Annotated in this window: 44 protein-coding genes and 2 tRNA genes (1 of these 46 running past the window's edge); 26 read left to right on the top strand and 20 right to left on the bottom strand. The window is 47.2% G+C overall.

Going from position 1 to position 57,671, the window contains the following annotated elements; translation table 11 throughout:
* Both HHO50_RS01095 and HHO50_RS01090 read right to left on the bottom strand, forming a co-directional pair.
* A protein-coding gene (locus tag HHO50_RS01095; RefSeq protein WP_181304161.1) for an AAA family ATPase crosses the window boundary here: on the bottom strand, window positions 1–2,620 show its 5' portion. It extends 1,049 nt beyond the left edge of the window; 2,620 of the gene's 3,669 nt are visible here — the first part of the coding sequence; the start codon lies at window positions 2,618–2,620; the stop codon falls past the left edge of the window.
* Between the two features lie 20 nt (window positions 2,621–2,640).
* A complete protein-coding gene (locus tag HHO50_RS01090; RefSeq protein WP_181304160.1) occupies window positions 2,641–2,922 on the bottom strand; it encodes a hypothetical protein in 282 nt (93 codons plus the stop codon).
* 228 nt (window positions 2,923–3,150) lie between these two features.
* Here HHO50_RS01090 and HHO50_RS01085 point away from each other — a divergent pair, with 228 nt between their 5' ends.
* Both HHO50_RS01085 and HHO50_RS01080 read left to right on the top strand, forming a co-directional pair.
* Window positions 3,151–3,681, top strand: a complete 531-nt coding sequence (locus HHO50_RS01085) for a YMGG-like glycine zipper-containing protein (protein WP_181304159.1) — start codon at window positions 3,151–3,153, stop codon at window positions 3,679–3,681.
* Between the two features lie 131 nt (window positions 3,682–3,812).
* Window positions 3,813–4,274 (top strand): DUF4440 domain-containing protein, encoded by a 462-nt coding sequence (locus HHO50_RS01080; protein WP_181304158.1) that lies wholly within the window; start codon window positions 3,813–3,815, stop codon window positions 4,272–4,274.
* A gap of 391 nt (window positions 4,275–4,665) precedes the next feature.
* Here the strand turns inward: HHO50_RS01080 and HHO50_RS01075 are convergent, their stop codons facing one another.
* From HHO50_RS01075 to HHO50_RS01060, 4 genes are all read right to left on the bottom strand, one after another.
* A complete protein-coding gene (locus tag HHO50_RS01075; RefSeq protein WP_181304157.1) occupies window positions 4,666–4,992 on the bottom strand; it encodes an iron-sulfur cluster assembly accessory protein in 327 nt (108 codons plus the stop codon).
* A gap of 22 nt (window positions 4,993–5,014) precedes the next feature.
* Window positions 5,015–5,422 carry a hypothetical protein gene (locus tag HHO50_RS01070; RefSeq protein ID WP_181304156.1) on the bottom strand — a complete coding sequence of 136 codons (408 nt, stop codon included), beginning with the start codon at window positions 5,420–5,422 and terminating at the stop codon, window positions 5,015–5,017.
* 15 nt (window positions 5,423–5,437) lie between these two features.
* Window positions 5,438–5,851, bottom strand: a complete 414-nt coding sequence (iscU, locus tag HHO50_RS01065) for a Fe-S cluster assembly scaffold IscU (protein WP_181304155.1) — start codon at window positions 5,849–5,851, stop codon at window positions 5,438–5,440.
* 124 nt (window positions 5,852–5,975) lie between these two features.
* Window positions 5,976–7,187, bottom strand: a complete 1,212-nt coding sequence (locus HHO50_RS01060) for an IscS subfamily cysteine desulfurase (protein WP_181304445.1) — start codon at window positions 7,185–7,187, stop codon at window positions 5,976–5,978.
* A 122-nt stretch (window positions 7,188–7,309) separates the two neighbouring features.
* On the opposite strand from HHO50_RS01060, the gene mce reads away from it, so the two are divergent.
* On the top strand, window positions 7,310–7,708 hold the full coding sequence (mce, locus tag HHO50_RS01055) for a methylmalonyl-CoA epimerase (RefSeq protein WP_181304154.1): 399 nt from the start codon (window positions 7,310–7,312) through the stop codon (window positions 7,706–7,708).
* A gap of 427 nt (window positions 7,709–8,135) precedes the next feature.
* Window positions 8,136–9,563: a CCA tRNA nucleotidyltransferase gene (locus HHO50_RS01050; RefSeq protein WP_181304153.1), complete on the top strand. Its 1,428-nt coding sequence runs from the start codon at window positions 8,136–8,138 to the stop codon at window positions 9,561–9,563.
* Window positions 9,564–10,263: 700 nt separating this feature from the next.
* On the opposite strand, the gene HHO50_RS01045 is transcribed toward HHO50_RS01050, so the two are convergent.
* Complete coding sequence (locus tag HHO50_RS01045; RefSeq protein WP_181304152.1) at window positions 10,264–12,744, bottom strand: GIN domain-containing protein; 2,481 nt, start codon at window positions 12,742–12,744, stop codon at window positions 10,264–10,266.
* 2 nt (window positions 12,745–12,746) lie between these two features.
* The gene (locus tag HHO50_RS01040; RefSeq protein ID WP_181304151.1) at window positions 12,747–13,085 is read right to left on the bottom strand and encodes a PadR family transcriptional regulator; all 339 of its coding nucleotides are present in this window, start codon (window positions 13,083–13,085) and stop codon (window positions 12,747–12,749) included.
* 286 nt (window positions 13,086–13,371) lie between these two features.
* Here HHO50_RS01040 and HHO50_RS01035 point away from each other — a divergent pair, with 286 nt between their 5' ends.
* Both HHO50_RS01035 and HHO50_RS01030 read left to right on the top strand, forming a co-directional pair.
* Window positions 13,372–14,451, top strand: a complete 1,080-nt coding sequence (locus HHO50_RS01035; RefSeq protein ID WP_181304150.1) for a PorV/PorQ family protein — start codon at window positions 13,372–13,374, stop codon at window positions 14,449–14,451.
* Between the two features lie 22 nt (window positions 14,452–14,473).
* Window positions 14,474–19,459, top strand: coding sequence for a C25 family cysteine peptidase (locus tag HHO50_RS01030; protein ID WP_181304149.1), 4,986 nt, complete (start codon window positions 14,474–14,476; stop codon window positions 19,457–19,459).
* Between the two features lie 288 nt (window positions 19,460–19,747).
* On the opposite strand, the gene HHO50_RS01025 is transcribed toward HHO50_RS01030, so the two are convergent.
* The 3 genes from HHO50_RS01025 to HHO50_RS01015 are packed head-to-tail and all read right to left on the bottom strand — an operon-like array spanning window position 19,748 to window position 22,434.
* On the bottom strand, window positions 19,748–20,254 hold the full coding sequence (locus tag HHO50_RS01025) for a dihydrofolate reductase (protein ID WP_181304148.1): 507 nt from the start codon (window positions 20,252–20,254) through the stop codon (window positions 19,748–19,750).
* Window positions 20,251–21,192 (bottom strand): methionyl-tRNA formyltransferase, encoded by a 942-nt coding sequence (gene fmt / locus HHO50_RS01020; RefSeq protein ID WP_181304147.1) that lies wholly within the window; start codon window positions 21,190–21,192, stop codon window positions 20,251–20,253. Before fmt ends, HHO50_RS01025 begins: the two co-directional genes overlap by 4 nt.
* Window positions 21,193–21,195: 3 nt before the next feature.
* The gene (locus tag HHO50_RS01015) at window positions 21,196–22,434 is read right to left on the bottom strand and encodes an exo-beta-N-acetylmuramidase NamZ domain-containing protein (protein ID WP_181304146.1); all 1,239 of its coding nucleotides are present in this window, start codon (window positions 22,432–22,434) and stop codon (window positions 21,196–21,198) included.
* A 50-nt stretch (window positions 22,435–22,484) separates the two neighbouring features.
* Between HHO50_RS01015 and HHO50_RS01010 the strand changes: the two genes are divergently transcribed.
* Entirely contained in the window at window positions 22,485–23,699 is a 1,215-nt protein-coding gene (locus HHO50_RS01010) for an FtsX-like permease family protein (protein ID WP_181304145.1), read from the top strand.
* A 140-nt stretch (window positions 23,700–23,839) separates the two neighbouring features.
* On the opposite strand, the gene HHO50_RS01005 is transcribed toward HHO50_RS01010, so the two are convergent.
* Genes HHO50_RS01005 through HHO50_RS00995 form a run of 3 tightly spaced genes read right to left on the bottom strand, consistent with a single transcriptional unit; the run spans window position 23,840 to window position 26,592 of the window.
* Window positions 23,840–24,628, bottom strand: a complete 789-nt coding sequence (locus HHO50_RS01005) for a mechanosensitive ion channel family protein (protein WP_181304144.1) — start codon at window positions 24,626–24,628, stop codon at window positions 23,840–23,842.
* 31 nt (window positions 24,629–24,659) lie between these two features.
* Window positions 24,660–25,838, bottom strand: a complete 1,179-nt coding sequence (locus HHO50_RS01000) for a hypothetical protein (RefSeq protein ID WP_181304143.1) — start codon at window positions 25,836–25,838, stop codon at window positions 24,660–24,662.
* Between the two features lie 55 nt (window positions 25,839–25,893).
* Window positions 25,894–26,592, bottom strand: a complete 699-nt coding sequence (locus tag HHO50_RS00995; RefSeq protein WP_181304142.1) for a peptidoglycan DD-metalloendopeptidase family protein — start codon at window positions 26,590–26,592, stop codon at window positions 25,894–25,896.
* A gap of 167 nt (window positions 26,593–26,759) precedes the next feature.
* Here HHO50_RS00995 and HHO50_RS00990 point away from each other — a divergent pair, with 167 nt between their 5' ends.
* Complete coding sequence (locus HHO50_RS00990) at window positions 26,760–27,842, top strand: ferredoxin--NADP reductase (protein WP_181304141.1); 1,083 nt, start codon at window positions 26,760–26,762, stop codon at window positions 27,840–27,842.
* Window positions 27,843–27,860: 18 nt separating this feature from the next.
* On the top strand, window positions 27,861–29,594 hold the full coding sequence (locus HHO50_RS00985) for a M3 family oligoendopeptidase (protein ID WP_181304140.1): 1,734 nt from the start codon (window positions 27,861–27,863) through the stop codon (window positions 29,592–29,594).
* 678 nt (window positions 29,595–30,272) lie between these two features.
* Here HHO50_RS00985 and HHO50_RS00980 read toward each other — a convergent pair.
* Window positions 30,273–30,908, bottom strand: coding sequence for a hypothetical protein (locus HHO50_RS00980; RefSeq protein ID WP_181304139.1), 636 nt, complete (start codon window positions 30,906–30,908; stop codon window positions 30,273–30,275).
* Window positions 30,909–31,137: 229 nt separating this feature from the next.
* The gene (locus tag HHO50_RS00975; RefSeq protein WP_255478545.1) at window positions 31,138–31,719 is read right to left on the bottom strand and encodes a TetR/AcrR family transcriptional regulator; all 582 of its coding nucleotides are present in this window, start codon (window positions 31,717–31,719) and stop codon (window positions 31,138–31,140) included.
* Between the two features lie 201 nt (window positions 31,720–31,920).
* On the opposite strand from HHO50_RS00975, the gene thiL reads away from it, so the two are divergent.
* Window positions 31,921–32,949, top strand: a complete 1,029-nt coding sequence (gene thiL, locus HHO50_RS00970; protein ID WP_181304138.1) for a thiamine-phosphate kinase — start codon at window positions 31,921–31,923, stop codon at window positions 32,947–32,949.
* A gap of 108 nt (window positions 32,950–33,057) precedes the next feature.
* Here thiL and HHO50_RS00965 read toward each other — a convergent pair whose 3' ends face one another.
* From HHO50_RS00965 to rlmD, 3 genes are all read right to left on the bottom strand, one after another.
* Window positions 33,058–33,387 (bottom strand): low molecular weight protein tyrosine phosphatase family protein, encoded by a 330-nt coding sequence (locus HHO50_RS00965; protein ID WP_181304137.1) that lies wholly within the window; start codon window positions 33,385–33,387, stop codon window positions 33,058–33,060.
* 9 nt (window positions 33,388–33,396) lie between these two features.
* Entirely contained in the window at window positions 33,397–33,765 is a 369-nt protein-coding gene (locus tag HHO50_RS00960) for a hypothetical protein (protein ID WP_181304136.1), read from the bottom strand.
* Between the two features lie 141 nt (window positions 33,766–33,906).
* On the bottom strand, window positions 33,907–35,322 hold the full coding sequence (rlmD, locus tag HHO50_RS00955) for a 23S rRNA (uracil(1939)-C(5))-methyltransferase RlmD (RefSeq protein WP_370457509.1): 1,416 nt from the start codon (window positions 35,320–35,322) through the stop codon (window positions 33,907–33,909).
* A gap of 461 nt (window positions 35,323–35,783) precedes the next feature.
* Here rlmD and HHO50_RS00950 point away from each other — a divergent pair, with 461 nt between their 5' ends.
* Window positions 35,784–36,590, top strand: a complete 807-nt coding sequence (locus HHO50_RS00950) for an SDR family oxidoreductase (protein ID WP_181304135.1) — start codon at window positions 35,784–35,786, stop codon at window positions 36,588–36,590.
* A gap of 345 nt (window positions 36,591–36,935) precedes the next feature.
* Here the strand turns inward: HHO50_RS00950 and HHO50_RS00945 are convergent, their stop codons facing one another.
* Window positions 36,936–37,631, bottom strand: coding sequence for an SH3 domain-containing protein (locus HHO50_RS00945; protein WP_255478544.1), 696 nt, complete (start codon window positions 37,629–37,631; stop codon window positions 36,936–36,938).
* Window positions 37,632–37,769: 138 nt separating this feature from the next.
* Between HHO50_RS00945 and HHO50_RS00940 the strand changes: the two genes are divergently transcribed.
* The 15 genes from HHO50_RS00940 (at window position 37,770) to HHO50_RS00870 (ending at window position 57,154) form a co-directional block, all read left to right on the top strand.
* A tRNA-Lys gene (locus HHO50_RS00940) sits at window positions 37,770–37,842 on the top strand.
* Window positions 37,843–37,909: 67 nt separating this feature from the next.
* A tRNA-Lys gene (locus HHO50_RS00935) sits at window positions 37,910–37,982 on the top strand.
* A gap of 748 nt (window positions 37,983–38,730) precedes the next feature.
* Window positions 38,731–40,803, top strand: coding sequence for a response regulator (locus tag HHO50_RS00930; protein ID WP_181304133.1), 2,073 nt, complete (start codon window positions 38,731–38,733; stop codon window positions 40,801–40,803).
* A gap of 519 nt (window positions 40,804–41,322) precedes the next feature.
* The gene (locus HHO50_RS00925) at window positions 41,323–42,705 is read left to right on the top strand and encodes a sigma-54 dependent transcriptional regulator (RefSeq protein ID WP_181304132.1); all 1,383 of its coding nucleotides are present in this window, start codon (window positions 41,323–41,325) and stop codon (window positions 42,703–42,705) included.
* 659 nt (window positions 42,706–43,364) lie between these two features.
* Entirely contained in the window at window positions 43,365–45,245 is a 1,881-nt protein-coding gene (locus HHO50_RS00920; protein ID WP_181304131.1) for a PAS domain-containing sensor histidine kinase, read from the top strand.
* A 533-nt stretch (window positions 45,246–45,778) separates the two neighbouring features.
* Window positions 45,779–46,159 (top strand): response regulator transcription factor, encoded by a 381-nt coding sequence (locus tag HHO50_RS00915; RefSeq protein ID WP_181304130.1) that lies wholly within the window; start codon window positions 45,779–45,781, stop codon window positions 46,157–46,159.
* Between the two features lie 12 nt (window positions 46,160–46,171).
* The gene (locus HHO50_RS00910; protein ID WP_219921412.1) at window positions 46,172–47,335 is read left to right on the top strand and encodes a sugar transferase; all 1,164 of its coding nucleotides are present in this window, start codon (window positions 46,172–46,174) and stop codon (window positions 47,333–47,335) included.
* Between the two features lie 11 nt (window positions 47,336–47,346).
* Window positions 47,347–48,090, top strand: coding sequence for a TolC family protein (locus HHO50_RS00905; RefSeq protein WP_181304129.1), 744 nt, complete (start codon window positions 47,347–47,349; stop codon window positions 48,088–48,090).
* The gene (locus HHO50_RS00900; protein ID WP_181304128.1) at window positions 48,087–50,288 is read left to right on the top strand and encodes a Wzz/FepE/Etk N-terminal domain-containing protein; all 2,202 of its coding nucleotides are present in this window, start codon (window positions 48,087–48,089) and stop codon (window positions 50,286–50,288) included. Before HHO50_RS00905 ends, HHO50_RS00900 begins: the two co-directional genes overlap by 4 nt.
* A 132-nt stretch (window positions 50,289–50,420) precedes the next feature.
* Window positions 50,421–51,863 (top strand): O-antigen ligase, encoded by a 1,443-nt coding sequence (locus HHO50_RS00895; RefSeq protein WP_181304127.1) that lies wholly within the window; start codon window positions 50,421–50,423, stop codon window positions 51,861–51,863.
* Window positions 51,856–52,806, top strand: a complete 951-nt coding sequence (locus HHO50_RS00890) for a glycosyltransferase family 2 protein (protein ID WP_181304126.1) — start codon at window positions 51,856–51,858, stop codon at window positions 52,804–52,806. The genes HHO50_RS00895 and HHO50_RS00890 overlap by 8 nt, the downstream gene beginning before the upstream one ends.
* 254 nt (window positions 52,807–53,060) lie before the next feature.
* Window positions 53,061–54,140 (top strand): glycosyltransferase family 2 protein, encoded by a 1,080-nt coding sequence (locus HHO50_RS00885; protein WP_181304125.1) that lies wholly within the window; start codon window positions 53,061–53,063, stop codon window positions 54,138–54,140.
* Between the two features lie 135 nt (window positions 54,141–54,275).
* Window positions 54,276–55,463 (top strand): glycosyltransferase family 2 protein, encoded by a 1,188-nt coding sequence (locus tag HHO50_RS00880; protein WP_181304124.1) that lies wholly within the window; start codon window positions 54,276–54,278, stop codon window positions 55,461–55,463.
* Between the two features lie 60 nt (window positions 55,464–55,523).
* Window positions 55,524–56,189, top strand: coding sequence for a DapH/DapD/GlmU-related protein (locus HHO50_RS00875; RefSeq protein WP_255478543.1), 666 nt, complete (start codon window positions 55,524–55,526; stop codon window positions 56,187–56,189).
* A gap of 110 nt (window positions 56,190–56,299) precedes the next feature.
* The gene (locus HHO50_RS00870) at window positions 56,300–57,154 is read left to right on the top strand and encodes a glycosyltransferase family 2 protein (protein ID WP_181304123.1); all 855 of its coding nucleotides are present in this window, start codon (window positions 56,300–56,302) and stop codon (window positions 57,152–57,154) included.
* The last annotated feature ends 517 nt before the right edge of the window (window positions 57,155–57,671 follow it).

The following is a 57,671-nucleotide window of genomic DNA, read 5'->3' as shown; positions in this document are numbered from 1 at the left end:
CGGCTTGCGGCTGAACACCGGCTGGCAGCAACGCATGGCGCTGGGCGAGGAGGTTGTGTAGCTGTTCTTTGAAAGCGTGTAGTTGTTCGGTTTTGAGCTGGGCCTCGGCTTGCTTTTCTTTCAGGATTTGCGTGCCGCTGGTGAGCATAGATTGGGCCTGCACCAGTTTCTCCCGAAGCTCCGGTAGTTGCTTTTTCTGCTGCTCAAACGCTTGCCGGCGGGCTTCCAGCTGGGCCAGCAATTCAATGCCGTTGGTGCCGGAGTAGGTGAGGCCATAGGTGCTGAAAAACCCGTGGATGGTGCCAGAAATTACATTCTCCTGTTCGGCAATATCCGCTAATTCTTCCTGTAGTTGCGTGAGGCGGGCTTGGGCGTGGGTGCGTTTCTGGACTGTTTTCTCTATTTCATGCCTAAAACGCTGCTGCTCGGTCAAGGATTTCTGCTCGTCCTGCCGCGCTTTCTCTATTTGGGTTCTCAGGCCGCGCAATCCTTCTAGCGTGGCGGTGGCTTGCTGAAGTTCGGTTTTGCGGGTGTTCCAGGTCTGGTGAATAGCGTCTGACACGGCAATCTCGTGCGCCAGCTCCAACGCCGAGTTCAGCGTTGAAAATTGCGTTTGTAAGGCTGCGGCCTGCGTGTCTAAACCCTGAAGTTGCTCTTGGGTGTGCTGCTGGGCCAGTTCCAGGCGGTGCACGGCAGCGGCCAATTGGCGTTCCTGCCCGTCTAGCTGCTGTACGTGCTGTTGCTGGCTCACTACGTTTTGCTCGGCCTCGCTTAGCGTGTGCGGCTGGTGTTCGTCTACCAGCGGGTGGTGCGTGGAGCCGCACAGCGGACAAGGTTGCTCGGGTTGCAGCTGGGCGCGCGCGTCTTCGTATTTCTGAATCTGCCGCTGCAAATCCAGAATCTGCTGTACGTCTTTCAGTTTGTCCCGGGACTGCTCTCGCTCAGATTTGGTTTGCACCAAGTGGGTGCGCTGCTGGTGCAGGTCTTGCGTGGTGGCAGCCAGGTGCGCCTGCAATTCCTGCCGACGGGTTTCCTGCTGCAAGAACGTTTTGCTCAAATCCAGCTGCTTTTCCAGTTGGCTGCACACGCTGGGCAGGCGTTGGCAAAGCTGTTCCAGCGCATCAGGTTGTTGGCCTTGCAGCACAGTGCTGGACTGTTCCTGTAGTTGAGAAAGCTGGGTTTGCTGCTGCTGCAATAGACGTTCAATTTCCTGAAGCTGTTGTTGTAGCTGTTTTTCGTTTTTAGCCTCGTTTTCTGAAATCAGGGTAAAATCAGCGTACTCTTTCTGGTACTTGGCCTGCTGCGCGCGCACGTCCCGCAGGCTCCTGGCCTCCGCCCGAACTTCAGATAAACTTTCGGTCAATTCTTCGTCCTGTCTATGCTGCAGAAGCCATTGCGACACGGTTTGCTCCTGGGCGGCCAAGGTCTGTAATTCTTCCTGCTGGGAAGTCAATTGCTTAGAAAGTGCCTGCACCTGCTGTTGCAGATGGGCTGAAGCTTGCTCCTCTTTGGCGAACTGCGCCTGTTGCGCGGCCAGGTGCGAGTCTTGCTGCAGCACTTGGTCTAACTTTGGTTCAGCTTCTGAGAAGATTTGCTGCGCCTGCACGTGGCTGGAGCGGGCAGCGTGGGTAGCGTGCGTCTGCTGGGTTACCTTCTGTTCCTGCGAAGGCACCTGCTGTTGTAACGTAGCTACAGCCTGCCCCACCGTCTCGCCTTGCCGCTGCACTTCCAGCAAGCGGGCCAGTTGGCTCTGGAACGGCTGGGCCTGCTCATGGCGGTTCAGTTTCTCGCGCTGCGGCTGCCAGGCTTGCTGCTGGGTTTGCGCCTGCGTGAGTTGCGTGCTGAGCTGGGCTTCTTTCTGCGTTAGTTTCTGCAGGTTCTCCAGCCAGACTTGCTGCTGCTGGTGTTGCTGCACCTGCTGGTTGGCCAGACGGGCGGCGGCCTTCAGTTCGGCGGTTTCCTGGGTTAAGGCTGCACGGGTTTCTTCCGGGAGGAGTTGGTCTAGTTGCAGCCGCTGCTCAATGTCCTGTAATTTCTGTTTCTCGGCCTTGGCCTTCTCGTAGGCGGCCATGGAAATCTGGGAGTAGATGCGGGTGTCGGTGAGTTTCTCCAGGAGTTCGCTGCGCTCGCTTTCGCTGGCTTTCAGGAAACGGGTGAAATCGCCTTGGGAGAGCATGACGGAGCGGAGGAACTGCTGGAAATCCAGTCCGCACAGGTCAATGATGCGCTGCCGGGTCTCGGAGAGGCGGCTCTCCAGTACTTCCTGCGTGGCGGCGTCCACGAGTTCCATGACGGGAGGTTGCAGTTTGCCATCGGCTTTGCCGCGGCTGCGCCGAAGGTTCCAGCGGGCGCGGTAGGTTTTCCCGTCAGCCTCAAACTCCACCTCAGACCAGCACTCGCCGGTGTGGCGGGTCATAATCTCAGCTACATCGCGGCCGTGGCGCGGCACCTGCCCGTACAAGGCCACCGTGATGGCGTCAAGGAGGGTGGTCTTGCCCGCGCCCGTAGGCCCGGTAATGGCAAACAGGCCACTCTCACTTAAAGGCGGCTCATTAAACCGAATCAGGTGCTCGCCCTGCAGCGAGTTCAGGTTGAGGAAACGAACAGATAGTATCTTCACGGGATTGGAGACGATGCGAGTTAGTAAAGATAACAGGTTTTAGGGAAGGGGCGGCAGAGAAGAGGAGGCTGTTTTGAGGCTGTTTTCTGAAAAAGAGGCTCTAAACAGAACTGGCCATTTAGAGCACGTTTAAATTTGAGGTTGCAAAGATGAAATGTAAACATGCGCTTAAACCATTGGTTTGTTTTCTGCCCGGTTTGGGGAAACACTCTATTGCTTAACCAGATAGGAGCTTGCGGGTTAAATTCAACTACTTGAGCAATGCTCACCCCTTGGCAGAGCTCTGCGGTGCTTCTTTCCATTGAATGAATTGATAATTCAATATATTGTTAAAATTTAATGTATCTAAATATTACAAAATCCGTTCTTGTGCCTAATGATGGGAATAAGGGGTTTCTTCCAGCATGTTTTGCTGAAAACTGATAAAAACAGGCCTAAAAGTTTTGATTAGGCAATTCTCTTTTTGGCACGGTAGTTGAAAAGGTGGAAATCATAAGAGAGAAACTTTACGAACTCTAAAAAGTACTAACATGAAAAAGCTAAGCTTAATATTCGCCTTGATGTTCTTAGTGACTGTTGCTTTCAACAATGCCCAAGCGCAGGAAAGAAAAAAATGGAGCCCGCAAGCCAAAGGTGCGGTGATTGGGGCTGGTACTGGTGCTGCGGCAGGTGCCATCATCAACAAACGTAACCGGGTTGTAGGCGGGGTAGTAGGAGGTGTTGTTGGGGGTGCCGCCGGCTACGGGGTTGGTAAAATAGTGGAGAATAAGAAAAAGAAAAGAGCTGCTGCGGAAGAAGCCGAGTTCAACAGAACCGTTGCCGCTAACAGAGCTTATGCCTATAGCTCCTCTAACAGATCAGCGGGTTCTACCGCCAAGAAATCAACGTCTGTGGCTAAATCTGCGCTAGTTGCCGCGCCGGCTACCATGGCGTACACCGGCTACACCGCCGGGCAGCCGCAGATCATGAGCATGTCTAACCTTTCCTTCCTGCCCAACGAGCACTACGGTGACTATTCAAAGCCGTACGCTGATTCTGAGTACAGAAGAAAAAGCTGGTAAGCACTGGGCAGTAGCCTGCTATGGAAAGCCCAAGCCCCGTGCTTGGGCTTTCTTATTAGAAGTCTAAAATATTTGAAACTTCTAATATTAAAACGAGTATGTGGTTTATTGATTCACTAAATTCTGAAAGTATGAAATCGTCACTTGTCATGTTCGTGTTCGCGCTGTTCCTTTTCTCCTGTACCAAAGAAGAAAAAAAGGAAGCAGTAAATGTGCAGCAACTGAACCAACAGTTTATAGGTGCCTGGAACAGCAGAAACTCGGCCCAATTGGATACGCTCTTTGCCGAAGATGCACACTTTGTGCAAGGTGAGGTGCACTACAGCGGCAGATCTGAGGTTTCTCAGAAATGGGTTCGGGAAACCATGGGAACCATTGAGAACCTGAGAATATTCCCGGTAAGCTCCGGGGCCGATGAAAACATTGCCTTTGAAGGTGGTACCTTCACCGTAGACGTAATTCCTTCTGACCGTCAACTACCCAAGGGTGAAGGCGAAGGTAACTTCCTGCTGCTCTGGAAAAAAAATGACAAAGGTGCTTGGAAGCTTCACTATGCCCAGTTAGAAGACCATCCGGTACAAGTAGCCAGATAAACTTCCACTTAGTTAATTAGGAAAAGGCTTGAAGACAAATCTTCAAGCCTTTTTCCGTTTGATGGGCTAAGCAGATAGTTATTGCCAATAGGTGTTGTGCGTAGAGTTAGCGGCAGCGCTCTACGCGCTTACCGGACAGCCAATCTCCCGATTGGCGTTAAGAAGAAGTTCATGTGTTTTGAAGGTTTTTACAAGGAAACAGGCCGGAAACGGTTCGCAATCTTCAGCTTCCTGGTTTCGCCAATCAGGAGATTGGCCGTCCGGCAGTGGCGTAGTCAGAGGCTACGCACAACAATGGAAAAATCGTTTTAGGGCTGTTTGCATGAAAACAGCCTTAAAAGCAAAAAGGCTCCGCACGCGGAGCCTTTTTGCTTGGTATACTTCTGAGTGGTTACACAGAGAAACTGTCGCCGCAGCCGCAGGTACGGCTGGCGTTGGGGTTGTTGAAGTAGAAGCCTTTGCCGTTCAATCCGTCAGAGAAGTCCAACTCGGTGCCGGCCAGGTAGAGGAAGCTTTTCATGTCTACCACCACCTTCACGCCTTTGTCTTCAAATTCCTGGTCCATGGGCTTTACCTCGTCATCGAAGTCTAGCTTGTAGGACAGACCGGAGCATCCGCCGCCGGCTACAGAGGCTCTCAAGCGGAAGCTGTCGTCTATGTTAGAGTCTTGCTTCAGCTTTTCTACTTTTTCTTTTGCTTTATCAGAAACGGTAATCATACGCGTATCCTCCTTTCTTTATTTAGGAAACTGGGTTCAGCACCACACTGAAAACGGTGATGGTGTTGATGTCCCGGCCGTAATATAGTTTATCCAATGCATCATACATGTTGGTCGCCCGGAAGTAGGACGTGTTCAGTTCGCGTTCGCCCCGCGCCACCCATTGGATGGTGAAAGAGCTCTGTTGGTCACGCGACTGCCGCACATAGTCCAGCATCTTCCGGAGCGCATCCACTCTGTCATAGCCTGTCACGGTATGGAACAGGAACGACTGGTGGTGCCGCGGGTTCACGGTAATCAAATCAAGGCGCATCCGGTCTTCCATGGGCCGGAAGTCAAACAAAAGCTGACTTCCTTCCATGCCCAGGTGTTCCTCAATCTGCTTCTGAATCCGGGCGCTCTCTACGTGCACATTGGTGGTTGCCTCCATGCGCTCGCAGAAATCTTAGTGGTGTGCTTTGGCCTCTACCAATGGCTCCAGACCGTTTTTCACGCGGTAGTCATTGATAGCAGATTTGATAGCGTCCTCGGCCAATACAGAGCAGTGAATTTTCACCGGCGGCAAGGCCAACTCTTCCACAATCTCCATGTTGTCAATGGCCAAAGCCTCGTCAACGGTTTTGCCTTTCAACCACTCGGTGGCCAGCGAAGAAGAAGCAATGGCAGAACCACAGCCGAAGGTTTTGAACTTGGCATCGGTGATTACCTGGTTCTCATCTACTTCAATCTGCAGACGCATTACGTCACCGCATTCAGGGGCGCCTACTAAACCGGTACCCACGTTTGATTTTGATTTGTCCAGCGTTCCTACGTTGCGTGGGTTGCTGTAATGGTCGATTACTTTATCTGAATAAGCCATAGCCTTTTTTAATTACGAATTAATAATGATGAAGTAAGAATTGGGGTTAAGTAGCTAGTTTATACGTATTTAAATGAGATACGAGTAATTCCTACTACTTAATTCCCCATTCCTAATTGAAATCTTAGTGTTCTGCCCACTCTACAGAGTCAAGGTCAATACCCTCTTTGAACATTTCCCACAGCGGGCTTAGTTCACGAAGTTTGGTCACGGCCTCTTTCACGTGATTGATGGCATAGTTTACTTCTTCCTCAGTGGTGAAACGGCTTAAGCCGAAACGCAGGGAAGAGTGTGCCAAATCATCGCTCATGCCCATGGCTTTGAGCACGTAAGAAGGCTCCAGGGAAGCAGACGTACACGCTGAGCCAGAAGAAACGGCGATGTCTTTCACGCCCATCATCAGGCCTTCGCCCTCTACATATTTGAAGGAGATGTTGCTCACGTGGGGCAGGCGGCTCTCTTTGTTTCCGTTCAAGTAAGACTCTTCCATTTGCAGCAACTCGCGCTCTAAGCGGTCACGCATGGCAATGATGCGGGCAGTGTCAGAGGCCATGTCGGTGCGGCAGATTTCACAGGCTTTACCTAAACCTACGATACCAGGCACGTTCAAGGTACCGGAACGCATGCCGCGCTCATGTCCGCCACCGTCCATCTGGGCAGTCACTTTCACCCGTGGGTTTTTGCGGCGCACGTACAAGGCACCAACGCCTTTAGGGCCGTACATCTTGTGGCCCGAGAACGCCATCAGGTCAATCCCGTCGGCTTCTACGTCCACCGGAATTTTACCAACGGCCTGAGTGGCATCTGAGAAGAACAGCACGCCGTGTTTCTTGGCAATGGCACCAATCTCTCTGATAGGTTGTACCACGCCCACCTCGTTGTTACCATACATGATGGAAATCAGGATGGTCTTGTCCGTGATGGCCGCTTCCAGTTCTTGCAGGTTGATTAAGCCTTCGCCGTCCACTTGCAGATACGTTACCTGTCCGCCAAGTTTCTCAATGTGCTTACAAGTATCCAACACCGCTTTGTGCTCCGTGGTGGCCGTGATGATATGGTTTCCTTTGGAGGCGTACATCTCAAAAACACCCTTGATGGCAAGGTTGTCTGACTCCGTAGCACCTGAGGTGAAGATAAGCTCTTTGGGGTTGCAGTTGATCAAGGCCGCGATTTGCTCACGGGCGTAGTCAACGGCTTCTTCGGCGGCCCAGCCGAACGGGTGGTTCCGGGACGCGGCGTTCCCGAAGTGGTTGGTAAAGTATGGCAGCATTGCCTCCAACACGCGTGGGTCCATGGGCGTGGTGGCATTATTATCTAGATAAATCGGAAATTTCAGCATCTTCGTCAATAGTTTTCCTTTGGTGGGGTATCAAAAAAACAGATTTTCTCTCCAGTTAGTTTGATTTCCCCGCAAAAATACACAAAAAACATTACTTAGAATACCTTTAAATAAACCGTATGCATGTAGAACATATTGGCATTGCCGTGAAAAATTGCCAAGACGCGAATCAGTTGTTTGCCAAATTGCTAGGCGCGGAGCCTTATAAAGCAGAAAAAGTGGAAAGCGAAGCCGTAAACACGTCTTTCTTCCACGTGGGCAACACTAAAATTGAACTCTTGGAGGCTACCGCCGACCATAGTGCCATTGCCAAGTTCATCGAGAAGAAAGGGGAGGGAATCCACCACATCGCCTTTGAAGTGGAGGACATTGTAGCCGAGATGGAACGGCTGAAAGCCGATGGTTTTCAGCTCCTGAACGAGGCCCCCAAACGCGGCGCCGACAACAAATTGGTGTGCTTCGTGCACCCGAAATCGGCCAACGGCGTGCTGGTAGAATTGTGCCAAGAGATACGATAAACTTGCTTTGAAGGCGTTTTGAGGCTGTTTTCAGGATTTTGGCTAAGAAATGGTATTGGCACAGACACTCGTAGGAACTACGCACACTACGAGGTCTTTTGAGCAAGCGGGAAGGTGGTGTTTTAAATGCTATCAAAATCCTGTTGTGGGATGCGAGAATCAATGCTTTTGGAAGCTGTGGCACTATCCTGAAAGATACCAAGTGTAGATAAAGTGAACGGAAAATTAGCAGAGTCATCAACCCGAAAGACCTCGTAGTGCGCGCAGCTCCTACGAGTGTCTCCGCTAATACCATTTCGAGGCTGTTTCCATAGAAACAGGCTCAAAACACGCGCATTTGCCAAACCTTACGCATTCACGTACCTTTGCAGCTTGCCCGCCGAAGGCGAAAACTCTTGCGTTTACAAACAGAACTACCCCGTTGCCCATGACTACCCCGGATATCACGCTTCCAGAACACCCCGTTTTTGCCGTAGTGGCCCAAGCCGCGAAGGAGTTGCATACCGAGGCGTACGTCATTGGCGGTTTTGTGCGGGACTTGGTCTTGAAGCGTCCGTCCAAAGACATTGACGTGGTGTGCCTTGGCAGCGGGATTGATTTGGCACAATTGGTCGCCAGTAAATTGCCCAACAAACCCAAAGTGGCCGTGTTCAAGAACTTCGGGACGGCGATGTTGCGGACCGAGGATGGCTGGGAGGTGGAGTTTGTGGGGGCTCGGAAGGAGTCTTACCGGTCAGATTCCCGGAAACCGGAAGTGGAGCAGGGAACGCTGGAAGATGACCTGAACCGCCGCGATTTCACCATCAACGCCATGGGTATCAGCCTGAACGAAGGCAGTTTCGGGGAGCTGATTGACCGCTTTGAGGGGATGAAAGACATTCGGCGCAAAAACCTGAAAACACCCTTGGAGCCGGGCATCACGTTTTCAGACGATCCGCTGCGCATGATGCGGGCCATCCGGTTCGCGTCTCAACTGGACTTCGACATTGACCCCGATACCTTTGACGCCATTGGCGAGCACAGGGAGCGCATCAAGATTGTCTCGCAGGAGCGGATCACGGATGAGCTGAACAAGATTGTGCTCTCCAAAAAGCCGTCGTACGGTTTCAAGCTGTTGTTCCAGACCGGTTTGCTGCACCTCATCTTCCCCAAAATGGTGAAATTGCACGGCGTGGAGACCATCAACAAGAACTCGCACAAAGACAATTTCTACCACACCCTGCAGGTGCTGGACAACGTGGCCGAAGTCTCTGATGACCTGTGGCTGCGCTGGGCCGCCATCCTGCACGACATCGCCAAGCCCGAGACCAAGCGCTACAACGAGAAAGTAGGCTGGACCTTCCACGGCCACGAGGACCGCGGCGCCCGCCAGGTTCCCAAAATCTTCGCCGATTTGCGCCTGCCGCTCAACGACCACATGAAACAGGTGCAGAAACTGGTAAGGCTCCATCTTAGGCCCATCGCGTTGGTAAAAGAAACCGTCACCGATTCGGCCATCAGGAGACTGTTGTTTGAGGCCGGAGACGACATAGACCGGCTCATGCAACTCTGCAAAGCCGATATCACCTCCAAGAACAGTGACAAGGTAAAACGCTACCTGCAGAACTTTGAAAAGGTGGAGCAGAAACTGAAAGAGGTGGAAGAGAAAGACAGCCTCCGCAACTTCCAGCCGGTCATCACGGGAGATTTGATCATGCAGACCTTCGGGATTTCCCCGTCCAAAGAAGTGGGCCTCCTGAAAACCGCCATCACAGAGGCTATTCTGGAAGGAGAGATTCGGAACGAGTACGAGGAGGCGTTTGCGTTCTTGCTGGAGAGAGGGAAGAGATTGGGGTTGGAACCGGTAGTGAAGTAAGAAAGTATGTCAACTGCATTTTAAGCTCCTATTGATTGATTGATTGATTGATTGATTGATGCGCCTTGGAAGGAGGTGGTGGAGAGCCAAAACCTACCCCTACCCTTCCGAGGAGGGAATTAGCCAAGGGATAGCAATGCGGCAGTGCCTGGTCTCTATGGGTTCTGTCAACACCGCTTCTGCTACTTCTTCCAGTTCCAGTCTTTCCCGAGCGCGCCTCGCTTTTGGCCCTGGACAGACTTCTACTAAGTGGAACAGACTTCTCAGGCCGAAAGGGCAGTGCGAGAGGGGAAGACGGGGCCTCGCGGCCGTGAGCGCATACCGCCAAAGATGAAACAATACAGCACTTGCACCCACGCAAGAAGCAGCTAAGCCAAGGGAACAGCATATTCCATGCCCCTGCTAATCACCCAACACCCCCCTTCAAGCTAAAGTGCAAGATGTAACCAACAGCGTTTTAAGTCCCTTTTCAGAAAAGTAGCCTTAAAACGCAAAGAAGCCGGTATTCTGGGGCAGATTCTGCATAAACTTGCCCCAGAATACCGGCTTCTTTTGTGAAAAAAGATAAGAAACAAAAGGAGGACTTTGCCAGAAGCGCGTCCTCCTTAAACCAAAGCAGCTCGAAGAAATCCAGAGAAGAGTGCTCTGGTGTGATGGCGTTTTGGGCCTGATTTCTAAAAAACAGGCTCAAAACGGGATATTATTTACGGCGGCTTACACGGGAGCCCCCAGATTGGTTCATCTCTACTTGCTGCACTTCGCCCAGGTAATGGACGGTGCTGGCACCGCTGGCATCGGCGCGGAGGTATTCCTGCACGTTCACCACGGCTTCGCTGGCGCCGCTTACGTCTACCTCGGCGCGCTGCGCCATTAGTTTCGCTGATTCTACCTTGCTGGCACCGCTTCCGTCCACCGAAAGATGGTCGGCGTGGCCTTTCAGGTTGGCTTGGGCAGCCCCGCTTAGTTCCAGTTCCAGGTGGCTGGTGCTAATGTTGATGGCGATCTCACTGGCCCCAGATTGTTTGATGGTGAAGTTCTCTGGGTTGAAACCCGTCACCTCCACTTTGGCGGCTCCGCTGATGTCTACCAGAGACAAGTCTGGGGTTTCCACCTCAATCAAGACCGGGCTTTTGCCTACTTCCCAAAGTTTGAAGAATTCACTGTCACGTTTGATCTTGAGCACGCCGTCCTGAACCCGGAGCTGGAGTTTTTCCAGTTCCTCCTCGGTGCCGGTTACCCGTACAAAGTGGCGGGAAGACATCCGAACCCTGATGTGGTAAGCGCCTCCGGCATCAATCTCAGAGAAATCACGCACGTTGTAGATCTTGGAGATTCCTGCGTAGTGATCGTTCAAAACAGCCAAATCATCGTCCAGGCCCGCAGTAGTACTTTTCACGGTTGGGCTGGCGGTGGTGTCTACCACGCTGCAGGTGAGGCAAGCCAGGCGGCCATTCTTCATTTGCCAGGTGTTTCCGGCCAGATCTTCAGAGCTGTACTCCCCGTTGGTGATCTCACGTGAGAAGTGATCGGCGAAGCCCTCAGAGAACCGAAGCTGTTTCCCCTCCGGAATCAGAATTCTGATGTCAAGATCCTGATCCCGGAAAATGGCGTTGGAAGTGAAGGTGAAGGCATCATCAAACCGAAGCACCGAGTCTTGCCGCACCATTTTGTAGGTGATCATGCGGGCGTTTTTGATGGCATCTTCCTCATTGAGGCCACTGGCTTTGAACGTCTGGATTACCTTCACCTCGGTTCCGTTATAGCTTTCCAGTTGCACGCCCATGCGGTGGCCATAGCTATGGTTGGTGTCTCTGACGTTGAAGACGATGGTATCGTGCGCTGCCGGAAAGGATTGCTCGGTGGTATATTCGCCAGATTCCTGGAAGTGGCGGGTTGTCAAGGCAATACCGCTGATCAAAGCAGCCACGGCAATCAGCCAGAGGCCTAACATGGGCCAGCCTACGGTTGGTCTGAGCAGGAAACGCCTGGCCAGTAAACCCACCCCCAGCAGGAACAAAAGCAGCGCCGGAAGGATGCCGGCAAAGAATCCAGCCCAGATTAACCAGGAGGGTACTGCCTTGAAAAGGGCCGAGGCGGGCATGTCCCCAATCTGGATGTACTCTGGCTGGTCAAAAATGCCTAAACCGGTCATTAAAGCCGTTAACAGCGCTACCATAAAGGCCCCGGATACCACCATCATCATCAGGCCGGCAAACACCCGAACTGCCGTTACCAGAAACCCCAGAATAGGGCTAAATACTCTGGACAAGGCCTGAATTACCTGTGACACCAACCGTACCGGGAACAACAGGACTTTGGCTAAGGTGCTCTCCTGGCCGTTAGCGTCCCGCATGTTCAGGTTGTTTTTAACCGATTCTTCTATACTGGAGAGCGTGACGGGGTTTCCCTGCATTTGCACCCGCTCTGTGATAGATTTGGCCTCTGGTACCGCTATCCATAGAATAATGTAAGGGATAAGCCCAAACCCGCCAATCAGAAACAGAACCAGGAACAGCAACCGGATGATGGCCACGTCTGCCCCGAAATAGATAGCGATACCACTAGCCACTCCGCCCAATTTCTTGTCAACCGGATCACGGAAGAATTTGCGTACCGCAATATCAGGCAATGACTCATTCTTGGGCAAGGCAGCCCAGCAAACACCATACAGGATAACGCCAAACAAGGTAAACCCTCCCGTAAACGGCACACCTAACACCATAATCACGAAGGCCAATCTTACCCAAAGCGGATCCATCTGTAGATAGTTGGCAATACCCGCCGATACCCCAGCCAACACTTTGCGGTTCACGTCACGATAAAGACGTTTTTGCTCCTTGGGGGCGTTGGCATAGGGAGGCGAAGTAGCGTTGTTGCCCTGGTTCCGGGCAGAGGCAGTCTCCGTTTCCTCGTTTTCCACCGTCTCAAAATCGGCAATGGTTCCCATTTGGGTAATGAGCGCCAGTACGTCATCACGGGTAATGACCTGTTTGCCGGGGTTCAGGCGGGCGAAGAAAATCTCCGCGATACGCGACTCTATGTCGGCCACAATCTCTTCATGGCCCTCATAAGAGGAGAAGTAGCCCTTTATGGCGGCAAGGTACTGGCTCAACATCTCGTAGCCATCTTCCTCCACATGGAAGATCATGCCTTGCAGGTTGACACTTATGTTCTTTTTCATGGCTAGTTGGATTTCTTGCGGTTGATGATGAAGGTGGTGGAGTCTACCAGTTCCTGCCAGGTAAGGCGGAGCTGTTCCAGGAACTCTCTGCCGGTGGCGGTGAGGGTGTAATACTTGCGGGGTGGCCCCGAGGTGGATTCCACCCAGGAGTAGTCTAAGAGGCCGGCGTTCTTCAGTCTGGTGAGTAATGGGTAGAGCGTCCCCTCCACTACAATCATCTTGGCGGCGGTCAACTCCTCTAGCATGTCAGAGGCGTAGACCTCGCCGCGGGCGATGATCTCCAGAATGCAGTACTCCAGAATCCCTTTCCGCATCTGCACTTGTGTGTTTTCTACTTTCATGGTCTGTGAGTCTGAATTGTTGATACAAATATAAGCTAAGGTACTATGTAAAACAAGGTACTGTGAAAATTTATTTTTGGTTGCCTGTTTCTGTAGGAAAGCAGGTGGGAAGTGCTTAGAAGTGAAATAGAGAAGGGGAAGCAGGGGGTACGAGAAGAAATATGATTAAAGTTGGAACAGAATAGCCCCAGCAGATGTCATAGCCGCACTAGTGAAAGTGTTATTATCTAGAGGGAGAGCCTTATATTTACATGTTATTTCTGTAGAGGAGGTATACCTATTTTTTATGGTGAAAAAACTGTTACCCATTCTTTTCCTTGTTGTCTTTTATCTGTTTCCTGATCTGGGTCAGGCGCAGAATATTTCTGCGCCCAAATACAGCAATGAGTTCCTCAATATTGGGGTAGGAGCCAGAGCCCTGGGCATGGGAAGCGTGCAATCGGCTATTGTGCGGGATGCCACCGCCGGTTTTTGGAATCCGGCCGGGTTAGTAGGCCTTCCTAAGCGCCACAATGCGGCGTACATGCACTCAGAGCTTTTTGCGGGCATCATCAAAAATGATTATGGCTCCTACGCCACCAATCTGGACTCCACCAGCGCCCTTGCTTTTTCGGTCATCCGGGTGGGGGTAGATGACATCGCCGATACCAGGCGCCTGCAGAATGAATACGGTGCCATCCAGTATGACAGCATTGAATTCTTCTCCGTGGCAGATTACGCCTTTCTGGCTTCGTACGCGCGCAAAAGCAACTTGATCCCCGGCCTTACCTTAGGGGCCAGCGCCAAAATCATTTACCGCAACGTAGGGAAGTTTGCCAATGCCTGGGGCTTTGGGATTGATGCGGGTGCCCAATTGCGCCGGGGCAACTGGCAGTTTGGTTTGATGGCCAAAGACATTACCACCACTTTCACCGCCTGGAAACTGAACCCCGATGAGCTGGAAGCCACTTACCTGCAGGATGAGGAGTCTTTCAACGCCAACAGCATAGAAGTAACCCTTCCCCGCCTGATTCTTGGGGTGGGCCGCTCTTTCCAATTCGCGAACAAGTTCTCTGCCCTAGTAGCCACCGACCTTGAGATTACCTCAGATGGGGAAAGGAACACCCTCCTTTCTACCGGCGTCGTTTCAGTTGATCCCAGGGTGGGCATTGAGGTAGGGTATGCCAATGCCGTGTTTCTGCGCGGCGGTTTTAACAACGTGCAGCAAATAGAAGACCTTGATGGCAAAAGTAGTTGGAAAGTGCAGCCTAATTTTGGCATAGGCGTGGCCACCCGTGGTTTGCAGCTGGATCTGGCGTTATCTAAAGTATCAGATAACTCCCAGGTCTCCTCCGTGATTGTTTCCCTGGCCTATAGTTTTGATTGATTTCTGTGCACGAGCTATTCTTATGAAGACACCTTACCATCTTAAATTTTTACTTTTCACCGCTTTCGTTTCTCTTGCTCTGCTAGGTGCTGCGCCACGTGCTTATGGGCAGCAGATCACCTACGGAAATGAGTGGATTAACTTCAGTCAGAAGTACTACAAAATGAAAGTGCCCACCACGGGCATTTACCGTTTAAACAAAGCATACCTGGAGGCCGCCGGCATCAATGGCATAGATCCCCGCAATTTCCAGCTTTACCGTCGTGGCCAGGAAGTCTCCATCCATGTGGAAGGGGAGGCCGATGGTTCTTTTGATGCCAATGACTACATAGAGTTTTATGGGGAGCAAAATGACGGGGCGCTTGACAGGGAACTCTATAAAAATCCTACACAGCAGTTAAACCCATATTATAGCTTATATACAGATACTGCCGCTTATTTCTTGACTTGGTCTACAGTACGAGGGAAGAGAATGGTTCTGTATAATCAGGAGCTTACTGGATTGACCCCCGAACCATGGCATATGCAGGAAAAGATATTTTTTGATAATGGACAATATTCTAGGGGGAAGAGGTATGGCGAAAACTACATGTCTTGGATGGATGTAGGTGAAGGATTTACGGGAGGTACTGTTGCTGGATGGACCTACACTCTTCCAGATATGGCCACAAACCTGCATAGTGGCGGTCCTGCGCCCAAGATTGAGATAGCTTTTGCCGGAGCCAATAACAATAATCATGAAATAGATATTTTCGTAAGGCCACCTAGTGGGGCAGAGCGCTTAGTTGGTACTGTAAGGGTGAATAATGATGAAGCTATCAGACAGGAGTTTACCTTAGAGGCAAATGATTTCTTTTCTGATGGAAAATTAGTTATCCGCACAGCGGCTAAAAATGCAGCATCCCGTTTCCGGCTACCTTATTTCAAAACGGTTTATCCTCAAAGGAATCTGCTTACTTCATCTGGCCTTTCTTTCAAACCCTCAATACCCACATCTACGCCTTCCTACTATATCTTTGAAGGTAGCACTGTACCAAATGCAATAGGATATGACATAACAGCCCTAGGAAGTATAAAGCGTATAGCAGGGGCGGTAACAGGGGCGCAAAAAGGATTTGTTTTCCCTGCTTCCTTTCAAAATGGAATCTTGTGGTCTGGGGCAAACCTGGTGCCTCTTCCCGCAAGAGAAGTAAAGTTCAGATCAGTAGCAGGTAACCAGGCTAATTACCTGATTATCTCGCACCAAAGCCTTATGCTTCCCAGCGGATCTTCCACTAACCCAGTCCGGGATTATGCGGCCTACAGAGCCTCTGCAGCCGGTGGCGGGTATGATACGCTTACGATGGAGGTAGGGCAACTCTATGACCAGTTCTTTTACGGCGATAAATCATCTGCCGCTATTAGACGCTACATGAAGTTTATGATAGCGAATGGAAAGCCAGAGTATCTGTTTATCCTTGGAAAAGGCTTGGAGGCAGATAATGTTAACGTTAGAAAGAATCCGTCTGCCCTTGCTTTCAAGGATTTGGTGCCAGTAGGAGGTACTCCAGGGTCTGACGTGTTCTTTACTTCTGATTGGGAAGTTGGAAACTACGTTCCTAAAGTTGCCACTGGCCGTCTGCCCGCCCAAACGGCAACAGATGTAATGGCTTATCTAAACAAGGTGAAATCGCATGAAGCCTTGCCCCAGAACCTTGAATGGAGAAAGAATATTCTTCATTTGGGCGGCGGCCAGACTGTTGCGGAAGGAAAGCAGTTTAGGACTTATCTGAATAACTATGAACTCATAGCAGAGAAGCAATTTTTAGGAGCAGATGTAAAAACGAAAGCAAGAGAAAATACGCAGAATGTTGAAGCCCTTAATGTGTCAAGTGAGCTTAATAACGGCCTGTCTCTCATTACATTCTTCGGGCATAGCTCTTCTACTGCCTCAGACTTAGATATTGGATTCGTTTCAAACCCAATATATGGTTACAATAACAGAGGCAAATACCCCATGATTTTGATGAATGGGTGTAATGCCGGAAATGTTTCCACTACCGCTACTTCTTTTGGGGAAGATTGGTTACTGACGCCTGAGAAAGGAGCAATCCTGTTTTTGGCACATACCAGCTACGGGTACCCTTCTATACTCAATGTGTTTAGTCGTACTTTCTATGAAGTGGCTTTTGCAAGCAAAGAGACCTTCGGAAAACCAATGGGTATTATCCATAAGGAAACAGTGAGGCAGATGGATGTGATAGGAGGGGATAATGTAACGGCCATGCTGATGCAGATGGATTTGAAAGGTGACCCGGCAGTTGTATTGGTGGGGCCAGAGAAACCAGATTATGCCATCACAAACGGTAGTATCTCTCTGAAGTCTATAGATGGAAGGCCGTTGTCTGCTGCCTCAGAAAAATTATCTGTTCTGGTAGATGTGAAGAACTTAGGCAAAGCGGTCAATGAACCTTTTTATATAAGAGTAAAGCGTTTTCAGGAGAATGGCGAACTTCTGCAAGCCGATTCTGTAGAGGTGCCATATGTCTACTACCGAGACACCATTGAAGTGACTTTTGACTCAAAGGTCATAGTGCCAGGCGCAAATTACTTTGAAGTTAAGGTAGATTCAGATGATAAGCACCAGGAATTGGAGGAAAGCAACAATACCGGTAGGTTGGATTTCTTTTTGCCTGCGAGCAGCGTAGTGACTTTGGCCCCTAAGAAATATGGGATAGTAGGAAATAGGAAAGTAAAACTGATAGGGCAATCCAGCAACCTCTTATCTTCTGTTTCTGCTAGGTATTACTTTGAGGTAGATACCACAGCTACGTTCAAAAGCCCTTGGAAAAAAGCAAGCGTAGTGGGAGGAGGGCTTTTGCCTGTCTGGGAAATAGAGTTGCCCGCCAATACCCCCCAGCGCGATAGCGTGGTCTATTTCTGGCGATTTAGAAACAATGAAATAGTCGCCCCGGAAGATACCGTATGGGCAACCAGTTCTTTTAGATACATTCCAGAAAGTTCGCCAGGTTGGTCACAAAGTAATTTTGCTCAGCTGGCTGAGGCAAGCCTGCAGAATATGGAGCGGCAGGAGCAGGACAAAAGAATCAACTTTACCAAGAATATTTCAAAAACGATAAGGATAAGAGGAGTAGGAGGGAATATACATTTTGGGTATCCTCCCTACTCCATTTATATAGAAGGAGTAAGAACCATTCATAGCGATTGTAACACAGATAGGCCAAATATACTGGCGGTAGTTTTCAATGATAAGACTTTGGAGCCTTTCAAAGGAATGCCTTCAGGTACGGCTTGGATATGCGGAGTGCCCCTAGAAGCTAAAATATCATATCATTTTGGAGACCTGAGAAGTCCTGAGAACTTGTTAAAACTAGAGGAATTCTTAAAGAGCGTACCTAGTGGTTATTATGTTGCAATGGTAGGGATGAGCAAGGTTCCTTATAGTTCAATGAGTACGAGCCTGAAGAATGAGTTCAAAAACATAGGTTCTTCTTTGATTGATCAACTTACCACCGGAGACCCATTTGCGATCATTGGGAGAAAAGGGGCAAAAGCAGGAACGGTTCCTGAAATAGGGCCTGCGGTTGGTGATCCTACACCGGCAGCTGATCAATCTGTTTTTTTGGAGGATCAAATCAAGACAGCCTCTGGTGAGGGAATGCTGACCTCATCTATCATAGGGCCTGCGCGGGCGTGGAAACAACTCAATTATAGATTAGCCGCTGAAACATCAGACAGCTACCAGTTAGATGTGATTGGCATTGCCATGGACGGAGATGAAACTAAAATACACAGCAATGTCTCCCCTACGTTCAACCTTGCTTCTGTTAATACCGCGCAATATCCGTTTTTGAAGTTGAAGCTAGCCGTAAAAGATATTGAGAATAGGACAGCCCCGCATTTAAACGAATGGATGGTGCTTTATGATGAAGTGCCAGAAGGAGTGCTTCGGCCTGATTTGATTGGGATTGACAAGTATACCAATATTTCTGATCAGGCATCTGGGGGGGAAGTGATGCTGCGGTATGCTTTTCAAAATATTACAGATATTGGCTTTACAGACTCACTAACAGTAAGGGCTACCTTGTTTAAAGAAGACGGAAGCGCAACGGTGCAAGAGTTCAAAGCAGAACCATTGCTAAAGAATGACACCGTGTACTTCAAACATGCTTTCTCCACCGTTGGGATGGCCGGTACTAACAGAATAAGGATCAATGTGAATCCGCAGATCTTGCCAGAGCAAAATTACTTTAACAATACCCTGGAGCTTCCTTTTACGATTGGTACCTACAATGGAATGCCGCCGGTGGTAGATGTAGTCTTTGACGGGGCTCGCATTTTAGACGGGGATATCGTATCGCCAAGTCCCATGATTAGCATCATGTTGAAGGACAACTCTGGTAAATTAGCTGTGAAACAATCCCAATTGATGAGGGTGTATCTTACTAAGCCAGGTGCTTCAATAGCGGAAGAAATTTTCTTAGGCAGTAACCCAGATGTAAGAATGTTTCCTGCCGATGATAAAAATGATCTAAGGGTAGAGTTCAATCCAAAGAAGTTGATTAACGGAAACTATACGCTTGAAGTGCAGGGGATAGACGCTAAGGGTAATCAACTTGGGGGCTCGCATAAAGTCAATTTCGAGGTAATCAACGAATCCACTATTTCTAATTTCTATCCGTATCCTAACCCGTTCTCGTCTAAGACCAGGTTTATCTTTACCTTGACCGGAAGCACCGTGCCAGACAAGATGAAGTTGCAGATTATGACCGTGACGGGTAAAGTGATCCGGGAGATCCAAAAGGAGGAGCTGGGGCCCATCAAAATAGGAAATAACGTATCTGAATTTGCCTGGGACGGTACCGATGAGTTTGGGGATAGACTTGCCAATGGCGTGTACCTCTACCGCGTGGTGATGGACAGCGGGGCTGAGGAAACGAAGCACCGCTACACCGCGGGCGACAAAGCCTTCAAGAAAGGGTACGGCAAAATCTATATTCTGCGGTAGTATGCTCGTTTTAGGGTTGGTTTGGGAAAAACGGCCCTAAAACAGAAACCCTCATAAAAACAGAGAGGCCTTCTGCCATGGCAGAAGGCCTCTCTGTTTTTATGAGGGTAGAAGCGAAAACGGTCGGGGTCTTTGTGATCTGCAAGGCTGCGTTTTGGGGCTCTTTTCGGGAAAACAGCCTTTAAACGGAATTCCTTTAGTGAACTCTTACTGCGCAATACGCCCTATTTGGTTATCTCGTTTCTGGGCTGTTTTCGCGAAAGTAGCCGTAAAACGAGGCCAGATTTCTTAGTTCTGGCTAAAACCGGCTTTTCGTCTGAACGTGAAGAACGTGAAAGGATAGGCATGTTTCTCATCGGGTAAATGTTCCTCCTGGTCGGTCACTTCCCAGGCATCAGCTTCCAAATCAGGGAAAAGGACGTCTCCTTCAAAAGATTCGTGCACCAAGGTAAGATACACCACTTCGGCCAGGGGCAGGGCTTGCCGGTAGATTTCGCCGCCGCCTACGACCATCACGTGTTCGTCCAGCGCGAGGCCGTACTCTAACGCTTTTTCCAGAGAGGAAGTGACAATACAGCCTTCCGGAGCCGAATAGTTTTGTTGATGCGTGACGATGATGGAGGTGCGGCCGGGCAAGGGTTTACCAATGGCTTCAAACGTTTTTCGGCCCATGACCACGGGGTGGCCCAGGGTTAGTTTCTTGAAATGTTGGAGGTCTTTGGGCAAGTGCCAGATGAGTTGGTTGTCTTTCCCAATAACTCTGTTCTCGGCAATGGCGACTACTAAGGCGATCATACGGCGTGCTGAAAAGTGAATCCCCGCAAAAAGTCCTGAACCTTCATCCGCTTTTTGCCTTCCATCTGTAGTTCTTCTATTGCATACACAGTTCCCTCGCCACATTGAATGTGCAGATAGGTTTTCCCGTCGGTGGTGTAGGAACCGGGTGCCGTTTCAGCGGTATTTTCCAGAATTCGGCCCGAAAACACTTTGAATTGCTTTTCCTCCAGAATAGTCCAGGCGGCCGGGTAGGGTGACAAACCTCTGATGAAGTTATGAATCTGCTGTGCGGGTTGCTGCCAATCTATCTGGCAGGTCTGTTTGAAAATCTTGGGGGCCAGGCGCAAGGGTTCTTCGGGTTGGGGCTGGGGGTAAGTCTGCACACGTTCTTCCACAATGGCAGTTACGGTTTCCAGCAGGAGGTCGGCGCCGGCATGCTTCAGCTTTTCGTACAGCGTCCCGAAGTCGTCTTCCGGAGCAATGGCTACTTTTTTCTGGAGGATGATGTCGCCGGTGTCAATCTCGTGTTGCAGGAAAAAAGAGGTGACGCCGGTTTCCTGGTCGCCGTGAATAAGCGCCCAGTTGATGGGGGCTGCCCCGCGGTAATGCGGCAGCAGGGAAGCGTGGATGTTGAGCGAGCCCAAAGGAGGCATGTTCCACACGGCTTCGGGTAGCATTCTAAAGGCGACAATCACCTGTAGGCTGGCTTGGTAACTTCTCAGTTCTTCCTGAAAGGCTGGATCTTTGAGGTTGGTGGGCTGCAGCACGGGTAAGTTGTGCTGCAAGGCCGCTTCCTTCACTGGGGAATATACCAGTTTGAGGCCTCGGCCGGCGGGTTTGTCTGGGGCGGTAATCACGGCCACCACGTTCCAGTTGTGTTCTACTAAGGCCTGAAGGGCGGGCACCGCAAAGTCTGGGGTGCCCATAAAGATAATCCGGAGGTCTTCTTTCCGCATGGTTTATTCAAAGTCTGGGTAAAGCAGGTACTGCTTGCGCATTTTTTTGTAGGCCTCCAGGGCTGGTTTCCACGAGGCCCGTATTTCTTTCTCGCTCAGGCCCGCCATCACCTGCTTTTGCAGTTCATCGGTACCGGCCAAGCTTTTGAAGAAGTTGTTGAAGAACTTCTCTTTCTGCCCAGATTTTTGATAGAAGTCCAGTAAATAACTCAGGGTAAAGTTCTCCTTCAGTTTCAGGTTGGTCAGGTCTTTTCCGTAGCAAACCTGGTTTTTGTACGGCGGTTCCATAGACATGCCCGGGATAGATACCGGCGTGAAAGCAAAAGATTTATCAGGATAGTAAGGAGCGCCAATCACCTGGAACGGCGTGTGCGTGCCGCGGCCCTGGCTCACCGTGGTTCCTTCAAACAGGCATAGAAACGGATACAGCCTGATGGACTGATCATTGGGCAGGTTAGGCGATGGTTTGATGGGCAAAGAATAGAACATCTTGTGGTTGTAATTCTTCACCGGAATGGTCTTTACTTCGGCCTGCACTCCGTTTTTGAGCCATTTTTGGCCGTTTATCATCAAAGCGTACTCGCCCAGCGTTAATCCGTGCGCAATGGGAATGGTGTTCATGCCCACAAAGGATTTGAACTGTGGTTTCAGCACCGGGCCGTCAATCAGATAGCCTATTGGGTTGGGTCGATCCAGCAGCAGCATGGGTTTGTTCTGCTCGGCGCAGGCTTCCATCACGTAATGCATGGTGCTGCTGTAGGTGTAGAACCGCACGCCCACATCCTGGATATCGAACAAGAGGACATCCACGTTTTTCAGCTGCTCCGCCGAGGGTTTTTTATTGCTGCCATACAAGGAAAGGATGGGCAGGCCAGTTTTGGAATCGGTGGAGTTGCTGATGTGGGCTCCGGCATCGGCGTCGCCTCTGAAACCGTGCTCGGGCGCGAAGATCATCGTAATCTTCACGCCTCGGCTTAGAAGCGTATCCACTAGGTGGGTCTTGCCGATGGTGGAGGTCTGGTTGACCACCATTCCCACGCGCTTGCCTTGTAAGTAAGGCAGATATAACTCTGTCTGTTGCGCGCCCGTTAGCAGAGGAGCCTGTTGGGGCGTACGCTCAGGAGCATTGGCGGTTATGGAACCGGTGCTGACGGCCGGGCTTGCCGGTGGTACAGATTCTGTTTGGGGGCTGCTGGCCAGCGTGGCGCAAAGCACTGCCGTACGAAGGACGATTGTAAGCATAGGTTTAAGTTTAAGAACAGATAGCTATCTTTAAGCACAAAATAGACGAAGTGAATCTTTCCCGATACATTGCCAGCCGTTTGTCTGGCGCCCGTTCAGACTCTTTTACCGCCTCGGTCACAAAAATAGCAAAGTTCAGCGTAGGACTGGGCATTGCCATCATGATTGTGTCCTTCGCCATTCTGGAAGGCTTCCGCTACGAGATTCAGGAAAAGATTTTCAGTTTTGGCGGACACCTGCAAATTAGCAAATTTGACACCAACAATTCGTTTGAGGGGTACCCCATGGGCACCTCCACCGGCCTGGGTGATTACAAGAACATACCCGGCGTAGCGCACCTGCAACCCTTCGCGCGTAAAACGGCTATTATCAAGACCGAGGATGAAGTATTGGGCGTGGTGCTGAAAGGGGTGGACACGACCTATGATTTTAGAGGGATGAAGGCCAACCTGGTCTCGGGTTCCGTGATGGAGTTCAATGATACCGCCGCTTCCAACCAAATCATGATGAGCCAGCTCATGGCTGATAAACTTCGCCTGAAAGTAGGGGAGAAGGTGTTGTTCTATTTCATTCAGAACCCGCCGCGCATGCGCCGCTTTGAGGTGAAAGGCATTTTTAAAACCGGTCTGGAGGAGTTCGATAACGTGTACGTGTTGGGAGATTTACAGCAAATACGTGACCTGAACCAATGGCCCGATACGCTGGTGGGCGGCTATGAAATCCTGCTCAGTGATTTCACCCAGATTGACACGGTCACCAGTCAGGTTTTTGACAAGATGAACTACGATTTACAGTTGGAGAAGATCACCGATACGTACGCGCAACTCTTCGACTGGCTGGAATTGCTCAAGCGCAACGTCATCATCTTCCTGGTCTTAATTGTGTTTGTGGCTACCTTCAACATGGTTTCCACGCTGTTTATCATGATTCTGGAGCGAACCAACATGATTGGCGCGCTAAAAGCCATGGGAGCCACCAACGGACAGATAAGGGGTATTTTCCTGCACCGCGGCCTGCGCCTCACCATCTGGGGACTCATTGGCGGAAACCTGCTGGCCCTGTTTTTCTGCGGCGTGCAAGATTACTTCCACCTCATTCCGCTAGACCCCGAGAATTACTACATGGATACGGTGCCCATCCATTGGGATTGGCGCATTTGGGTGGGCATCAACGGCATCACGTTTATTTTAACCATGTTGTCCATCCTGCTGCCCACGCTACTCATCGCCCGCATTCATCCGGTAAAAGCCATCAAGTTTGACTAACCCAATCGCCCTGTTTTAGGCCTGTTTTCTTGAAAACAGGCCTAAAACAGGGCGATTGGGTTAAAAGTATATTTCCTGATTTGTCTTCAATCTGAGTGAGAATACAGCTTTATCTTTAGTCCACTGCTAAGTTCTGAGGTTTATCTGAAAGCAATTCCTTCCTGGTCAAAAGCCTCTTTCACCTTCTCATTCAAAGACTCAGACACCTGCTGAAAACGGTAATCGCTGCGTTGCACCCACACTTTCACCGACAACGTCATGGTCTGGCCAGCCAGTTTTTCTACCCCAATAGATGGTTCAGGGTCTTTCAAAATGCGGTTATCAGTAGAAATGATGCGCTCTAGTATTTGTCTGACTTTCGAAAGCGGAACCGCTGAATCTATGGTGTAAGAAACATCAAGGCGCCGGTGGCTCTCTACATCATAGTTCACCACCACTGCCGAGGCCAGCGGCCCATTAGGAAGGTAAATAGTTTTGTGGTCTTCGGTAGTGATAACGGTATTGAAGATATTGATGATGGAGACCGTTCCTTTCTGGCCCTGTGCCTCAATAAAATCCCCCACCCTAAAAGGCTTGATGGCCAGAATCAGCACTCCTCCCGCGAAATTGGACAAGCTCCCCTGCAATGCTAAGCCCACCGCCAAACCCGCAGAGCCCAGTAATGCCACAAACGACGTGATTTCCAAGCCTACCTGGGCTATCACAATCATGATGAGCATCACCAACAGCACAATGTTCAGAATGTTCTTCAGGAACGGCCGCAAAGACGGGTCTACGTTTTTGCGGGTCATTAGTCTGTACGAGTACTCTGTGATGCGGCGTATTAGCCAAAGGCCAATCAGTAAGATAAAAATGGCTACTAAAATTTTGATGCCATACAGCACCGCAAAGTCTTGTATCTTGATTAAGAAGCGTTCTGAGTCAAACATAAGGTGAAGTTGAGCTTAATTGAACGGGGTACTATCCCACTATTAGCAATAGTAATTGTTTTTTATAAAGGCCATGCGCTAAGGCGATTATATATAAAAGTGTTATTGGCTTCTGAACCCTTTGTAAGAGAGAGTATCTATGTTCTGCAGCTAGGTAGGAATGAATAGAGATCAAAAACAAAAAAGTGGCAGGGGTTAGAAGCCTAAAATCGAACATGTCAAACTTCATGAAGAAACGTAAGATCACCATGGTGAGCCAATAACAGGCCCCCACAAATGCTATAGTCATGGGTAAGGAGTCTTTTGCCGTTGGGGCCAGTAATTCCCTCCAGCCCACTACTTTTTTTATTCGGTGCAGAGCACCAAACATCACTATTATTTGGACTAGTAGAAAACCTATAGCTACTATGTCTACTTTGTTAAAAGTTAACTTTCTAATTAGTAAGACCTCGTTCAGCTGGGTTTGAAATAAGTTCTTAAGTAAGTAGAAGAAGGGCTCGTCAGCAGGAATCCTGGTGGTGCCAGAATAATAACCTGTATGCTGACGTACAAACCAGAAATAGCAAATAATAAAACCAATTACCCCTACCGCAATTCCTATTAGAAGGGCTACTTCTTTCCACTTTCTTTTCCATAAAAAGTAAAAACCAAAAAGGGACAGTACACCTAAAAGGAAACCTCCAAAATAGCGGTACAAAAATGCTCCTAAAATGGAAAATAGAAGCTGAAATGCCCATTCAGTTCTTTCCTGCGGTTTGAAAATAAAATGGTGTAAGGCTATTGAATACCACAGCATAATTACCATAAACCCGGGCTCAGACCAAGTATAGGAGAAGATGTCCAGAATGGAATGCATGCAAAATACTAAGCCAATCCAAAAAGCATTTTCAGGATACAGCTTTCGTAAAAGTAAGAAAGTGAAGGCGATCCAGAGAAGATTGACCAGCTTTGAATTCCATAGTATTGAGAAAGGAGAAAGATGAGAAACGGTTGCTATAGAGAAGGGATAGCCTAAAGGCCAAATAGTAAAAGTGTTTGTACTACCTTTGATATTGTATTGCAAGTTTCCATTTTCTAAAAGCCCTTGGGCCGCATTCATGTAATGAATAGAGTCTGGAGTAGTAAAACCATCCTTTTCTAAGCCAACTCGCACTAAGATAACTAAAGAAATAGCCACAAAGAGGATCAACAACCTTATACTCTCACGCATACCACACTATATTTTAAAGTACTTAGGATTCACTTATGTTACAAGGAATTCATGCCTACCCCAAATGCCGTGACCGCAAAATCAAATTAGGATCTAGGCAAATCTGGCGGTAATACGCCTCCTCAGAAGGGGCGCAAACTCCCGGGAAATCCCCGCTTTTGCCCAGCAGATTGGTCATGAGTTGGAAGTGCAGGTGCGGGGGCCAGTCTCCGTTTTCTGGGTAGGGGCCCATGGTGGCTACCTGTTCTCCGGCAGAGATTGGTTTGCCCACAAATAAACCGTTCAAGGAAGTGCGGCTCAGGTGGCCGTATAAAGTAAAGAAAAGGACTCCCTCTACTTCGTGCTCTAAAATGATGGTAGGCCCGTAATCGCCAAAATTGGCATTGTCCTGAAAACTGTGTACGGTACCTGCTACCGGTGCGTAGATAGGAATACCAGCCGGGGCCCAGATATCTACTCCCAAGTGGACAGACCTGGACTCAGCAGAACCGTCAAAGTGCTCACTGCGGCGGTAGATGACGCGGTTCTCAAAGTAACCACCCACGCCAACAGTCGCTTCTTTCTGGCGAAGCATCTCTAACACAAATTGTTCAAAAGAAGCGGTGTCCCGCAGGTTGGTCTGGAGCAGGGCAGAATTAGAAGAGGTAAAATCCAGGCGAGCCACGTCCTCAGCGTTAAGGTCATGGTCTATAATGGGGGCGAAGGAAGAAGCGGGGGCAGTCAGGAGCTGGATCAGTTTGGACGCATTTTCCATAAAAGGGCTCAAAAACGTAAACGAAGAAAAAGGGAAAGATACAGGAAAAACAAACGTACGGATGCTTTTTTTAGGCTAAGTTCGGGTTGGTTTCTGAAATGTTGTAACTTTCCTCCCATATTAAAAGTTAGTCAACCCGAATCACCTTCGTTTTTCGTATAAAAACTATGAGCAACGCGTATTACAACATGAAAGTGGTGGCCATCACGCAAGAGACGTCAGACGCCATCACCCTTCATCTAGACCATCCAGACAAAAAGAATATTCCTTACATCCCGGGTCAGTTCCTGACGTTGATCGTGCCCGTGAACGGGATTAAAGTGCGCAGATCGTATTCATTGTGCAGCACTCCAGAGGAACCCTATTTCTCGGTGACCGTGAAGCGGGTAGAAGGCGGCCTGATGTCCAACTTCCTGGCCGATAATGCCCAGGTAGGCCAGACCATTGAAGTGATGGCACCCTTGGGCAATTTCGTGCTGAAGCCCGAGCCTGCGCAGAAACGCCACATCTACCTGTTTGGCGGCGGTAGCGGCATCACGCCGCTCTTGTCCATGCTCAAAAGCACCTTGAAATATGAGCCGCAAAGCCGGGTGACGCTTGTTTACGGAAACCGGAACGTAGAATCCGTGATTTTCAAAGACCAACTCACGCAACTAGAGCAGCAACATCCGCAGCAACTGAAAGTGGTGCACGTGTTCAACGAGGCCCTGGTAGACGCCACTGAAAAGCAAGACCACATAGGTCTGCTAGATCGTTCTATGGTGCTGCGCCTGTTAGACGACCTTAAAATGCCCGGCTACCAGCAGGAGAGTTTTTACATGTGCGGCCCCGAAGGCATGATGAACGAAGTGAAGGAAGCCCTGCACTTCCAAGGCGTACCGGCTAACCAGGTCTACAAAGAAAGTTTCACCGCCCCAACCTCATCAGAAGAGCACGGCGCTGATGTAAGCGCCGCCCCAGAGTCTGACGAGATCATCACCCGCACGGTCACCATTCGGTATGAAGGCGAGGAGTACCAGGTAGAGGTGAAACCCACCGAAACCATTCTGGAAGCCGGTTTAAGGGCCGATATAGACTTGCCCTATTCCTGCCAGGCCGGTTTGTGTACCGCCTGCATGGGTAAATGCGTAAGCGGCCGCGTGCATTTAGATGAGCGCGAAGGCTTGTCAGACGCCGAGATTGCCCACGGGTACGTGTTGAATTGCGTTGGCCATCCGCTCACCGCCGATGTTGTGATTGAGATTGGTTAATCGTTTTTGCCCTACTTTATGGAAAACACCTCCAAAACGTTCGCATTGCCGGAACGCAAAACCCGCCAGTACATCCCCGCCGATTTTGAGGTAAGGGATTGGGGGGCGCTGGAGACCTACTTTGAGGAACTGAAAAACCGCGAGCTTCACTCGCAGGCTGACCTGGAGAAATGGATCGCTGACCGCAGCGAACTGGAGAGCGTGCTCTCTGAGAACCTGGCGTGGCGCTACATCAAGATGACCTGTGACACCCAAGACGAGGCCCATACGGAAGCGTTTCAGTTCTTCGTGACCGAGATTGAGCCCCAAGCCTCTCCCTATGACGATGCCTTCAACCGCAAGTTGGTAGAGTCGCCGTACATTGACGGATTGGACGAGGAGAAATACCGCATTTACCTGCGGGGCGTGCGCCGGGCCATAGAGCTGTTTAGGGAGGAGAATATTCCGCTACAGACCGAGATCAGCACCAAACAGCAACAGTACGGGGCCATTGCCGGGGCCATGATGGTAACACTGGATGGCGAGGAAATGACCCTGCAACGCGCCGCCGACCGCCTGAAGCAAACAGACCGTGCCGTGCGCGAAGAAGCGTACCTGGCTATCCAGACCCGGAGGCTGGAAGACAAAGAAAAGCTGGATGATCTGTTTACCGAACTGGTGCAACTGCGCCACCAGGTAGCAGTGAACGCCGGTTTTGACAACTTCCGAGACTACATGTTTGCTGCCCTCGGCCGGTTTGACTACGGCCCAGAAGATACGTTTTCGTTCCACCAGGCTATAAAAGAGAAAGTAGTACCGGTCACGCGTGAGATAGAGCACAAGCACAAAGAGCTCTTAGGCGTAGACCCGTTGAGACCCTGGGACATGGACGTAGACCCTAGCCAGTTGCCCCCGCTGGAACCGTTCCAAACCGGAGACGAGCTGCTTTCCCAAACCATAAACTGCTTATACCGCCTGGATTCCTTCTTAGGCGATTGCCTGGTGACCATGCGCGAGATGGGTCATCTGGACCTGGAATCCCGCAAGGGCAAAGCGCCGGGAGGGTATAATTATCCGCTGGATGAGATTGGCGTGCCGTTCATCTTCATGAATGCGACCTCCTCGCTCCGCGATGTGGTGACCTTACTGCACGAAGGAGGCCACGCCGTCCATTCCTTCCTAACCCGTGACCTGCCCCTGAACGCCGCCAAGCATCCGCCGTCTGAGGTGGCTGAGTTGGCCTCTATGTCCATGGAATTACTCACCCTAGACCACTGGGACATTTTCTTCCCGAACCAGGATGATCTGGTACGCGCCAAACGCCAGCACCTGGAAGGCGTGCTAGAGACGTTCCCGTGGGTAGCCACCATTGATAAATTCCAGCACTGGGTGTACGAAAACCCCAACCACAGCGTAGAAGAGCGGCATCAGAATTGGGTGCGCATCTTTGAGGAGTTCAACCTGCAGAAAGTGGATTGGAGCGGTTTAGAGCACATCAAACCATTTATCTGGCAAAAACAACTGCACCTTTACGAAGTGCCGTTCTATTACATAGAGTATGCCATGGCCCAGTTAGGGGCCGTTGCCGTCTGGAAACGCTACAAAACCGAGCCGAAAGCCGCCCTGGAGGGCTACAAAAAAGCCCTCAGCTTGGGCTATACCGCTACCATCGGCGAAATATACGCCGCCGCCGGTATCCGCTTTGACTTCTCCAGTGACTATATTCAGACCTTGGTGGATTTCGTGAAAGATGAGTTGGCACAGTTAGGGTAAGTAGCCCTGGTTTCACCCGGAATTTCCCAAATGAGCCTAAAAACGGAAAAGCCTCAGAAGATAACGCTGAGGCTTTTCCGTTTCTAGGCTCCTTTTATGTAATACCCTTATTGGTTCCTTTCTGCGCTTTGGCTTCTGGCTAGGATTGGCTTCTTTGGAGATATTGGCAGGTGCACGCAATACGCTGTTCCCTTGGCTTGTCCGCTCCCTGCGTGGGTGCAAGTACTGGATTGTTTCATCTGTTCCGCTAAGCGCTCATGGCCGCGAGGCCCCGTCTTCCCCTCTCGCACTGCCCTTTCGGCCTGTACTGTCTGTCTCTCTTAGCTGATGTTCATTCAGGGCCAAAAGCGAGGCACGCTCGGGGAAGACTGGAATTGGGGAATGTAAGTAGCAGCAGGGTGGTTATACCAAATAATATTTACCTGCTACTATTGATTATCTGGCGCAAGCGGACGCTTGCGCCAGGAGGTATGTAACTAGTGATGAAAATACTTTAGATGATTTGGTAGTAGGGGCTGTATTGCCCCTCTTCTCCTGCAAAGGCGTATTTCTCTCCTCTGAGGGATAGGGGTGTTTTGGTACTTCACTGTCTCCTTCCAAGGTGCACCAATCATACAATAGGGGTGTAACCGGAAAAATCAGTTCATCCTAAGCATTAAGAATTCTGGGGATAAACAGTTACTGCGCTTCCTCCTCGTCAGAAGGTTTGGCATCTTTGTCTACCCACTGGAAAAGGGGGGCCGGTTGCAGGGTGTCATAAGGTTTTCCAAGTTTTGGCACCTGTTTCTTATAACGCCGCAGCAGTGTATTCAATTCTTTGGCGGTTTGATCGTAGCGGCCCCGGTAGAAGATGGTTTGCGTCTGATGTTCTGAAATGGATTGGTTCAATGAGTCTACCAGGGCTACGCCGGTAGGGCCGTCTGCCGGTAAAAAGGCACGTAGGGCATTCCAGACCGAATCTTGGGCGGCATCATAGGCATCAATTCGGTCTGAGTCACGGACTGAGTTGCGGTCATACCGAAGTGTTTGCAGACGACGGATGGCCTGTTGTAGGTCGGCGCGCTTCTGGGCTTCTATGGCCCCTGGCGGAATGGCGGCCAGCATTTCTTCCATCTGCTCGGTTTTCATGCTGTCGCTCCGCATCATCACGTTCCATTTACCGGTAAGGGTGTCTGAAAGAACGGTGAGTTTCTGCTTTAACTGTTCATTGGAAATGGGGCGGGCAAGCGGCCCAGACCTGCCAGAATCTTTGGAGCAGCCCGCCAAGCTCATGATCAACGCCACAGATAGTCCAAAGAAGATACTTTTTTTCATGATTTCTGGTGTAATGGAGACAGGCGGGAACCTGTTAGTTGCATGCGCGCCGCCCCTTATCCAAAGGCAGACACCCTGCAAACGTAACAGCTCCCTTTCCCGTTACAACGCGCCAGCACACGTTTGCCATTTCTCCTGTTTTAGAAGAAAAAGCAGGTAGTTTTAGCAGCGTTCCCCAAAAAACGCCCAAAAAACCGCAAAAGTATAGGGCCTCCCCCAAAGCAGTTGGTTAGAAGTTTTTCAGCCCGTTGAGCAACAGGTTGGAAAGGAACTCCGCAATCTCGTCTGGGCTCATCTTGCCTTCGGGTTTGTACCACATGTGCAGCCAGTTCAGGCTGGAGAGGAGCGTGAGAACCACGAATTTCTCATCAGTCACCTTAAACTCGCCGTTGGCGATGCCTTCCCGTACAATCTCCCGCAGACTTTCTTCGTACTGGAAACGCATGTCATGGAATTTGCTCAGTGAGGGCTCGCTCAGGTGGCGCCACTCGTTCAGGAAAACGCCCGCTGCCTGCGGATTCTTGGTCAATACCCGCACGTGCGCCGCCACGGCCAGGCGTAGTTTTTCGCCGGCGGGCACATCCTGGTTCTTTACCTCGTTGAAGGCAGCATTGAACTCATCGGCCATTTTAAAGCAGACGCGCTGCAGAATATCTTCCTTTGACTTGATGTGCGAATAAAGACTTCCGGCTTCAATCCCCAGTTCCAGCGCAAGATCACGCATGGTGGTGGCGGCGAAGCCCCTGGATTTGAAAAGGGAAGTGGCGACTTGGTCTATCTGTTCTTTACGCGACATTGGGGTGCTGGACATAGAGGTACTGTTTACAATCAAAGCTACTAATGCGAACGCCTGTTAGCAAATTAACTTTGCCGCCTACACCTGCCATCTAACGTGGTGTGAAAGGTGTCGCGGAAAAGCTATCTTTGCGTTTTAGGCAAGTTTTTCTAAAAATAAGACGAAAACGTATATCTCCTATAATTTTAGGGGAAAAACTACCATAAGAAGATTAAAATGTCAGAATATACCTCTTTAGATACTTTGGGCGAGTTTGGTTTGATTCGCCGCCTGCAGGAAAATATAGAAATCAAACAGACCTCAACGGTGGTAGGCATTGGCGATGATGCCGCCGTGCTGGAGCCCGGACAGAAGCAGATTGTGGTCACCTCAGATATGCTGGTGGAGAACGTACACTTTGACCTGACGTTCTGCCCCTTGAAGCACCTGGGCTACAAAGCCGTGGCGGTGAACGTGTCTGATATTGCGGCCATGAACGCCATCCCAACCCAGATTGTGGTGAGCCTGGCCATTGGCGCGCGCTACACCGTAGAGGCCATTGAGGAACTGTACGCCGGTATGCGCCTAGCCTGCGAAAATTACAAAGTGGATCTGGTTGGCGGTGATACTACTGCCTCACGCGGCGGTTTGGTCATCAGTATCACGGCCTTGGGCGAAGTAGAGAAAGGGAAAGCCGTACTCCGCAGCACCGCCCAACTCAATGATCTTATTTGCGTAACCGGAGACTTGGGCGGCGCTTACCTGGGGCTTCAGTTGCTGGAACGCGAGAAACAGGCTTTCCTGGCAGATCCAGAGACCCAGCCCGAGTTGGAAGGCAAAGACTACGTGATTGGCCGCCAACTGAGACCGGAAGCCCGCATGGACGTGATCCATGAGTTGAAAGAGTTGGGCGTTCACCCAACGGCCATGATTGACATCTCTGACGGATTAGGTTCTGAGTTGCTGCACATCTGCTCCCAAAGCCGGGTAGGGGCCGCCATCTACCAGGACAAACTTCCCGCCGACCAGCAGACCTTGGAAACCGCCGAGGAATTCAAACTAGATCCGGTGACCTGTATCTTAAACGGTGGCGAAGACTATGAACTGCTCTTTACCGTGAAAATGGCGGACTTTGATAAAATTAGAAACCACCCAGACATCACCATCATCGGGAACATCACTGATGCCGGGGAAGGAGTTCGTCTGGTAACGCCAAGCGGCAATACGTTTCCTGTCAAAGCACAGGGCTGGAATCATTTCGGTTAATCTGTATGGACTTAAAAAGCAGAAGCGCCCGGCAAGTGTCGGGCGCTTCTGCTTTTTAGGGCTGTTTGATGAAAACGAGCTTTAAACGCCATGATTGCCCCCCACCTTCTAAGCGTCAATTCCTAAGAACGGGGTGACAGACGCTTCCAGCATGGCCACCAGTTCTGCATCCAGGTAAGCGTAGTCATCAGGGATGTCCAGCACTTGTATCTCTTTGTTTCGGGCAGCTGCACCGTATTTTGAAACGAGAATCTGCTTGTGGTTTTTCTCCATCACCAAAATCAGATCGGCCCACGCTAGCAGCTTCGTGGAGATTTTGATGCGGGCGCTGTCTGAAGTGCCTGCCGACCTGAAGTTGTGGCCTGAATATCCCTGGAAGATTTTTTCAGCCGTTGGGCTGCGCCACTGATTTCGGCTGCAAACGAAGAGGATGTTCATGTAAGCGGGTTAATCCTCTGGGTAGGGCACAAACACAAAGTTCATGAAATCGCGGTCAATCACAAAAAGGCAGCAGTATTCGTCGGCATCGCGGTAGGCCTGGTGGAAATCTTCTGCTTTGTCTTCCTGCACCAAATTACGCCCCACAAAATCTTCCAGGTAAGAAGCGTTGATGTTCCAGTCCAGGTCGCGCTCCTCGGCGGCAATGAGGAGGCCGCCTATCTGGGTGACTTCCTTGGAGAACACGAAGATGGGGTACTTGGAAATGTCCCGCTTCCGGATGAGGTAAGAAGCTTCTTTTAGCGTGTCAGACACCTGCACAAAGTCTTTGGTGATGGTGCCCAAATATTTACCGTTCAGTTCTGGATCGTTTTGCATAAAGTATCAGGTAGTGCGTATCAGGTAGCACGTGCAAATTTCAAAAATTGATGCGTTTTAACCCTGTTTTTTGAAAATCAGGCCTAAACCGCATCAAGCCAAGCTCCCCTTCCACGGGAGAGTAGTTAGGCGGTGAGGTCTTTATTTCAACGTAAGCAGCGCCACGCTTTCTACGTGGTAGGTTTGCGGGAACATATCTACCGGTTGGATCTTCACCACATCATACAATTCTGAAAGCATCTCCAGGTCACGGGCTTGGGTAGACGGGTTGCAGCTTACGTAGACAATGCGGTTGGCTTTCACCTCCAGCAGTTTCTTCACCACATCTGGGTGCATCCCGGCGCGGGGCGGATCTGTGATGATCACATCAGGGCGGCCATGTTGGGCGAAAAGCTCATGGGTGAGCACGTCTTTCATGTCGCCGGCGTAGAAGTGCGTGTTGGAGATGTCGTTGATCTGCGAGTTGATTTTGGCGTCTTCTATGGCACTGGCCACGTACTCAATGCCCACCACCTGCGCCGCAGACCGCGCCACGAAGTTGGCAATGGTGCCCGCCCCGGTGTACAGGTCATAGACCGTCTCGGTGCCGTTTAGCAACGCGAATTCCCGCGTCAGTTTGTACAGATTATAGGCTTGCTCTGAATTGGTCTGGTAAAAAGACTTCGGCCCTACCCTGAAACGCAGGCCTTCCATCTGTTCATGAATGTACGGCTCGCCGTGGTAGCACACCACCTCCAGGTCATGGAACGTCTCGTTGCCTTTGCTGTTGACCACGTACTGCAGCGAGGTAATCTGCGGGAATTCCTGCAACAGATAATCCAGCAAAGGCTGAAGCCATTCCAACCTGTCCTGGAAGACTTGTACAATCACCATCAGGTCGCCGGTGTTGGCGGTTCTAATGATGAGGTTGCGTAAAAAGCCCTCTTGCTTCACTAAGTCAAAAAACGGGAGGTTGTGCTCCAGCGCGTACTGTTTCACGGCCAGCCTGATCTCATTGGACGGGGCTGGCTGCAGGTAACAGTGCCGCAGGTCTACAATCTTATCGAAACGCAACGGAATATGGAAGCCCAGGGCCCGTCTGTCCAGCTCTTCGCCGCTGTCAATCTGTTCTTTGGTAAGCCACGCGTTGTCTGAAAAAGTGAATTCCAGCTTGTTGCGGTAGAAACTCACCCGCTTAGACGGCAGAATAGGGAGCATCTCATGGCCTTTGATCCTGCCAATGCGCTCTATGTTGTCGTTTACCTGTTTCTGCTTAAAGAACAGCTGGGTGTCATACGGAATGTGCTGCCATTTGCAGCCACCGCACACGCCAAAATGCTCGCAGAAAGGCTGTGTCCGGAGGTCTGAATACGCATGGAAATGGACGGGAACGCCTTCCAGAAAGTTCTTTTTCTCCTTGGTCACGCGCACGTCCACCACATCGCCGGGTGCTACGTCTGAGATAAAAACCACTAGGTTCTCATACCGGGCCAGGCACTTGCCCTCGGCGGCCATCTCCTCCACCCGCAACTGGGGAAGGATGTTGTATTTGCTTTTTCTTTTCTTGTGTCTTCTCACGATGCCGCAAAATTACAAAGAAAACTCTGCACAGCCGCCTTGTCAATGTAATTGGCGTTTTAGCGGTCTTTTCTAAAAAGCAGCCCTAAAACAGAAACCTACTTTGAACGGGTTTCCGGATGGAGCGATAACCTCTTCAGGCACTGGATTGCGTTACTACGCCCTGTTTTAGGTCTACTTTTAGAAAATTGGGCTTAGAGCTTGTTTACATTTCATCTTTGCGCTGCAAACAATCCTAAAAAGAACCTGCGTTCGCGGTTGAGTCGCACCGTAGCGCTGCTACGCTACTCAAAAAATGCTTCCGCAGAACCTTTCTCTGGCCGTTTTCGCCTGCAAACCTCAAATGTAAACAAGCTCTTAAAGCAACGTATATCAGGTGAAAGCCCGTTCAGGAAAGTTGGATACCGAAACTTCTTGTACTTTTGCCTAGGCAGCGGTGCCGTCAAAAGAAGCAGCAGAACATGAAGAATAAAGTGATCATCATCACCGGTGGTTCCTCCGGAATTGGAAGGGCCTGTGCCCTGGCCTTCGGGAAAGCGGGCGGAAAGGTAGTGATTTCGGCCCGGAATACCCAGAAACTGAACGAAGTAGGGCAGGAGCTGGCTTCCGCCGGAGTGGATTACCTTGCCGTGACCGGCGATGTGAGCATAGAGGCCGATTGCCGCCGGTTGATTGAGGAGACCGTAGCCCGTTACGGCACCATTGACGTGATGCTGAACAATGCCGGTATTAGTATGCGGGCACTTTTTCAGGACGTGGAACTGGACGTGATCCGGCAACTCATGGACATCAACTTCTGGGGAACCGTGTACTGCACCAAATACGCGTTGCCGTACCTTCTTAAAAGCAAGGGGTCGGTGATAGGGGTTTCTTCCATTGCCGGTTACCAGGGGCTGCCGGGCCGTACCGGTTACTCGGCTTCCAAGTTTGCCATGCAGGGTTTCCTGGGAGCTTTGCGCACCGAGACGCTGCACCAAGGGCTTCACGTCATGATCGCCTGCCCCGGGTTTACCGCCTCCAATATCCGGAACACCGCCCTCGCCGCCGATGGCCGCCCACAAGGCGAGTCTCCGCGGGAGGAAGGAAAGATGATGAGTTCTGAACAAGTGGCTGACCTTATCCTGGAAGGTGCCCGCAAACGCCGCCGCGAACTGGTCATGACTGGGCAGGGAAAGCTAACCGTGTTCCTAAGCAAGTGGCTGCCTGGCCTCACCGACAAACTGGTGTACAACCACATGAAGAAAGAACCGGACTCTCCGTTTAAGTAACGGCTGTTCTGTTTTTAAGTAACTGACGTTGCGCCATCGTGCTGGTGGTTCCCGGCGAGTCTGGAGACTCGCTTCATCCTTTGTCACGAGACTGGAGTCTCGCGCCAGTACTATCTACACCTGTGAGGTCTCCAAGACCTTACAGGTTTCCGCGTTTAGAGCCTGTTTTCCGTAAAACAGGCTCTAAACGCGTCAGGGGGGTTGGGGATGAGGCTTTCTACCGAAGGGCAGTAAGCAAGTAAGCAGAGCAAGGAAGGCAGGATTATTTCTGGCTTTATCCTTGGCCCCTGTTTCAAGGCACTTTTCCGGAAAACGGGCCGGAAACGCGTGGGCCGCCTACATTGCCTAGAACAAGTCTTTGCCACTCAAAGGCTGGGGCAGAAGCAATAGATTGTTTTTTCGGATGTAAGCGGTTTGGTCGTTCCACTCAATGCGGTACCAGATGTCCTGTTCGCCCAGAATGTTGACTTTATGGCCTGTGCCCACCGTGGCCACTAACCCTGCGCCGGCCGAGGGTGCCGTCATGATAGGAACGTTGCTGTTTTGGATAATGCCTTGTTGGTCTAAGTTCAGGTAGTTGGCGAAGTAGAAGAGGAAACCCAGGTAAATCAGAAACCCGGCTTTTGCTTGGGTACTAATGGTCTTATGTTTAGACCACCGCATAAGAAGCAGGGTAAGGGAGACGGCGGCCCCCACCAACAGTAGCTCCAAGATCTGGGTATAATATTTATAGAACTGGGTTTTAAAGAAGTTCCAGTCAGTATACTCATAGCCGGAAAGGTGCTGCTGCAGCCCCACTTCTTCCATTTTCCTTAACACAGACCTGCTGGGGTGTTTGCTGTAAAACAGCTGCAGGTAATGCATGGACTGGGTGTATTGCTGCAGGCCTTCATGGATGTAGGCCATTTTCAGAAGCATCTGCGGAGAATAAATGCGCTTCTGCGAAAGCAATTGCTCATAAATTCTCAGCGCCTGGGTGTAGCTGTGCTGGTTGAACAAAGAATCTGCCTGCGCCAGTGCCGCAGTAGGAGATTGAGCCATAACAGGTTGTGTCCAGAAGAAGCAGAGAACACAAAAAAGCAGACAGAATTTGCGGAAAATGTTTGGCATTTACAGAAAGCGATTATACTTTTGCATCGCAAATAAGGGGAACGCCCTTCCAAGCAAAGGTAGTAAAAAGATTCTGTAGCTCAGCTGGTAGAGCAATACACTTTTAATGTATGGGTCCTGGGTTCGAATCCCAGCGGGATCACTTGATCACCAAAGCCTTTCCGGTTAATCCCCGGAAAGGCTTTTTTTACCGCCTTCTCTTAAGTCATGATTCTGTAGCTCAGCTGGTAGAGCAATACACTTTTAATGTATGGGTCCTGGGTTCGAATCCCAGCGGGATCACTTCTGAAGCCTCTTATTCTTGGAATAAGAGGCTTTTTTGTTTAGGCTACTCCAGTACATTGGAAACTCGGCGCGCAGAGAATGTTCAAATATCAGGTTTGCGGGCGAAAATGGCCAGGGCAAGGTTCTGCGGAAGCGTTTTGCGAGCTGCCTGCCAGCGCTACGAAGGTGATAATAGTGCGAACGCAGGTTCTCTCTATGGCCGTTTGCCGCGCAAAAGCCAAAGCTTAAACAGGCTTTAACATAAACTCTACTTTTAGACAGAGATAAGTGAAACCTTTTGTGCCGGTACCGTTTATAAGGGTTCGCCGAAGCCAGGCCCTTTGGGTAGCTTTCAGGAGAGAAGAGGTTAAACTTTGAAGGCGCGGTTGCCCTGGTGCTTGAAGTGCCCCTAACTCTTGAAAAGTCAACTAAAATTCACAATTGAGCTTTGGCGTACTTCCACAAGGAAGGCTTAAGGTAATACTTTAATATAATCTTTGTTGAATTGTTAAAGCTAGCGCGCATTAAAGACGAAAGATCGCAATAATTCAAGGCAAACGAGCAGATAGAAACAAATATTTCAAACTGAAATACAGGGAAGCTTTATATTGGGTGTTATGTTAATATAAATTTTTTAATATTAAAGGCTTGAAATAGCTGAAAAACCATAGCTTTCCTAGTCTTTAATTCAAATTAATATGCAAAAAAATAACAGAACTAATATTTTATTGTATATTTGAACAAGGAATAAATAAATGTGTTGTTTATGAAGTCTGCTCCCATCACCGTAAATGAATCTCGCAGTATGAATGAGTGGCAGGCCCTGCAATTCACAAGTTCTGCTACAGATTCTTGGAATTCTAAGCAATTAGAGGAGGTAGACACCATTTTCGGGATTTCTCCTTCCTTTCTTTCCTTAAATGCCCTGAAGCGATTCTTTAGGGCTATGGTTGATTTAACCAAAGAGCAGGGTATGGCCTTGTTGTCTCTTTCTACAGATAAGCTTTGGAAGAGAAGGATGATAGGGGTGAGTGAGTCAATAGGTTTGGGAGCATCTTTCCAGGATATTTCTACCTCGGTTCATGGTTTTTATGTTTTTAGGGATACTTCTGTAAGAGGTAAGATTGTAAACAAAGAAGCAACCAAAGTGCACGCCACATTAAATATTCCGGCACCTTACTGCCTGCAAAAATACGAAAGCGACAATGCTGTTCCTGTTAGGTCTTTGCCAAAGGCCGTAGACAGGGTGCGGTTGCCCGACACACCAGATGAAAACTTAAGTAATCGGCAACGGGCAGGTGCCTTGAGCGCAGAGGCGAGCTCTTTGCTGGAGGCTGGTTTCTGGGAGTATTCAGTTGAGACGGAGGCGTTCTTCTGCACAGAGTATGTGTATGAACTGCTTGGGATTCCCGCTTCTATCACACTAGAGGACTTTGATTCTTTCATGCCGTTCCTCACCAAAGAAAGCCAGGTAAGATTGGCCCAAGCCTGGGATAACTTGATAATAGATGGGGAAGAACTAAACTGTTTGGTAGAAGTGCCAAGCGGGGATGATTCTTCCTGGCTAAGAGTGAAGGGGAAGGCTGTTGTAAAAAACGCAAAGGTCTCTAAGCTGGTAGGTGCTATCCAGAATGTGACAGAACACGTTGAGAAAGAAAGGGCTCTGATGGCAGAAAAGGTGGTAGCAGAACATGCCACCCAACGCAAGGCGGAGTTTATTTCCTATATGAGTCACGAAATCAGGACTCCTCTCAATGCCATTATGGGATTAACCTATCTTCTGTTGCAGGAGAATGGTTTGAAAGAGGAGCATAAGCAAAACCTGAACTCCATTCATTTCTCTTCTCAGAACTTGCTTGCCTTAATCAACAATACGCTTGATTACTCTAAGATGGAGGCCGGCAAAGTTGAGTTAGAAAAGGTGAACTTCCATTTAAAAGATCTGCTCAAGAACACTCACCAGGCGCTTTGCTTGCGCTCAATGGAAAAGAGAATCAACTTTGACCTTGCCATTGATCCGCGCACGCCCGCCGAAGTAGCCGGTGACCCTGTGAGATTGATGCAGATTCTGAATAACTTGTTAAGTAACGCCATCAAATTCACTGAGCACGGTTCTGTGAAATTAGGGGTAGACGTGGTCTATCAAAACAGCCAGGAATGGGTGTTAGACTTTACCGTCTCAGATACCGGTATTGGTATACCAGTAGACAAGCAAAGCAGTATATTTGAAAGCTTTACCCAGGCAAGCACCTCTACCCACAGACAATACGGTGGTACCGGACTAGGCCTGTCTATCACCAAAAACCTGGTGGATCTTCACAAAGGGGCTATCCAGTTAAAAAGCGTGCCAGGAGAAGGTTCCTCGTTTAGCGTCCGGTTAAGGTTTGTTAAGCCGCAGTCTTCTTTGGTCACCCTTCCCAAGATTGGAGGCAATAAGATCCCATGCACCAAACTGAGGGGAGTAAAGATTCTGGTGGTGGATGACAATGACATAAACAAGACCGTGGCCACAAAGCTCCTTACCAACTGGCACGCAGAAGTAGAGACTGCAGATGACGGGCTGTCGGCGTTGTCAAAGATAGATTCTACAAAGTATGACCTAGTGCTAATGGATCTGTATATGCCTCATTTAGATGGCTTCCAAACCGTTTCCAGATTGCGTGAAGCCGGGTATAGCTTGCCCGTAATTGCGTTGACGGCCAATGCCAGTGAAGAAGAGCGTAAAAGAATTCTGGAAGCTGGGGTAAATGATTACTTAACAAAGCCCTTTGTTCCCCAAGACCTATTTAACAAGGTACTTCAACACGTAAACTCTAAAAAGGTCCTAGCCAAAACGTAGGGGAGTGTACTGCATTGCACTTCTGCAGAGAGTTGCTTTTCTTGTGAAGCAATCCTGTGCAGAAGTACTGCCCCTACTAGAACGTAGTTAACGTGTACGCTTGTAAATCGATTTCTAACTGTTTTACCTAGAGTGAGGCTTAAACGCGCTGGCGAGAAAGTCATGTTTTGAGCGCTGGCATAATTTGAAGGGATTGCAGGAAATACAATATTTTTAAAATTTCTCTTTGCCTGTACTTCCTGAGCCAAAGCCGATCCTCCAACTTTTTATATAATTTTCTGTCTACTGCTCTAAAGGATTTCATACTCAAGAGTTTATCGGATGAAATGACAACTAGAAGTTGGGGAATCCAGTAAGTATAGTTTCTTTGAACGAATAAACGGATAAATATTCTGCATGCCACTACTGGTAAATAGAGACAGTAACGTGCGGGTACAATTAACTATTGTCCAAATACTTTCTTAAATTGGCGGTAGAAGGTAGTTAATTGCTTTTATCTAATATTTATTTTCGGTTTCCATGTCTAGTTTGCAAAATGACTCTTCTGCAAAAATCTTTGTGCTGGAAGATGATCTTTGGTACTCACAGTTCTTAAGTTACCATCTGTCCACTAACCCAGATCATCAGGTGGAGGTTTTCAACTCCGTAGATGAGTTTTTGGGCCGTTTATCAGAATCTCCCACCATCATCACGCTAGACTATCACTTACCTTCTGTCTCAGGTGAGGAGGTTTTGCGGCAAATCCTGGAAAAGAGCCCCAATTCATACATTATCATCATCTCTGGTCAGGAAGACATCAGAAAGGCCGTAAGTCTCATGAAGATGGGAGCCTATGACTATATTGTCAAAAACGAGGAAACCAAAGACCGGCTTTGGAGCATCGTTGAGAAAATCAAGCATAATAGAACGCTCAAGCAAGAGATAGAGGTACTCCGGAAAGAGGTTAACCAAAAGTATACCTTGGGAAGTGAGTTGGTGGGGTCTTCTGAGCCCATCAAAAAGGTGTACCATTTAGTTGAAAAAGCCGCCGCAAATAACATTAACGTTACGGTTACCGGCGAAACCGGAACAGGGAAAGAACTGATCGCGAAAGCCATTCACCTGAACTCTAAAAGATCAAAGATGCCCTTTGTAGCGGTGAACATTGCTGCGCTGCCCTCTGAGTTGTTGGAAAGTGAACTCTTTGGGCATGAGAAAGGAGCTTTTACCGGTGCCACGGCCCGCAGGGTAGGTAAGTTTGAAGAGGCCAACGGAGGCACCCTCTTCCTGGATGAGATTGGGGAGATGAGTTTTCACCTGCAATCCAAGCTGTTGCGGGTTTTACAGGAAAGGGAGGTAACCCCAGTGGGGTCTAACAAAAGTATTCCCGTAGATGTCAGAATCATTACTGCTACCCACCGGAATTTATTGGACGAAGTAAAGAAAGGTAACTTTAGAGAGGATTTATTCTACCGATTGCTTGGCATCCAGATTCATTTACCGCCACTACGAGAAAGGGGACATGATATCTTGTTGATTGCCAACAGGGTTCTAAAAGACTTCTGCTCCCAGAATGATTTAGAAGAGAAAACGTTTAGTTCTGATGCGCAGAAAAAGCTTTTAAGCCACCAATACCCGGGCAATGTGCGGGAGTTAAAGGCAGTTGTGGAGCTAGCCGCTGTGTTATCTGATTCAAAACTTGTGACAAGTGATGATATTCAACTGCAGAAAACTGTTACGGCAGCCTCTTCAGAAGAAAAAACGCTAGATGAATACATCTATGAGACGGTTCAGAAGTATTTAGATAAGTACAACTATAATGTTGTCTACGTAGCAGAGAAACTCAAAGTAGGGAAATCCACTATTTACAGAATGATTCAAAAAGGAGACGTGCTTGTCCCTGAACAGAAGAAATTCCAGTAAGGCGATAGATGTCAGTGGGGCTTTCTAATCTGCTAAATAAAATGACGGCTCGCTGGTAATAAGGCTTTAAGGTACGTGATATATAACTTCTTTCAAGAGCTTGTTTAAATTTGAGGTTTGCCAGCGAAAATGGCTAGAGAAAGGTTCTGCTAAAGCGTTTTTTGAGCAGCGTAGCAGCGCTACGGTGCGAGGAAAAGGCGAACGCAGGTTCTTTCTATGGCCGTTTGCAGCGCAAAGATGAAATTTAAACTAGCTCTAAGTGGCATTCTCCTAAGCCAAAGGCACTACTTTGCAAACTTGCTTGTGTGTTTTTAAGCTGTTTTTGAGAAAGTAGCCTGAAAATACCTTTATAACGAATGCCATTTGTGCTAGAATTGAATCAAATTATACCATCTGCTTTCATTTCAATGATAAAGTAAAACTTGAGGTATTTTAGAGTTTTCCGTTTTAGATCTGGCGCAAGCGCCTGCTTGTGTATAGGTTAGCAGATGCTTTCGGTTTCCGGGCTGTTTTTCTGAAAGTAGCCTGAAAACGCTGGTGTGAGCGGACGCTTGCGCGGGGAGAGTTTCCCAGAAATGGGCATCTCAAAAACTCTAAGCAGGTTCATTATAAGAGTAAGTGTTTACAGAGGGCCAGGAGGAAATAGTTGTTTGAATAGTATGCAGTTTATTGATCAGATTTTCGAGGAGAGCCCCAACCCAACCTATATAAAAGATTCACAAGGGAGAATCATATGGGCTAACACCGCTTATGCTTTATTGAATGGATGTAGCCTGGCACAACTGCTTGAAAAAGGAGCATTAGATTTTGATTTCTCCTGTGATAGAGATCTGGAAGTGCTTTGCTCAGATGAGATAAGCGAAATAGAGGAATTCTATAAACTCGCAGACGGGAGCGGCGCCTGGTACCTCACCGTAAAAAAGCCGATTGTTCAGCAAAATGGGGAGCGTTGTCTGTTCTCTACCTCTTCAGAAATTACAAATCTTAAGGAAACCATCCAGGTGGCCGAAGACTCCTTTGCGGCCAAAGAGAAATTCCTTGCAGATGTAAGCAGTGAATTAGAGGCTCCAGTCAATGCCATCATTAGCTTGGTTAGGCTTCTCAAGCAGACTTTCATAAGCAAAGATCAAAAACGTTATTTGAATTCGGTTCTGTCCATTTCTGATTACCTTTTAGATGTCCCCAAAGATGTTCTTGAGTATGCCAGAGTTGAAGCAGGAGTCCTGGATTCAACTTCCGAAGTTGTGGATGTTGTCCCTTTCATGGGAAGGATTATTCAATCCTTAACTTCTAAAGCCGCAGAACAGGGGGTAAATATTAAGTTTACAGAACCATTGGTAAAACTGCCTCTTGTAGAAGTTAATCCTGTTTACTTAGATTTAGTCCTGGTTAAGATTATCAAATGTGCCATAAGGTATACAAAGACCAAAGAGGTGCAATTATCGGTTTTTCAGAAAGAGAAACTAGAAGATACGTTGTACCTGCAGTTTTCAATTCATAACATAGGTCTTGATCAGAATGCCGAGGTCTTATCAAAGTTATTCAACTCAGAGAATACGCAGCAGGCGCACAACAAATACAAAAGGAATGGCATTGATTTAGGGGTGTATACCTGCAAAAAACTTATTGACTTACAGGGTGGTAAAGTGTGGCTTGAGGAATCAGACGGCCAAGGAAAAAGTATTGAGTTTATCCTTCCTTTTCCTATTATGCAGAATCTACTTGCTGAGCAAAATAAAAGCCCACAGTATGATAAGGTGCTCCATTCTGAGCAATCAGATACGTTAAATCTACTCTTAGTTGATGCCAGTGAAAGCAGCCAGGAACTAATCAAACGCCAAATCCAACACTGGAACACCTCCGTGGCCATAGCTAAGAGCGGGGAAGAAGGAGTTAAGCTGGCAGCACACGTAAGCTATGATCTAATATTGGTAGATACAGAAAATCCTGGGGTTAATGCCTTTGAGACAGTCGCATTGATTCGTAAATCCGGTAGTCTGAATCAGTTTACCCCCATTGTGGCATTTACGTCTAGCACCAATGATACGGATATTGAAAAGTACAGAGAAGTAGGCTTTACTGATTATTTGAGAAAGCCGTACCATGCTTTTGATCTATACCTTTGTATTTCCAAGAATACCGGGCATTATGCAAGAGAGCAGCAGCAAATACGGAATAAGGAGATAGAACAGGAGCCTCCATTGTTTGATTTCTCGGGACTAGGAAACATGGCAGATGACGCTGTGTTTATCAGGAAAATGCAGAAGTTATTTATAGACATAGTGCCAGGTCAGATTTCAAAGTTGTCCCATGCTGTTCATCGGCAGGAATGGGAAACGGTCGCACTCATTGCCCATAGCCTGAAATCAACCTATGGCAACATCAAAGTTGTTAAAGCTGCCGAAGCAATGAAAAAAGTGGAAGAGCTTTCAAACACGAGAACAAACCTTTCTGAGTTAACCAAATTAATAGTAATTGTAAAAGATACAACCCAAAAAGTAATTGATGTTTTCTCTAAGGAATTAGAAACTATTAAGTAAGAATGAACCTGTTTAGAGTTTTTCATTAACCAACATTTAAAGTAATTTCTCTGGTGCAAGTGCCCATTTATGTCATCGTTTTTAGGCTATTTTTATGAAGACAGGCCAAAAACAGGAGGTTTATCTGGCAGTGGCAAAAGCATCTGTTTATACCGCCGTTTTTAGGCTGTTTTTATGAAAACAGGCATAAAACTCTAAACAGCTTCTATATTTGAGGCTTAGGTTATTTTATCAATTTAAAATAAATTACTTCTTTTTATCCAGATATAAAATAAAACACAAACATTATACCTGTCATGCATTGCTCTATACTCTCCATTTCTTCTTAAAACGGCTGCAGGTCTTTGGATATACTGTTTACCTAATATTCATGTAAAGTTCTATCTAATCAAACTGCTCCCAGAATGGAGTAGTGCTTCCCATAATGGGAATATGGTTGGCGCTAAGTTTTAGATATTTCACTCAAATGCTATTATTTAAGATATTATTGAGATTGGCATGGTAATTTCATAGTCTATCTAAAAATGATAAAAATGAAACAGTGTATACTAATTGTAGACGATGAACCTACCATAGGATTGATACTGGAACATTACTTCTCCAAAGCTTATCAGGTGGTGGTAAAATCGAATGGGAAAGAAGCTATGGCTTGGTTAGAAGAAGGTTACCATGTAGATGCTATAGTTGCTGACTTTGAAATGCCCTACATGAATGGGTTAGATTTTATTAGACAATTAAGGGCAAGCACGCTATTTAGAGATATCCCATTGGTAATGTTGTCTGGTAAAGAAGAGTCAAAAAATAAGATTCTTTGTCTCAAGAGCGGTGCAGATGACTATATGATAAAGCCTTTCAATCCCGAAGAATTAGAGATAAGAATTAAGAATGTTCTGAAAAGGGTAAAGATTTCTTAAGGTATTAAGAACATGCGGGTTATTTATCTTTCACCGGACTGTCAGGAAGCTATTAAGTTTGAGGCTGAGTTTGGCCAGAACATAGAGATAACGCATTTTGATAACCCTAAACTCTTTTTACAATCACTGGAAAATGGAGCGCACTATGATATTATCATAAATGCGGCAATGCCAGGCTCCCCTTTAGGGGTTAATTTACTAAGAGCCGTAAAGGATAAATGGGGGTTGACTATTCCAATGATCTGGTTAGCAAATAGTCCGGTTCCGCCCACCTTGCAAAGAATGTTAATGTCTGCAGGGGTCTCTGATATTTTTTACCAAAATCCAGACAAGGAAAAATTAATCACAAGAATAAACTATTTGGCTAAAGCCAAAAAAATGGACATTGACCCGAAAAGTAATAGTGTTTTCGCTTACAAATATCCACTGGGCAAAAGAGTATTTGATATAGTGGTGGCTTCAACAGCCTTGATCTGTCTCTCTCCCATTCTGTTAGTGATAACGCTTCTCATTAAACTTGAATCTAAAGGCCCTGCTTTTTACTATTCTTACAGAGTAGGGACTGGCTTCAAGATATTTAAGTTCTGGAAATTTAGATCTATGCGCCAAGATGCAGATCAACTGCTTGACTCCATCAAGGTATTCAATCAGTACCAGGTTCCGGTTGGTGAAAGCAAGGAAGAAGAAGGATATACGCTTTGTTCTGCCTGCTTAGAAAGCGGTTCAGGATGTGCAAACCAATTGATAGACGAGCGCGGAAAACTGATTTGTGAGCAACACTATATAGAATCAAAGAAGAATAAGGCCGGTGCTGCCTTTATAAAGATTGCGAATGATCCAAGAATTACCCGTTTAGGAATGTTTCTTAGAAATACCAGCATTGATGAATTACCGCAATTGTATAATGTGCTCAGAGGGGACATGTCTATTGTAGGTAATAGACCATTGCCCATTTACGAAGCTGAAAAAATAACTACTGACGAATACGCCGCCCGATTTATTGCGCCAGCCGGCATCACCGGTTTGTGGCAGGTAAGTAAGCGTGGCAAAGGAAATATGTCAGAGTCTGAGCGGAAGGCCTTGGATATTGAATATGCCCAGAAGTTCTCTTTCAGGAAAGACCTGTATATCCTTCTAAAAACTGTTCCTGCAATGTTTCAAAAAGAAAATGTTTAATAATGCCGTATATGAAAAAACTTTCACTTGCAATTTTCCTAGTCTTAAATGGTCTGATGGCCTTTGCCCAAACCACCCCCCCTCAGGGAGCCAGCTGGGAAATAAAGCTTTTCCATTCTGAATATGCACTCCCTATCTTAATTGATGCGGCCATTGCTAATGCCGCAGAGTTGGAGAATATGGATGCAGCCAAGCTAATGGCCCAGGAAGAACGAAAAATTGTTCGCAAAAGCTTCTATAGCAACTTTGCTTTGAACTCAGCCTACCAATATGGTACATGGGAGAACTTTGGATTCGCTGGCGAGGCAGTCAATTCTTTCAATGCTTTTGACTCTCCTTTGCGGGCAAGGTATACGATGGGTTTTACAGTAGCATTGCCTTTAGGGCAACTTCTTAGCAGACATAATCTCATTAAGAAACAGGATTTGGCTATCGCACAGGTTGAGGGAAGTAGAAAGGTTGCCGAGAAACAAATAAGGCAACAAGTGATTACCCTCTACCAAAATATTGTGCTGGCAAAATCACAGTTAGAACTTCAGCAGCAAGCGTACCAATCGGCAGTGGTAACAAATAAACTTGCTGAGAAACAATTTAAAAGTGGAGATATTCTGATTGATGCTATGTCAAGTGTGCAACAGGCATATACCAGCACGGCAGTGGCCTTGCAATCAGCTAAGGTAAACTACGAGACCACGCTTATGATGATGGAAGAGGCAATTGGAACGAGATTAATAGACTTAATAAAAAGCAAATGAAACTAACAGAAATTTTTAAAATTATACGCCGTAACTGGTTTTTGCTCGTTGCAGTGACTTCAGTTACTGCGGCATCTATCTATTTCTTTGTCAAAGATAATGATGATGAGTATACATCCTATACCACTATTTATACCGGCATAGCAACAGGGTATGATCTTAACAGCGTTTCGGCAAATAATAACCAACACAAAGCAGCTGTTAATGCTTTTGCTAACTTAATCTCTATCATAGACTCCAGGGATATCAGAAAACAATTGGGTTTTCATCTTTTAGCTTCTCACCTGATGCTAAAAGCCCATGACCCCAATGTAGTAAAAGAGAACTCTTATGAAAAGTTGCAGGAAGCCGTACCCGCCTCACTCAAAAGTAAATTAGTAGGTGCAACTGTTAAAGAGACAGCTCAGAACTTGTCTAGTTACTATAATGTAAGTAAGAAAAACGTGATCCGGGACATTCTTCATTCAGATGAATTTGATTATTCTGGTGCAATGTCAGCTTCTGAAGATACTAAATCAGCGATTGAAGCTAAACGGATTAGTGATAGTGACCTCTTGCAAATTTCTTTTACCTCTACTGATCCGGCTTTGTGTAAGAATGCACTAGAGATTCTAACCCAACTTTTTATAGATAAGCAAAAGAATCTGCATACTGCTCAATCTGAGTCTGTGGTTGATTATTTTACTACTGCTTCTAATAACTCATTACAAAAGCTAAAAGTAGCAGAAGCGAATTTGCTTGCTTTCCAAAAAGCAAACGGAATTATTGATTACAACTCCCAAGTGGAGAATACTGCCTCTGAGAAGAATACTTTACTTGGTAAGTACAATGATCTGGAGACTGAATACGCAGGAGCACTGGCCACTTTGCGTTCCCTTGAGCAAAGCATGAAATCCAGAGGGGTGCCAAACTTGTATAGCCAAGAAGTGCTGAGGCTTAAAAACAGGCTTTCAAATGTCCAGACGCAAATTGCTGAACTTGAATTATTGAATAGAGGCAATACCAGTAGCGCTCAATCCAACAGACTGACGGCTTTAAGGAATGAGGCCGATGAGCTTTCTGAAAAGATGTTGAACTCAGTTGATAAGCATTATGCCAACACCCGTTCTAATGAAGGAATGCCAATGGGATCTGTGCTAACGGATTGGGTTAGGGCTACCTTCTTAGTTGAGGAATTAAGAAGCAAATTGAGTTTGGTGAACAAGCAAAAAGGAGAGTATGCGCAAGAGTATACCAAACTTTTGCCTTTGGGCGGAGAGAATAAGAGATTGATCAGAGAGGTAGATCTAGCGGAGAAGGAGTACTTGGCCCAATTAGACGGATTAAAAGAAAGTAAGTTAAACCAGCAGAATATTGAGCTTACCTCACAACTTAAGGTGGTTGATCCGCCTTTCCAGCCAAGTAGCCCAGCCATCTTTACACGTTTACTTCTTGTCCTGTTCGGTTCATTTAGTGTGTTTCTCTTAACCTTAGGAGCCTTATTGGCCAACGCTTTACTAGACCAATCATTACGGAAGCCCTCTGTTGCAGCCAGAAAAATGCAGTATCCTGTTTTTGGGATTTTGCCTGCCACAGATACGTCAAACTCTAAGCACTTACAACTTGCCCAAAGAGCCGAAGACCATCTTGCCCGCCAGCTTATTCTTAAGATGGGGCAGAAAACAAATTCAGGGCCTTTTGTAGTGGGGGTATTAAGTAGCATGTCAGGTGAAGGCAAAACCGAGCTTTGCAATGCTTTGGCTAGTAACCTGATTTCAATGGGTATCGAAACCCAGGTCTTATATCCTGAAAGTCATAAGGGGATGATCAGTCCTGACGCCCACACCAATTTCTATGCTCCACTTCAGGGTGTGTTAACAGATGCCTCCATAAGTGACTTAGCTGGATTTGATTACCTGAACAATGCCGTAGTTCTGGTAGAGTTTCCGGCAGTACTAGAAGATACCTATCCCGTATCTTTATTTAAACACCTAGATCTGGTTTTATTGACGGTAAAAGCAGACCGTGTTTGGCAACAGGCAGATAAAACTATGTTTGAGAGCATTCAAAAAGCTACCAATGCGCCTATTGAAACTGTTCTTAGCTCAGTAAATCAGGATGATGCAAAGGAAATGGTAATAGTACGACCTAATAGCTTTCTTCAGGAACAGAAAGTGCTTCCATCTCCTAAAAGTTACCCCGCTCTAGAAAAAGCATAAGAGCTTTCTCCCCAAACACTTTTATATAGTCTCTTTCCACCGCAGAAACAATAAAGTTGTTAATCTGTGGTGGAAAGAGACTAATAAAGCAAAGTCGGTTACTTACTATATAGCACAAAGGAATATATCTCCATGGAGCAGATTGCAACATCTTCAAACAAAAGAACATCATACTTTTTAATACCATTTGTAGTTATTGCTGCTATTGGTATTGGCTGGTTGACAGCTCAGGTTGGTTTTCTGCTGCCAGGGTTATTACTAGCCGCTTTACTTACCTTACCCTTTATTTATGCCATTTTCAGAGAGCCCAGAGTAGGTATTGTCTCTTTCATTATCTACTGCTTTATTTATATCTTATTTACCAGAGAAATTGGACACTTTCAATACTTATATGTTATTGAAGGTTTACTTGTGCTTACCTGGTTGGCTGCTATTTTCCATACTACTAAGCAGTACGATTGGTCATATCTTAGGAATGAAATCTGCGTTCTTGGAGCAATCTGGATGCTGATAAATGTTCTCGAATTATTTAACCCAGCTGGTTCTAGTTTGCTGGGCTGGATGGTTGAGGTACGCTACCATCTGCTTTGGATTTTAACTGTGCCCCTTTGCATGGTTATTTTCAATACAAAAAAAGACTTAAATACATTTTTAATTCTTCTTATTTGTATGTCTCTGTTGGCTACGGCTAACGGGATTAAACAGATTACCCTTGGATTGTTTCCAGGTGAATCTGAATGGTTAGATACTTATGGGTATTTGACCCACCTAATTTGGGGAGAGTTACGTGTTTTTTCATTCTACTCAGATGCAAGCCAGTTTGGTGCTTCTCAGGCTCAGATGTTTGTAATTGCATTTACGTTAGCGTTGGGGCCTTTTAAAAAGTGGAAGAGAATTTTGTGTGGTTTAGCCGCACTTGCTTTCTTGTATGGTGAATCTATTTCAGGAACTAGAGGTGCTATTTTTACGCTATTTGTTGGCTTAGGAGTAGTTTTGTTAATCAATAAGAACCTTAAAGTAATAGGAATAGCCCTTGTAATTGCTGTGGTAGGGTTTTGCTTCCTGAAGTTTACTTTCATAGGTGAAAGCCACTTTGAAATAAGAAGGATGCGTTCTGCCCTTAACGCAAACGATGCCTCCTTCAATATCAGGTTAAGTAACCAAATGAAGCTTCAGGATTACTTACAGTCACGCCCTTTTGGAGGTGGGGTAGGTGCCATGGGGTATTCCGGTGTAAAGTACAACTCTGGCACTTACCTTGCTTCTATTCCACCAGATAGTTATTGGGTAAAGGTCTGGGCGGAGTATGGCATTGTAGGCTTCGTGATTTGGATAAGTATGATGATGTACATAATAGGGAAAAGCTGTGGGATTGTATGGAATACCAAAGACAGAGGTTTACGATTTAAATTGACTGCTCTTACTGCAGGCTTCACAGGAATTATCATAAGCAGTTATGGAAACGAGATTATGAATATGTTTCCGTCTTCTATGATTCTATTTGTTTCCTTTGCCTTTATTTTCTTGGGGCCTAAGCTAGATAGAGAAGCACAATTATCAAATACCAATGCATAGCCCACTTGTTTCCATTATCTCGGTGAATTATAACCAGGCGGCAGTGACCTGTGACATGGTGTCTTCGCTCCGGAAGGTTAGTTACCCTAACATTGAGATTATAGTAGTAGACAATGCTTCGCCTACAGATGACCCTACTTTGATAAAGGATCTGTACCCAGAAGTGAAGCTTATAAGATCTTCTGTCAACTTAGGCTTTGCCGGTGGGAACAATCTGGGAATAGCTAATGCTTCTGGCGAATTGCTTCTCTTTCTAAATAATGATACTGAGGTAGAGCCCAACTTTTTAGAACCCTTAGTAAGCCTTTTTCAGCAGGATAGTAAAGTTGGGATAGCATCGCCTAAAATCATTTATTATGACACTGATGGGTTGATTCAATATGCGGGCTCTAAAGGCATTAATTCATGGACAGGTAGGAGTGTCACCATTGGTCAATTAGAGAGCGACAATGGGCAATATAACATCACGGTTCCTACTGTACTGGCAGATGGTGCTGCCATGATGGTGCCAATGGAAGTGATCAAAAAGGTGGGCTTAATGCCAGAGCTGTACTTCCTGTATTATGAAGAACTAGACTGGTGCGAGATGATCAAAAGGGCCGGGTATACTTGCCAGTATGTAGGCGAGTCTACCGTCTATCATAAAGAATCTGTGTCTGTAGGTAAGTCATCGGTTTTAAAAACTTACTATATGAACAGGAACAGATTGCTTTTCATAAGAAGAAACATCACCGGTTGGCCGTTATGGACAAGCATTCTAATTTTTCTATTGGCCGCAGTTCCTAAGAAGTTGCTGGAGTTTAGCATCCAATTAGAAGGAAAACACCTAAAGGCTATTGGACGAGGCTTATGGTGGAACTTAACTCACTATGACATTCACAAGGCGAACCAGTTCACTTCCAGCAATAGGAACAAACCTGAAGAGTTAGTTCTACCAATCTAGCCACAAAATAGTATCAAAAGTGTCAAAAAGCCTTTCAGAAACATCTTTCACTACTAAATTCTGAATAAGTAGAGGTATGGGTGCAGTTGTTAACAAATATTTGTTTAAGTAAGGAGTTGAATACAGTTATGTTTCTAATTGAATTACTCGGGAATAGCATACTTTATAGCATAGGGATTTACCTTTTGTTTAATTGTTGCTATTTGCTTTTCTTCTCATTAGCTGGCCACAGGAAAATCAAGCCTTTACAGGTAATGGTAAAGAAGAGCCGCCGTTTCTGTATTCTGATACCAGCATATCGTGAAAATGAAGTGGTGATAGAGACAAGTCAGGCTGCCTTAAACCACAACTATGCTGGAGAATTTGATGTGTTTGTTATAGCAGATGGCTTACAACCTGAGACTATTGTAAAACTGAAAAGTACAGGTGTAAAAGTTATAGAAGTAGCTTTTGAGAAAAGTACGAAGGGAAAAGCACTTTCTGCTGCACTTGATCAAATACCAGATAAAACGTATGATATTGCTGCCATTTTGGATGTTGATAATATCATGGGGTCTGATTTCATGCAGGAGGTTAATAAAGCCTTTGGAGCAGGCTACAGAGTAGTTCAGGCGCATAGGACAGCCAAGAACATGGATTCTTCATTCGCCTTCCTAGATGCATGCAATGAAGAAATAAACAACCACATCTATAGGAAAGGGCATTATGCAATTGGTATGTCTTCTGCCTTGATTGGTTCTGGTATGGCTTTTGGGTTTACATACCTGAAAGAACTCTTGATTGGAATAGGGGAAACAGTTGGTGAAGACAAAGAGCTGGATTTCAGAATTGTGAAAGATCAGGAAAAGATATGCTACCTGGATAAGGTGTTTGTTTATGACGAGAAAATAGAAAATGCCAAAGTCTTTACTCAACAGAGAACAAGGTGGATTGCTGCCCAGGTAGAGTTCCTTAAAAAGTATGCCGCAGAAGGTGTGATCCAACTGATAAGACACGGTAACTTTGAATTCTTTAACAAAGTTGTGCAAGCATTCTTAGTTCCCAGGGTGCTTTTGATAGGTATTCTAGGCGTTTTTTTCCTGTCTTCCTTCATTCTGCCGGTAGGCCCGTCTCCACTCTTTTGGGCAGTGCAGTTATTCATGCTTAGTGCCGCTTTGTTTATTGCTTTGCCAGCACGTTTTTATAAGAGCAAGAGGCTATGGCAAGCTATGTTCCAGCTTCCTTACGCCCTGTTCTGTATGGTAAAAGCATTGTTTCAACTCAAGAAAGCTAAAACATCTTTCCTTTCAACTCCGCATAAGGTGAAAGCTGTGTCTACCGAAGTGAATATTTGACATTACAAAATTTTTAATGATATGCCTTTCGAGATTTTTACTTTCCCAGCCTTGGTTTTCTTAGTGATAGGTTTCATAAGTGGGCTGAATACCAGCAAGAAGAATCAAAATTAGTTAGCTTAAGTAATACGTATAATGGAAGTTCTTGAGATTACCTTTTGGGTTGCTTTAGCTATTGTATTCTATACTTACTTTGGATACGCTGTAGTGGCGTGGTTTTTGGCTAAACTTAAAGTAGCCTTAACAGAGCCCAAGGTATTAAGAGTGTATGAGCCTGAAGTTACCCTTGTGGTGCCAGCCTACAATGAAGCCCCCATTCTGGAAAGTAAGATTGAAAATTGTTTGTCTTTGGATTACCCGGCTGCAAAGCTTCAAATTGTCTTTATTACCGATGGTTCCACAGACAATGCTGCCGAAGTATTGGCGAACTATCCTCAAATCCTGCACTTACACTCTCCTGTTAGGGGAGGGAAAGCAATGGCAGAAAATAGAGCCATGCAATTTGTAAAGACTCCGTACGTAATTTTCACAGACTGTAATTCTTTTTTAAACAAGGAAGCGGTTAGGGAAATGGTGAAGCATTACCAAGACCAGAGTGTTGGGGCGGTATCAGGAGAAAAGAAGGTACTCTCCCTTGATTCTTCACCTGGGGCCGGAGAGGGCATGTATTGGAAATATGAGTCCTTTCTAAAGAAATGCGATTCAGATATCTATAGCCTGATGGGAGCTGCTGGTGAGTTAGTCTCCTTTAGAACAGACTTGTTCCAACCTCTTGAAAAAGATACTATCCTAGATGACTTTGTCCAATCATTGAGAATAGTGGAAAAAGGGTTTAAGGTGGTATATGAACCAAGTGCTTATGCGTCAGAGACTCCTTCTACCTCCATAGCTGAAGAAATGAAACGCAAAGTAAGAATTTGCGCAGGAGGGTGGCAGTCAATGGTGCGGTTAGGCGCTTTGCTAAATCCGTTCAACCAACCTCTGGTTACGTTCCTTTACGTATCACACCGAGTGCTCCGCTGGAGTTTAGCTCCGCTGATGCTTGCCCTTATGCTACCAATAAGCTTGCTGCTTGCTTGGGACAAAAGTGGCATCTATACTTTTCTTTTTGTTTCACAAGTGCTTTTCTATCTAGCCTCCTGGTTGGGTTGGCAAGCAGAGGTAAAAGGCAAGAAAATTAAAGTTCTATTACTTCCCCTATATTTCAGCATGATGAATGTGGCGGTTTTTGCAGGATTCTTCAGGTTTGTAAGAAATGCTCAACCAGCTGCCTGGGAGAAGGCTGACAGGGCAGTGATTCCTTCTACAAGTATTAGCCAATAGGGTTAAGCATTTATTGTGTATCGCGAAGAGGTCATTCAGAATTGTTAAAGAAGTAACGAATTGAGCTACATACAAAAAATAAAGGGAGATCCCCGGCTAAAGGCATTGGCTCTTTATCTGTTGATGCCTAAGAACCAGGCTAGACCACGCTGGTGGGTGCAGCAGTTTATGAATCCTTTTTATCACAAAAAAGGAGCCAATGCAGTATTTCGGGGCAAATCGCGGTTAGATGTTCTGCCTTTCAATTCTTTCAAGGTTGGTAGCGGCTCTGTGATTGAAGACTATGCCGTAGTGAATAACGGGATGGGGCATGTGCACATAGGCGATGATACATTTGTAGGTCTGTTTGATGTAGTAATTGGCCCGGTCACTATAGGCAATCATGTTATAATTGCCCAACATGTAGTTATTTCAGGGTTAAATCATGGGTATGAAAACGTACACATGCCTATAAAAGACCAGCCTTGTACCACCGCTGAAATTGTTATCGAAGATGATTGCTGGATTGGAGCCAATGCTGTAATTACGGCTGGCGTACGAATAGGAAAACATTCAGTAGTGGCAGCAGGCAGTGTGGTCACCAAAGATGTTCCGCCTTTCTCCATAGTAGGGGGCAATCCAGCCCGTTTATTGAAAGAGTATAACCCAGCCCTTGCTGTATGGGAGAAAGTCCAGAAGATTGATAAAAACCAGGGCATACTTAAAGGAAAAGAGATTGGTGTTTAGAAAGGTTAGCTCTTTAGATGATAACCGAAGAAAATACCGACTTTTGCATTTCAATATTATTTAATTAAAGTGCCGGGCAATGGCCTAATTTCAACGCTAAAGAGCTTGTTATGAGACAATTAAAAAATCCAGAGTGGATAGATGAGTTAAAGTTTGAATATGACAACTTTGACCAGATACCTTCTCATGTATTTGACAAGATAAATAGTGACTTAGATAAGGTGCTAAGTAAGGAGCCTTTGGTGAGCATTGTGATGACCGCTTGGAATGAGGAAGTTAATTTGCTCAGAACTATAGCGAGTCTGTCAAAAATGAAAACGCAGATTCCATTTGAAATAATTGTCATTAACAACAATTCTCAGGATAGAACCCAGGATACAATGGACAACTTGCACATAAAACGGTTGTTCCAACCTAAGCAGGGGTGTGGATTTGCGCGTCAACTGGGCATGGAACACGCCGCTGGTAAATACATTCTATTAGCAGATGCAGATTGTTATTATCCCTCTTGCTGGGTAGATGAAATGATGGATGTCCTTAGACAGCCCAATGTAGTTTGTGTGTATGGCAGGTATTCATTTATAAGTGAAGAAGGATTCCCTAGATGGAAGTTAACTTTACTTGAGATTATGAAGGACATGTTTGCTGAGATAAGGCACATCAAACGGCCATATTATAATTCCTTTGGGTTAAGCATGGGCTTTGTTAAAGAACATGGTATGAAGGTGGGATTTGTTCCTTCAAAATGGAGGGGAGATGATGGCATGCTTTGCCTGGGTTTGATGAAATATGGTAAAATCAAACAAGTTCGCTCCAATAAAGCCAGAGCCTGGACTGAACCAAGAACTTTGAAACGTAGCGGCTCATTTTCTCAAGTTTTGAAAGAAAGGATCTTAATTGAAGCAAAGCGTTTTAAGGGCAATTTCAATTCAAAAATGCCAAAAGATATGAGTATGATGGAGTAGTTTGGTTGTGTTTTTGAAAAAAGAGACTAGAAACAGGCTAATCTCATGACAAAACGAGGTGTCTTTGGGGTGGTGCTAACGGCAAGGTAATTAACTCACAAGATCAATCAACTTACAAATTCTATAGCCTGAAGTTTGGGGAGGTAAAGGTGTCTGGCATTTTGTACAAGCAGAAATCCTTTGTAACTATGAAGCTGTTTAGTGTTTTATGCCTGTTTTCATAAAAGTAGCCTAAAAACGACGGTACCAGCGGACGCTTGCGACAGTGTACAAATAACTCCCTTGTTTTTGGCCTATTTTCATGAAAATAGCTTAAAAATGACGGCACCAGCGGAGGCTTGCACCAGAGGAATTGCTATAAAGGCCAGTTAATGAGAAACTCTAAACAGGTTCTATACAAGTAGTATCCCCACTGAACTTTTAAATATGGCGAGCGCCCCCTATTATTTTCCAGATGTCACGTTGCTGGTCACGCACTACAACCGCAGCGGCTCCCTTGAGCGGCTGCTGGGTTCCT

The organism is Rufibacter sp. XAAS-G3-1, assembly GCF_013623775.1.
Taxonomy (GTDB): Bacteria; Bacteroidota; Bacteroidia; order Cytophagales; family Hymenobacteraceae; genus Nibribacter.
This window is presented reverse-complemented; position numbering and strand designations above follow the sequence as displayed.

Coding starts and splice junctions, on each gene's coding strand:
- HHO50_RS01090 (WP_181304160.1), bottom strand. CDS start 2,922: ATGGAAAGAAGCACCGCAGAGCTCTGCCAAGGGGTGAGCATTGCTCAA.
- HHO50_RS01085 (WP_181304159.1), top strand. CDS start 3,151: ATGAAAAAGCTAAGCTTAATATTCGCCTTGATGTTCTTAGTGACTGTT.
- HHO50_RS01080 (WP_181304158.1), top strand. CDS start 3,813: ATGAAATCGTCACTTGTCATGTTCGTGTTCGCGCTGTTCCTTTTCTCC.
- HHO50_RS01075 (WP_181304157.1), bottom strand. CDS start 4,992: ATGATTACCGTTTCTGATAAAGCAAAAGAAAAAGTAGAAAAGCTGAAG.
- HHO50_RS01070 (WP_181304156.1), bottom strand. CDS start 5,422: ATGGAGGCAACCACCAATGTGCACGTAGAGAGCGCCCGGATTCAGAAG.
- iscU (WP_181304155.1), bottom strand. CDS start 5,851: ATGGCTTATTCAGATAAAGTAATCGACCATTACAGCAACCCACGCAAC.
- mce (WP_181304154.1), top strand. CDS start 7,310: ATGCATGTAGAACATATTGGCATTGCCGTGAAAAATTGCCAAGACGCG.
- HHO50_RS01050 (WP_181304153.1), top strand. CDS start 8,136: ATGACTACCCCGGATATCACGCTTCCAGAACACCCCGTTTTTGCCGTA.
- HHO50_RS01045 (WP_181304152.1), bottom strand. CDS start 12,744: ATGAAAAAGAACATAAGTGTCAACCTGCAAGGCATGATCTTCCATGTG.
- HHO50_RS01040 (WP_181304151.1), bottom strand. CDS start 13,085: ATGAAAGTAGAAAACACACAAGTGCAGATGCGGAAAGGGATTCTGGAG.
- HHO50_RS01035 (WP_181304150.1), top strand. CDS start 13,372: ATGGTGAAAAAACTGTTACCCATTCTTTTCCTTGTTGTCTTTTATCTG.
- HHO50_RS01030 (WP_181304149.1), top strand. CDS start 14,474: ATGAAGACACCTTACCATCTTAAATTTTTACTTTTCACCGCTTTCGTT.
- HHO50_RS01025 (WP_181304148.1), bottom strand. CDS start 20,254: ATGATCGCCTTAGTAGTCGCCATTGCCGAGAACAGAGTTATTGGGAAA.
- fmt (WP_181304147.1), bottom strand. CDS start 21,192: ATGCGGAAAGAAGACCTCCGGATTATCTTTATGGGCACCCCAGACTTT.
- HHO50_RS01015 (WP_181304146.1), bottom strand. CDS start 22,434: ATGCTTACAATCGTCCTTCGTACGGCAGTGCTTTGCGCCACGCTGGCC.
- HHO50_RS01005 (WP_181304144.1), bottom strand. CDS start 24,628: ATGTTTGACTCAGAACGCTTCTTAATCAAGATACAAGACTTTGCGGTG.
- HHO50_RS01000 (WP_181304143.1), bottom strand. CDS start 25,838: ATGCGTGAGAGTATAAGGTTGTTGATCCTCTTTGTGGCTATTTCTTTA.
- HHO50_RS00995 (WP_181304142.1), bottom strand. CDS start 26,592: ATGGAAAATGCGTCCAAACTGATCCAGCTCCTGACTGCCCCCGCTTCT.
- HHO50_RS00990 (WP_181304141.1), top strand. CDS start 26,760: ATGAGCAACGCGTATTACAACATGAAAGTGGTGGCCATCACGCAAGAG.
- HHO50_RS00985 (WP_181304140.1), top strand. CDS start 27,861: ATGGAAAACACCTCCAAAACGTTCGCATTGCCGGAACGCAAAACCCGC.
- HHO50_RS00980 (WP_181304139.1), bottom strand. CDS start 30,908: ATGAAAAAAAGTATCTTCTTTGGACTATCTGTGGCGTTGATCATGAGC.
- HHO50_RS00975 (WP_255478545.1), bottom strand. CDS start 31,719: ATGTCCAGCACCCCAATGTCGCGTAAAGAACAGATAGACCAAGTCGCC.
- thiL (WP_181304138.1), top strand. CDS start 31,921: ATGTCAGAATATACCTCTTTAGATACTTTGGGCGAGTTTGGTTTGATT.
- HHO50_RS00965 (WP_181304137.1), bottom strand. CDS start 33,387: ATGAACATCCTCTTCGTTTGCAGCCGAAATCAGTGGCGCAGCCCAACG.
- HHO50_RS00960 (WP_181304136.1), bottom strand. CDS start 33,765: ATGCAAAACGATCCAGAACTGAACGGTAAATATTTGGGCACCATCACC.
- HHO50_RS00950 (WP_181304135.1), top strand. CDS start 35,784: ATGAAGAATAAAGTGATCATCATCACCGGTGGTTCCTCCGGAATTGGA.
- HHO50_RS00945 (WP_255478544.1), bottom strand. CDS start 37,631: ATGGCTCAATCTCCTACTGCGGCACTGGCGCAGGCAGATTCTTTGTTC.
- HHO50_RS00930 (WP_181304133.1), top strand. CDS start 38,731: ATGAAGTCTGCTCCCATCACCGTAAATGAATCTCGCAGTATGAATGAG.
- HHO50_RS00925 (WP_181304132.1), top strand. CDS start 41,323: ATGTCTAGTTTGCAAAATGACTCTTCTGCAAAAATCTTTGTGCTGGAA.
- HHO50_RS00920 (WP_181304131.1), top strand. CDS start 43,365: ATGCAGTTTATTGATCAGATTTTCGAGGAGAGCCCCAACCCAACCTAT.
- HHO50_RS00915 (WP_181304130.1), top strand. CDS start 45,779: ATGAAACAGTGTATACTAATTGTAGACGATGAACCTACCATAGGATTG.
- HHO50_RS00910 (WP_219921412.1), top strand. CDS start 46,172: ATGCGGGTTATTTATCTTTCACCGGACTGTCAGGAAGCTATTAAGTTT.
- HHO50_RS00905 (WP_181304129.1), top strand. CDS start 47,347: ATGAAAAAACTTTCACTTGCAATTTTCCTAGTCTTAAATGGTCTGATG.
- HHO50_RS00900 (WP_181304128.1), top strand. CDS start 48,087: ATGAAACTAACAGAAATTTTTAAAATTATACGCCGTAACTGGTTTTTG.
- HHO50_RS00895 (WP_181304127.1), top strand. CDS start 50,421: ATGGAGCAGATTGCAACATCTTCAAACAAAAGAACATCATACTTTTTA.
- HHO50_RS00890 (WP_181304126.1), top strand. CDS start 51,856: ATGCATAGCCCACTTGTTTCCATTATCTCGGTGAATTATAACCAGGCG.
- HHO50_RS00885 (WP_181304125.1), top strand. CDS start 53,061: ATGGTAAAGAAGAGCCGCCGTTTCTGTATTCTGATACCAGCATATCGT.
- HHO50_RS00880 (WP_181304124.1), top strand. CDS start 54,276: ATGGAAGTTCTTGAGATTACCTTTTGGGTTGCTTTAGCTATTGTATTC.
- HHO50_RS00870 (WP_181304123.1), top strand. CDS start 56,300: ATGAGACAATTAAAAAATCCAGAGTGGATAGATGAGTTAAAGTTTGAA.